Source organism: Natronobiforma cellulositropha, from assembly GCF_025629245.1.
Taxonomy (GTDB): Archaea; Halobacteriota; Halobacteria; order Halobacteriales; family Natrialbaceae; genus Natronobiforma; species Natronobiforma cellulositropha.
The window spans coordinates 111,433-163,266 of sequence record NZ_JANZXN010000019.1; the positions used below are offsets into that span (position 1 = coordinate 111,433).

The 51,834-nt window shown below is 65.8% G+C and carries 50 protein-coding genes (1 of these 50 only partly in view); 29 read left to right on the forward strand and 21 right to left on the reverse strand.

Features of this window, described 5'->3' with window-relative positions; translation table 11 throughout:
- The 5 genes from N0B15_RS10160 to N0B15_RS10180 all read right to left on the reverse strand — a co-directional run.
- A protein-coding gene (locus N0B15_RS10160) for a prephenate dehydrogenase/arogenate dehydrogenase family protein (RefSeq protein WP_263019590.1) crosses the window boundary here: on the reverse strand, positions 1 to 302 show its beginning. It extends 517 nt beyond the left edge of the window; the window shows 302 of its 819 coding nt (coding positions 1-302); it begins with the start codon at positions 300 to 302; its stop codon lies beyond the left edge, outside the window.
- Between the two features lie 69 nt (positions 303 to 371).
- Positions 372 to 1,553: a M24 family metallopeptidase gene (locus tag N0B15_RS10165; protein WP_263019591.1), complete on the reverse strand. Its 1,182-nt coding sequence runs from the start codon at positions 1,551 to 1,553 to the stop codon at positions 372 to 374.
- 192 nt (positions 1,554 to 1,745) lie between these two features.
- On the reverse strand, positions 1,746 to 1,841 hold the full coding sequence (locus N0B15_RS18330; RefSeq protein WP_425494226.1) for an eCIS core domain-containing protein: 96 nt from the start codon (positions 1,839 to 1,841) through the stop codon (positions 1,746 to 1,748).
- The gene (locus tag N0B15_RS10175) at positions 1,841 to 2,923 is read right to left on the reverse strand and encodes a DUF7958 family protein (protein ID WP_484549516.1); all 1,083 of its coding nucleotides are present in this window, start codon (positions 2,921 to 2,923) and stop codon (positions 1,841 to 1,843) included. The genes N0B15_RS18330 and N0B15_RS10175 overlap by 1 nt, the downstream gene beginning before the upstream one ends.
- Positions 2,884 to 3,828, reverse strand: a complete 945-nt coding sequence (locus N0B15_RS10180) for an eCIS core domain-containing protein (protein ID WP_263019592.1) — start codon at positions 3,826 to 3,828, stop codon at positions 2,884 to 2,886. The genes N0B15_RS10175 and N0B15_RS10180 overlap by 40 nt, the downstream gene beginning before the upstream one ends.
- Before the next feature lie 635 nt (positions 3,829 to 4,463).
- On the opposite strand from N0B15_RS10180, the gene N0B15_RS10185 reads away from it, so the two are divergent.
- The 3 genes from N0B15_RS10185 to aroA all read left to right on the forward strand — a co-directional run bounded on the left by N0B15_RS10185 (position 4,464) and on the right by aroA (position 6,934).
- Positions 4,464 to 4,691, forward strand: a complete 228-nt coding sequence (locus N0B15_RS10185; protein WP_263019593.1) for a hypothetical protein — start codon at positions 4,464 to 4,466, stop codon at positions 4,689 to 4,691.
- 81 nt (positions 4,692 to 4,772) lie between these two features.
- Positions 4,773 to 5,186: a MarR family transcriptional regulator gene (locus N0B15_RS10190; RefSeq protein ID WP_263019594.1), complete on the forward strand. Its 414-nt coding sequence runs from the start codon at positions 4,773 to 4,775 to the stop codon at positions 5,184 to 5,186.
- A gap of 446 nt (positions 5,187 to 5,632) precedes the next feature.
- Complete coding sequence (gene aroA / locus N0B15_RS10195; protein WP_263019595.1) at positions 5,633 to 6,934, forward strand: 3-phosphoshikimate 1-carboxyvinyltransferase; 1,302 nt, start codon at positions 5,633 to 5,635, stop codon at positions 6,932 to 6,934.
- Here aroA and N0B15_RS10200 read toward each other — a convergent pair.
- Positions 6,928 to 8,958, reverse strand: a complete 2,031-nt coding sequence (locus tag N0B15_RS10200; protein WP_263019596.1) for an ATP-binding protein — start codon at positions 8,956 to 8,958, stop codon at positions 6,928 to 6,930. The genes aroA and N0B15_RS10200 overlap by 7 nt on opposite strands.
- Positions 8,959 to 9,070: 112 nt before the next feature.
- Complete coding sequence (locus N0B15_RS10205; protein WP_263019597.1) at positions 9,071 to 11,071, reverse strand: ATP-binding protein; 2,001 nt, start codon at positions 11,069 to 11,071, stop codon at positions 9,071 to 9,073.
- A gap of 102 nt (positions 11,072 to 11,173) precedes the next feature.
- Between N0B15_RS10205 and aroC the strand changes: the two genes are divergently transcribed.
- From aroC to N0B15_RS10220, 3 genes are all read left to right on the forward strand, one after another.
- Entirely contained in the window at positions 11,174 to 12,325 is a 1,152-nt protein-coding gene (gene aroC / locus N0B15_RS10210) for a chorismate synthase (RefSeq protein ID WP_263019598.1), read from the forward strand.
- Positions 12,326 to 12,553: 228 nt separating this feature from the next.
- Entirely contained in the window at positions 12,554 to 14,455 is a 1,902-nt protein-coding gene (locus N0B15_RS10215) for a 2-oxoacid:acceptor oxidoreductase subunit alpha (RefSeq protein ID WP_263019599.1), read from the forward strand.
- A 2-nt stretch (positions 14,456 to 14,457) separates the two neighbouring features.
- Entirely contained in the window at positions 14,458 to 15,390 is a 933-nt protein-coding gene (locus N0B15_RS10220; RefSeq protein ID WP_263019600.1) for a thiamine pyrophosphate-dependent enzyme, read from the forward strand.
- A 53-nt stretch (positions 15,391 to 15,443) separates the two neighbouring features.
- On the opposite strand, the gene N0B15_RS10225 is transcribed toward N0B15_RS10220, so the two are convergent.
- Complete coding sequence (locus tag N0B15_RS10225; protein ID WP_263019601.1) at positions 15,444 to 15,752, reverse strand: hypothetical protein; 309 nt, start codon at positions 15,750 to 15,752, stop codon at positions 15,444 to 15,446.
- A gap of 158 nt (positions 15,753 to 15,910) precedes the next feature.
- Between N0B15_RS10225 and lrpA1 the strand changes: the two genes are divergently transcribed.
- From lrpA1 to N0B15_RS10240, 3 genes are all read left to right on the forward strand, one after another.
- Complete coding sequence (lrpA1, locus tag N0B15_RS10230) at positions 15,911 to 16,339, forward strand: HTH-type transcriptional regulator LrpA1 (RefSeq protein ID WP_263019602.1); 429 nt, start codon at positions 15,911 to 15,913, stop codon at positions 16,337 to 16,339.
- Between the two features lie 76 nt (positions 16,340 to 16,415).
- Positions 16,416 to 16,946: an SRPBCC family protein gene (locus N0B15_RS10235; protein WP_263019603.1), complete on the forward strand. Its 531-nt coding sequence runs from the start codon at positions 16,416 to 16,418 to the stop codon at positions 16,944 to 16,946.
- A 41-nt stretch (positions 16,947 to 16,987) separates the two neighbouring features.
- Positions 16,988 to 17,545, forward strand: a complete 558-nt coding sequence (locus N0B15_RS10240) for an NAD(P)/FAD-dependent oxidoreductase (RefSeq protein ID WP_263019604.1) — start codon at positions 16,988 to 16,990, stop codon at positions 17,543 to 17,545.
- A 5-nt stretch (positions 17,546 to 17,550) separates the two neighbouring features.
- On the opposite strand, the gene queC is transcribed toward N0B15_RS10240, so the two are convergent.
- From queC to N0B15_RS10260, 4 genes are all read right to left on the reverse strand, one after another.
- Positions 17,551 to 18,327, reverse strand: a complete 777-nt coding sequence (gene queC, locus N0B15_RS10245; protein WP_263019605.1) for a 7-cyano-7-deazaguanine synthase QueC — start codon at positions 18,325 to 18,327, stop codon at positions 17,551 to 17,553.
- A gap of 2 nt (positions 18,328 to 18,329) precedes the next feature.
- Complete coding sequence (locus N0B15_RS10250) at positions 18,330 to 19,133, reverse strand: 7-carboxy-7-deazaguanine synthase QueE (RefSeq protein WP_263019606.1); 804 nt, start codon at positions 19,131 to 19,133, stop codon at positions 18,330 to 18,332.
- Position 19,134: 1 nt separating this feature from the next.
- Complete coding sequence (locus N0B15_RS10255) at positions 19,135 to 19,614, reverse strand: 6-pyruvoyl trahydropterin synthase family protein (protein WP_263019607.1); 480 nt, start codon at positions 19,612 to 19,614, stop codon at positions 19,135 to 19,137.
- 191 nt (positions 19,615 to 19,805) lie between these two features.
- Positions 19,806 to 20,159, reverse strand: coding sequence for a winged helix-turn-helix domain-containing protein (locus N0B15_RS10260; RefSeq protein ID WP_263019608.1), 354 nt, complete (start codon positions 20,157 to 20,159; stop codon positions 19,806 to 19,808).
- Positions 20,160 to 20,431: 272 nt separating this feature from the next.
- Between N0B15_RS10260 and N0B15_RS10265 the strand changes: the two genes are divergently transcribed.
- The 4 genes from N0B15_RS10265 to N0B15_RS10280 all read left to right on the forward strand — a co-directional run bounded on the left by N0B15_RS10265 (position 20,432) and on the right by N0B15_RS10280 (position 31,731).
- Complete coding sequence (locus tag N0B15_RS10265) at positions 20,432 to 28,252, forward strand: CARDB domain-containing protein (protein WP_263019609.1); 7,821 nt, start codon at positions 20,432 to 20,434, stop codon at positions 28,250 to 28,252.
- A 363-nt stretch (positions 28,253 to 28,615) separates the two neighbouring features.
- Positions 28,616 to 29,329 (forward strand): competence/damage-inducible protein A, encoded by a 714-nt coding sequence (locus tag N0B15_RS10270; protein WP_263019610.1) that lies wholly within the window; start codon positions 28,616 to 28,618, stop codon positions 29,327 to 29,329.
- Positions 29,330 to 29,533: 204 nt separating this feature from the next.
- The gene (locus N0B15_RS10275; RefSeq protein WP_263019611.1) at positions 29,534 to 30,607 is read left to right on the forward strand and encodes an ATP-NAD kinase family protein; all 1,074 of its coding nucleotides are present in this window, start codon (positions 29,534 to 29,536) and stop codon (positions 30,605 to 30,607) included.
- Between the two features lie 92 nt (positions 30,608 to 30,699).
- The gene (locus tag N0B15_RS10280; protein WP_263019612.1) at positions 30,700 to 31,731 is read left to right on the forward strand and encodes a phosphate signaling complex PhoU family protein; all 1,032 of its coding nucleotides are present in this window, start codon (positions 30,700 to 30,702) and stop codon (positions 31,729 to 31,731) included.
- 59 nt (positions 31,732 to 31,790) lie between these two features.
- Here the strand turns inward: N0B15_RS10280 and N0B15_RS10285 are convergent, their stop codons facing one another.
- Positions 31,791 to 33,041, reverse strand: a complete 1,251-nt coding sequence (locus N0B15_RS10285; protein ID WP_263019613.1) for an LEA/WHy family protein — start codon at positions 33,039 to 33,041, stop codon at positions 31,791 to 31,793.
- Positions 33,042 to 33,160: 119 nt separating this feature from the next.
- Between N0B15_RS10285 and N0B15_RS10290 the strand changes: the two genes are divergently transcribed.
- The 5 genes from N0B15_RS10290 to N0B15_RS10310 all read left to right on the forward strand — a co-directional run bounded on the left by N0B15_RS10290 (position 33,161) and on the right by N0B15_RS10310 (position 35,783).
- A complete protein-coding gene (locus tag N0B15_RS10290) occupies positions 33,161 to 33,349 on the forward strand; it encodes a DUF7525 family protein (RefSeq protein ID WP_263019614.1) in 189 nt (62 codons plus the stop codon).
- A 75-nt stretch (positions 33,350 to 33,424) separates the two neighbouring features.
- Positions 33,425 to 33,649: a DUF7123 family protein gene (locus N0B15_RS10295; RefSeq protein ID WP_263019615.1), complete on the forward strand. Its 225-nt coding sequence runs from the start codon at positions 33,425 to 33,427 to the stop codon at positions 33,647 to 33,649.
- A 60-nt stretch (positions 33,650 to 33,709) separates the two neighbouring features.
- Positions 33,710 to 34,144 (forward strand): SRPBCC family protein, encoded by a 435-nt coding sequence (locus N0B15_RS10300; protein ID WP_263019616.1) that lies wholly within the window; start codon positions 33,710 to 33,712, stop codon positions 34,142 to 34,144.
- Positions 34,141 to 34,968: a carbon-nitrogen family hydrolase gene (locus tag N0B15_RS10305; protein WP_263019617.1), complete on the forward strand. Its 828-nt coding sequence runs from the start codon at positions 34,141 to 34,143 to the stop codon at positions 34,966 to 34,968. The genes N0B15_RS10300 and N0B15_RS10305 overlap by 4 nt, the downstream gene beginning before the upstream one ends.
- Positions 34,969 to 35,204: 236 nt before the next feature.
- Positions 35,205 to 35,783 carry a cupredoxin domain-containing protein gene (locus tag N0B15_RS10310; protein ID WP_263019618.1) on the forward strand — a complete coding sequence of 193 codons (579 nt, stop codon included), beginning with the start codon at positions 35,205 to 35,207 and terminating at the stop codon, positions 35,781 to 35,783.
- A 45-nt stretch (positions 35,784 to 35,828) separates the two neighbouring features.
- Here the strand turns inward: N0B15_RS10310 and N0B15_RS10315 are convergent, their stop codons facing one another.
- Together N0B15_RS10315 and N0B15_RS10320 are read right to left on the reverse strand one after the other, a co-directional pair.
- The gene (locus tag N0B15_RS10315) at positions 35,829 to 37,388 is read right to left on the reverse strand and encodes an aldehyde dehydrogenase family protein (RefSeq protein WP_263019619.1); all 1,560 of its coding nucleotides are present in this window, start codon (positions 37,386 to 37,388) and stop codon (positions 35,829 to 35,831) included.
- 67 nt (positions 37,389 to 37,455) lie between these two features.
- Positions 37,456 to 38,274, reverse strand: a complete 819-nt coding sequence (locus N0B15_RS10320) for an RIO1 family regulatory kinase/ATPase domain-containing protein (RefSeq protein WP_263019620.1) — start codon at positions 38,272 to 38,274, stop codon at positions 37,456 to 37,458.
- Positions 38,275 to 38,409: 135 nt separating this feature from the next.
- On the opposite strand from N0B15_RS10320, the gene N0B15_RS10325 reads away from it, so the two are divergent.
- Genes N0B15_RS10325 through N0B15_RS10335 form a run of 3 tightly spaced genes read left to right on the forward strand, consistent with a single transcriptional unit; the run spans position 38,410 to position 41,048 of the window.
- Complete coding sequence (locus N0B15_RS10325) at positions 38,410 to 39,615, forward strand: DUF7544 domain-containing protein (protein ID WP_263019621.1); 1,206 nt, start codon at positions 38,410 to 38,412, stop codon at positions 39,613 to 39,615.
- Positions 39,616 to 39,671: 56 nt separating this feature from the next.
- Positions 39,672 to 40,814: an acyl-CoA dehydrogenase family protein gene (locus N0B15_RS10330; RefSeq protein ID WP_263019622.1), complete on the forward strand. Its 1,143-nt coding sequence runs from the start codon at positions 39,672 to 39,674 to the stop codon at positions 40,812 to 40,814.
- A gap of 3 nt (positions 40,815 to 40,817) precedes the next feature.
- Entirely contained in the window at positions 40,818 to 41,048 is a 231-nt protein-coding gene (locus tag N0B15_RS10335; RefSeq protein WP_263019623.1) for a hypothetical protein, read from the forward strand.
- Between the two features lie 9 nt (positions 41,049 to 41,057).
- Here N0B15_RS10335 and N0B15_RS10340 read toward each other — a convergent pair whose 3' ends face one another.
- From N0B15_RS10340 to N0B15_RS10350, 3 genes are all read right to left on the reverse strand, one after another.
- Positions 41,058 to 41,567 (reverse strand): DUF2062 domain-containing protein, encoded by a 510-nt coding sequence (locus N0B15_RS10340; RefSeq protein WP_263019624.1) that lies wholly within the window; start codon positions 41,565 to 41,567, stop codon positions 41,058 to 41,060.
- A gap of 96 nt (positions 41,568 to 41,663) precedes the next feature.
- Positions 41,664 to 42,920 carry a Glu/Leu/Phe/Val family dehydrogenase gene (locus N0B15_RS10345; protein WP_263019625.1) on the reverse strand — a complete coding sequence of 419 codons (1,257 nt, stop codon included), beginning with the start codon at positions 42,918 to 42,920 and terminating at the stop codon, positions 41,664 to 41,666.
- A 98-nt stretch (positions 42,921 to 43,018) separates the two neighbouring features.
- Positions 43,019 to 43,891 carry an HpcH/HpaI aldolase/citrate lyase family protein gene (locus N0B15_RS10350; RefSeq protein WP_263019626.1) on the reverse strand — a complete coding sequence of 291 codons (873 nt, stop codon included), beginning with the start codon at positions 43,889 to 43,891 and terminating at the stop codon, positions 43,019 to 43,021.
- A 122-nt stretch (positions 43,892 to 44,013) separates the two neighbouring features.
- On the opposite strand from N0B15_RS10350, the gene N0B15_RS10355 reads away from it, so the two are divergent.
- Together N0B15_RS10355 and N0B15_RS10360 are read left to right on the forward strand one after the other, a co-directional pair.
- Positions 44,014 to 44,460 (forward strand): universal stress protein, encoded by a 447-nt coding sequence (locus N0B15_RS10355; protein WP_263019627.1) that lies wholly within the window; start codon positions 44,014 to 44,016, stop codon positions 44,458 to 44,460.
- A 51-nt stretch (positions 44,461 to 44,511) separates the two neighbouring features.
- Positions 44,512 to 45,027 (forward strand): hypothetical protein, encoded by a 516-nt coding sequence (locus N0B15_RS10360; protein ID WP_263019628.1) that lies wholly within the window; start codon positions 44,512 to 44,514, stop codon positions 45,025 to 45,027.
- 24 nt (positions 45,028 to 45,051) lie between these two features.
- On the opposite strand, the gene N0B15_RS10365 is transcribed toward N0B15_RS10360, so the two are convergent.
- Entirely contained in the window at positions 45,052 to 45,492 is a 441-nt protein-coding gene (locus N0B15_RS10365) for a universal stress protein (protein ID WP_263019629.1), read from the reverse strand.
- Positions 45,493 to 45,716: 224 nt separating this feature from the next.
- Here N0B15_RS10365 and N0B15_RS10370 point away from each other — a divergent pair, with 224 nt between their 5' ends.
- Complete coding sequence (locus tag N0B15_RS10370; RefSeq protein ID WP_263019630.1) at positions 45,717 to 46,274, forward strand: NUDIX hydrolase; 558 nt, start codon at positions 45,717 to 45,719, stop codon at positions 46,272 to 46,274.
- On the opposite strand, the gene N0B15_RS10375 is transcribed toward N0B15_RS10370, so the two are convergent.
- Together N0B15_RS10375 and N0B15_RS10380 are read right to left on the reverse strand one after the other, a co-directional pair.
- The gene (locus N0B15_RS10375; protein ID WP_263019631.1) at positions 46,271 to 47,104 is read right to left on the reverse strand and encodes a BtpA/SgcQ family protein; all 834 of its coding nucleotides are present in this window, start codon (positions 47,102 to 47,104) and stop codon (positions 46,271 to 46,273) included. The two genes, N0B15_RS10370 and N0B15_RS10375, sit on opposite strands and share 4 nt — an antisense overlap.
- Positions 47,105 to 47,185: 81 nt before the next feature.
- Positions 47,186 to 47,746, reverse strand: coding sequence for a thioredoxin family protein (locus N0B15_RS10380; protein WP_263019632.1), 561 nt, complete (start codon positions 47,744 to 47,746; stop codon positions 47,186 to 47,188).
- Positions 47,747 to 47,871: 125 nt separating this feature from the next.
- Here N0B15_RS10380 and N0B15_RS10385 point away from each other — a divergent pair, with 125 nt between their 5' ends.
- The 5 genes from N0B15_RS10385 to N0B15_RS10405 all read left to right on the forward strand — a co-directional run bounded on the left by N0B15_RS10385 (position 47,872) and on the right by N0B15_RS10405 (position 51,696).
- Positions 47,872 to 48,363 (forward strand): hypothetical protein, encoded by a 492-nt coding sequence (locus N0B15_RS10385; protein WP_263019633.1) that lies wholly within the window; start codon positions 47,872 to 47,874, stop codon positions 48,361 to 48,363.
- A gap of 102 nt (positions 48,364 to 48,465) precedes the next feature.
- Positions 48,466 to 48,951, forward strand: a complete 486-nt coding sequence (locus tag N0B15_RS10390) for an Lrp/AsnC family transcriptional regulator (RefSeq protein ID WP_263019634.1) — start codon at positions 48,466 to 48,468, stop codon at positions 48,949 to 48,951.
- Complete coding sequence (locus tag N0B15_RS10395; RefSeq protein ID WP_263019635.1) at positions 48,948 to 50,108, forward strand: pyridoxal phosphate-dependent aminotransferase; 1,161 nt, start codon at positions 48,948 to 48,950, stop codon at positions 50,106 to 50,108. Before N0B15_RS10390 ends, N0B15_RS10395 begins: the two co-directional genes overlap by 4 nt.
- 72 nt (positions 50,109 to 50,180) lie before the next feature.
- Positions 50,181 to 51,392: a GNAT family N-acetyltransferase gene (locus N0B15_RS10400; protein ID WP_263019636.1), complete on the forward strand. Its 1,212-nt coding sequence runs from the start codon at positions 50,181 to 50,183 to the stop codon at positions 51,390 to 51,392.
- Positions 51,393 to 51,462: 70 nt separating this feature from the next.
- Positions 51,463 to 51,696: a DUF7553 family protein gene (locus tag N0B15_RS10405; RefSeq protein ID WP_263019637.1), complete on the forward strand. Its 234-nt coding sequence runs from the start codon at positions 51,463 to 51,465 to the stop codon at positions 51,694 to 51,696.
- The last annotated feature ends 138 nt before the right edge of the window (positions 51,697 to 51,834 follow it).

Sequence of the window (51,834 nt, forward strand, 5' to 3'; positions counted from 1 at the left end):
AGGTCCGGTGCGTGGGCGTTCATCGCCGCGACGGGCGCGGCCATCACGCCAGAGACGTCGAAGATCGCCGCCTCGGCCTGCGACGCGTGGGTCTCTATCGCTGCCTCGACGTGGGTCATCGGCACGGCCAGACAGACCGCGTCGAAGCGCTCGTCGGTCTCGAGCGACACCGCACGCCCCCCACAGTCGTCGGCCGCCCGCCGTGCGACTCCCTCGTCGACGTCGGCGAAGGCGACGCTCGCCTCGAGCGCCTCCGCAATCCACCGTCCCATCGAACCCGCGCCGACGATCAGTACGTCCATCCCTCTCACGTTGCCTGTGGCGTTTCAAAAGGCGTTCGGTCCAGCGACTCGGGACCGGTGGAGAAGGCGTTATCGCGCCCGTGGCTCGAGCGAGATCGGATAGTCGGTCAGGTTCTCGTAACCCTCGTCGGTGACGACCACCAGGTCCTCGATGCGGACGCCCCCGACGGCCGGGTCGTAGATTCCGGGTTCGACCGTCACGACGTGGCCCGCGCGTAACTGCTCGCCGACGGGTGAGAGACTCGGTCCCTCGTGGATGTCGAGACCGACGCCGTGGCCGGTGCTGTGGATGAAGCCGGTCTCGGCCGTCGGATCGCTACGCAGCGTCTCGTAGCCCGCCCCCTCGATCACGTCGCAGGCGGCGTCGTGAACCGCCGCGCCGGTGACGCCAGGGCGCACGGTCTCGAGTGCCGCCTCGAACGCGTCTCGAGTTACCTCGTAGCGCCGTCGCGCCTCCTCGCTCGGCGTGCCGCGGACGAACGTCCGGGTCATGTCGCCGAAGTACTTCGTCTCCTTGTGACGCGGGAAGATGTCGATCACGATCAACTGGTCGGCCTCGAGCGGGCCGCTGCCCCGGTCGTGGGGGTCTGCACCGTCGGCCCCGCAGGCGACGATGGTGTCGTCGAGCGCACAGCCGCGGCGGAGCAAGGCGATCTCGATCTCGCGGGTAACTCGCTCGCTGGTGAGGACTTCGCCATCGTGGTGGAGGACGCCGTCGACCACCTCCGCCTCCGCCAGCAGCGACTCGGCGAGCGCCATCGCCGCCTCGTTCGCCCGCTGGGTCTCCCGGACGTGAGCGACCTCCGCGTCGGTCTTCACCGCGCGAATCTCCCCGACGACCCCTCGAGACTCGACGGTGACGGCGACGCCCTGCTCGCGCAACCCGTCTGCGGTCCCCGTCGGAAAGGACCGCGGGACCGCCACCGATTCGACGCCGTGGTCGGCCAGAAAGGCCGCCAGACAGCGAATCGCCCCCTCGTGGGGGCCGTACTCGGCGACCAGCCCCTGGTAGTCGTAGTCCGCCCGCCTCGAGACCGACGCCGCCGTCGCCTCCTTTCGCGCCCGGCCGTACTCGAGTCCCGAGACGAGGAGGTGGACCGCCCCCTCGCAGACGAGCGTCTGGTAGGCGTCGGGTGCGTCGAACCCCGAGAGGTAACGCTGGTCGGAGTCGGTCGCGTCGTCGTCGACGAGGTAGCCATCCGCACCGCTCGCCTCGAGCGCCGAGTGGAGTGCGGAGAGGTCGCGAGTCATGAACGCGAGTGGGTGGGGTGGACCCTTAACGGCGTGGGTCGGACACGACTTCGTCGTGCCGCTGCTCGAGTTCGGGATCAGGACCGATCATCAGCGAACTCCCCCTCCTGCGGAAGCATACTGATCTGACTGCCAGTCTGCTGTCGCACGTGAGCCAAACTCGTGCGCCAGCAGGTACGTTCAGTCGGGACTCTACGGGTCGTATTCGCCACGGTTGAACACGACGTGGTTACCCGTCGTGAAGGCGCGGATGTTGAGTGCGTTGTACGGCTGGACGACCACTGGCATTACCGGCCAAACAACGCACGGACGATGCGCCACAGTAGCGGGCCGGGCTGTCCCGGCCCGGCGAACCCACCGCTCGCCAGTTCCCCATGGTCAATTCCCGGCGCTCGGTAGCCCTCGATCTCGGCGTCGGTGAGATGGTACGGTGGGTAGAGATCGGCGTGCTGGTAGTGCATCGTCTGTTCGGCGAAGCCCTGGCCGAGCACGCGAAACGCCTCTGGGGGCTCGAGTCCGAGTCGGAGATACGCATCGCGGACCTGACACTGGAGGTGGTGACAGAGTAAACCCTGAATAATCTCGGTCGTCAGTTCCGACTCGAGGGTGGCCTGTGGAGGCGTCATCTGGAGCTGTGCATCGGGTGGTCCCGTGCTGGTGTGGCTGCGCTCGCCGACGACCGGCTCCTCGACGCGGCCGTCGTTGGCGCGACGCTGGTACTGGAGGTCCAGTGCCGACACTTCGGTGATCGGCTCAGTATCCGGCGGCAGGCGCGCCTCGAGTTCGGCCGACAGCGCCTCGTAGAGGTCGTACGCGTCGGTGATTCCCGCGACAGCGTCTATCGGCGACATCGCCGCTGGATCCTCGAGATAGGCGTCGAACTCGAGGGCGAGAAACACATCGGCGCGGTAGACGATACCGCCGACGGGAGCGGTCTCGTCGGGCATCTCCACGATGGGTGGGACGTCAGGGTGGAGCGCGCTGTGATACTGCTGGGCGTAGGGACCAAACTGTCGCTCGAAGCCCTCGAACTCGAGGCCGAACACTGCGCCGAGGGTGTAGGGAATCCACTCCGGTGTCAGGCGTGGTGGGAGCGTCGGATAGCCGCGCTCGCGCTGGACGTAGTACTTGGCGTACTCCTGGGCTTGCCTTAGATTGACCGAATCATCTGGGTCCTGCTTAGTTCCACGGTTTGGATACGTATTCTGTTCGTGATAGACTATGTCGAACTGCTCTTTTCCAATTGATATCTCATGCAACACCTCTTGATTATCCGTAACATCGACACCGATTCCGTCATCATTCTCACCGATAACTGATGCATGCATAGTTATTGGTCCCTCACACCAGTTGGGTCCTCGTCCACCCATGACAGGTCAATATCCATTCTTCGGAAGAACTCAATTACTCGCTCTTCGATACCGAGCACTCGAGCGACCTCGAGCGTGAGGTAGATGTCTTCGCGGTGGAGTCGGTCTTTGCCGACGTGGATGGTCCCGCCGACGGCGAGTGTCACCGCCATCGCCTCGGGCTGAGTCAGTCCGTACTCCGAGACGAGCGGCTGGACAACGCTCTGAGTCGCACCGAGCGTAACCGCATACTCGGCGTACTTGTAGGCGTCACGCAACCGGTCGGGGCCGACGCTCAGGAGGTCAGCGTCTTCGATTCCCGCCGTCACTTCCTCCGTCGAGACATCGCCCTGGAGTACCTCCCGGCGGGTTTTGTCGACTCGCTGGACGTGGACCGTCGTCGTGGCGAGGCGCTGAATCCCCAGTTCGCTCCCCTCTACGATGTACCCCGTGGCATCGCGCTCGAGTGCTGGGTTCGGTTCGATCACCAGTGAACGGCGCTCTTGCGAGAGCAAACTGATTCGGCCAGCGGTCTGCTGGCGGACGTGTGCGAGTTCGTGCGCGAGCAGATATTTCCCTTCCGCGCTCTCAGGGTCGTACTCCCCGCGGTTGAACACCACGTGGTTCCCGGTGGTGAACGCCCGCGCCTCGAGCGCACTCGCCGCCTTCGCGGCCTCTGGACCCGTATGAAGCTGTACGTCCGAAAAGGAATCGCCCATCCGCTGCTCCATCTCCTCGCGGACGGCCCCCTCGAGCGGCTTTCCTGGTTGGGAAATTACGCGCCGGACCACGTCGGGTGTCGCGGTCTCACCTGCTAAATCGCTCTCCACCTGCGCCTGGACCGAACGCATCGCACTCGGCGTATCGAGTTCGACACCCGCTTTCCAGGAGCTACGCACTCGAGCGACGCGAACCTGCTCGCCCATCGGCGTGTTNGCGTTCGCCCAACTTCTGGACGTTCTCGAGACCACGACGCAGGATCATCTGATCGAGGATGGCCGCCTGGTCGCGCGAGGGCTGGCCCACTCGGTTTAGGTACTGGTACGGCCGCGCCCCGCGCTGGGTCTGGGCCTGCGCTCGAGTGCGCTGTGTACGTTCGTTTCGCTCACTGTCGTCGTTCGAGCGGTCGCGTCGGTCCCGGTCGAAGCTCACACGCTCCACCTCGTGTGTCGTTGCATTGGTAATTATCGAAGCGTTACTACTCGCTCATCTTAGCTGTTGGTGATCGGACACGCTGACGATGAGCGCTACTCGAGAGCTCGTCCAAACGAACGGCGTCACCGACACCCATTTCCAGAAATTATATGTATCTATCCGTGAAACTCACGCGCTGGAAGCTGCGCCCGCCGACCGGGAGGGGCAGACATGAGAAATGCCCCGGGTGGAACCAGCACCCGCGGCGTGGCTTCCGACCATGCGGTCAGTGAGCCATGACTCCATACCAACCACGCGACCTTAAAAGGCTCGCAAACGACCAGTACAGGCGTCGAGAACGCGGAATTCTGAGCAACAGCGCTCGAGTACGCACACCGACCAGTCACGGCCCGCCGGAGGGCCACCGATGAGCGAGGAGCCCCCAGCAGAGCCACAGGGCGACGGGTCGGCGGGCGACTCGAGTCCGTGGTTCGTCGACGAGGACGCCGACCTCGAGTGGAAGCCGCCGCGCTGTCCCCACTGCGAGAGCGTCGTGGTCGGGGTGACGGCGACGGGACCGGACACCATCCAGGCCTCCTGTGGCTGTTGGCTCACGCAGGCGGAGGCTCGAGCGTTGCGAGAGCGCTCGGACTAAGACGAGACCGAAGGTTCGTAACGAAACATGTGGTCTGACCCGAATCTCTTTATGCTACAATCGACTACAATTGGGTACACTATGCCGGTACTCCTCGAAGACCACGACCCCGAAATCACCCTGCAGCCAGGAACTACGAAGTCAGACGTCGTGGAGTATCTGTACCGTAACCCAGAGTGGGGATATTCACCACGAGACATCAAGGAATCTCTCGACATCCCACGGGGGACCGCTACAACCACGCTCAAACGCCTCTACGACGACGGGTACGTCGGGAAAACCGACGACGGCTATTACCACGCTCTCGGCGAACGGGAAGACATCCGGCGGTACGTTTCGAGTCTCGAACAGGTACACCGGATGTTCGGTCGCCACCGCGATGCGGACGCCACGCCCGAAGAACCCGAGAAACAAATCGGTGACGGCCGCACTGACGAAGAACTCGATGCAGAGCTCGCAGAGCTAGAAGACGACATGGACGAATTGAATGAGTAAACTGTCCGCGGGAGACGTTTGCTGGGCTCGAGACCCAACAGGTGCCCACCCCCAGAGACCGATTATCGTGTTAGCCCACGACACACACCCATTCAGCGCCACCGACTGTACGGTGATGTGTGTAGGGACGAGCGCCGGTACCAGCAAACGACCCCCGAACTCAAGGACGAGCACCTCGACGGCATCTCTTTCAACGATACGTCGTACCTGATGCCGTGGGCACTGTACACGATTGCACCGGGGACAATCATGAACGGTACAACAAAAGGCGAGCTTACGGAAGATGGACGCAGACTGGTCAAAAAGTCACTGATTTCCCTCATCCCGTAACTGGTAGACGAGGGGGGATCACGAACGATTGTCACGAGAGAACGCAGCGCCGCATCCACACACAGTCGCGCCAGCCTATCGGTATCGGTATAGGGTATCCAGCCAACAGGTCGGGTATGAACGTCACCGTCACCCCCTCCCGGGTCAGCGGCGAGGCGCGAGCACCGCCATCGAAGAGCTACACTCACCGGGCGATTCTCGCCTCCGGCTACGCCGACGAGGCGACCGTCACCGACGCGCTCTGGAGCGCCGACACCCGCGCGACGGCGCGCGCAGTCGACCTCTACGGCGGGTCCGTCGAACGCGACGAGGCGGGCGTCCTCGAGATCACCGGCTTCGACGGGCGGCCCGACGTGCCCGCGAACGTGATCGACTGTGACAACAGCGGGACGACGATGCGACTGGTCACCGCGACCGCCGCGCTCGCCGACGGAGTCACCGTCCTCACCGGCGACGCCTCGCTGCGCTCGAGACCGCAGGGACCGCTGCTCGAGGCGGTCGCCGACCTCGGCGGAGAGGCGATCAGCACGCGAGGCAACGGCCAGGCCCCGCTCGTCGTGACGGGACCGGTCGCGGGCGGGTCGGTGTCGATCCCCGGCGACGTCTCCTCGCAGTACATCTCGGCGCTGTTGATGGCCGGCGCGGTCACCGAGGAGGGAATCGACCTCGAACTCGAGACACAGCTCAAATCGGCCCCCTACGTCGACGTGACGCTCGAGGTGCTCGAAGACTTCGGCGTGACGGCCGAGAAAACGGCCGACGGCTTCAGCGTCGCGGGCGGGCAGGCCTACCGGCCGGTCGGCGGCGAGTACGCCGTCCCCGGCGACTTCTCGTCGATCTCGTATCTCGCAGCAGCGGGCGCGGTCGCGGGTGCGGAGTCGGTTCGCGTCGCGGGTGCCCACCCGAGCGCGCAGGGTGACAGCGCCATCGTCGAGATCCTCGAGCGGATGGGTGCGGACATCGAGTGGGACCACGACGCGGGGACGATCGACGTCGCCCGGAGCGAACTCGAGGGCGTCGAGGTGTCGGTCGAGGACACCCCCGACCTACTGCCGACGATCGCCACCCTGGGTGCGATCGCCGACGGCGAGACGCACATCGTCGACGCCGAACACGTCCGCTACAAGGAGACCGACCGCGTGAGCGCGATGGCCGAGGAACTCGAGAAGATGGGCGTGTCCTCGAGCGAAGAGCGCGACTCGCTGACGATCCACGGCGCGGACTCACAGCTGTCGGGTGCGACGGTCGACGGCCGCGGCGACCACCGCATCGTCATGTCGCTCGCGATCGCCGCACTCGTCGCCGAGGGCGAGACGACCATCCAGGGGAGCGAGCACGTCGACGTCTCCTTCCCCGGCTTCTTCGACGTACTCGAGGGACTCGGTGCACGCGTCGGGACCGGTGAGGAGAGTCACTGACCGAGGTCGAACACCGCGACCTCGTCGAAGACCGCGCTGGCGAGGCGAGAGGGGTCGAGGCTACAGACGAGCAAGCCCACGGAAACCGTCTCACCACACTCGATCCGGCGCTCGTCGATCGGGACCCAGGTCTCGCCGTCGCTCGAGTGGTACGCCGTCACCGTCGGGCCGACCCGGTCCAGGCGATACCAGTGGGGACCGTCGGTCGCCGCCTCGAACTGTGTGCTGACGAGGTAGCGTTCGGAATCGGGCCGCCAGATGACCTCCGACTGGCCACCGCCGATCGCCCCGACGAAGCCGAGCGGTGCACCCGACTCGGGGCTGGCGCGAATCGCGAGTCCCGCCTTGCTGTAGGTCGTGACGTGCTCGCTCTCTCTGAGGCGGGCGACGATCCGGGCGTCGCCGTCGACCTCGGTATAGGCGAAGTGACACTCGTCGGTGTCGTACCAGAGGTTCACGCCGCCGCCGTGGACCGTCCACCGGCCGGCCGACTCGTCGTAGCGGCTCGAGCCCGGCGGGGTCGCTTCGCCGACGTCGACGTGGTCGGTGAGCCGAACGGCGGTGTGTTCGCCCGCGCGGGTGTGCTCTCGAGGGGCGGCGACGACGAGACAGTCTTCCACGTCGAAGCGCGCGCCGCCCGCGCGTCCGTCGGTGATCGACAGCGACCAGTCGTGTACTCCGACGACCTGGTTGACGATGGCCAGGCCGACGCCCGTGCCGCCGTCGGTCGTGGTGTAGCCGTACTCGAGGACCGACTCACGCTCGTGTTCGGCGATGCCGGGACCGTCGTCTTCGACGAAGAACCCGGTGTCCGTGACGCCGACGGTGACGTCGACGGTCGTCCCCGCGTGGACGATGGCGTTTTTGAACAGGTTCTCGAGGAGCAACGAGAGGTAGTGCGGGTCGGCCCAGACGGTCGCCCCGTCAGAAACCCGTGAGTCGAGCGTGGAGCTGTCGACGGAGACGGCATCCCAGGCGGATTCGACCGCCGGGGAGAGTTCGACCGGCGCGATCGACGGCTCGTCGAGTTCGGTACGCGCCGTCGTGACCAGGTCGTCGATGAGGTCGCGAAGCTGTTCGAGCGCGGCTCTCGTCTGCTCGAGTGGCTCTTCCGTCCCGGTTTCGAGCGCGTACTCGAGGTAGCCGTGGGCGATGTTCAGCGGGTTCCTGAGGTCGTGAGCGGCGAAACTCGCGAGGCGCTCGAGGCGCTGGCGCTGGTAGTGGAGGTCGCGCTCGAGGCGTTTCTCTTCGGTGACGTCACAGCGGACGCCGACGACGCCCTGGACGGTGCCCTCCTCGTCGTGCCAGGGAAACCGGGAGGTACGCCGCCAGAACGTCTCGTCGTCCTCGACGAACTCGAGGTAGGGCTCGTCACGTTCGAGGATCGGATCGCCGCTCTCGATCACGGCGACGTCGGACTCGTGGGCGCGACGCGCTTCCCTCTCGATCGCACTGGAGGAGATTTCGAGTTCGGTCTTCCCGGTCGGGTCGGCCCACATCTCGGCGCAGGCGCGTTTCGAGAGCCGGAGACAACGGGCGTCGCGGTCTTTGACGTAGAGTTCCAGTGCGGGCTGTTCGAGCAGCGCCTCGAGAATCCGGTGTGAGTCGTGGTGCGTACGGCTTCGGGCGGCCGTCTCGAGGTGGTCGCGAACGCAGGCCAGGAGCGTCTCACCGGTCGGGTCGGCCGTCGTCGGGAGGTAGGAGACACCCGCACCGGCCGCCGCTCGGAGCAGTTCCGGCGTGTCCGTCGGCGGGGTGAAGACGACTGGAGCCGGCGGCGTCTGAGCACGAGCGGCCGCCAGGAGGTCGGCCGGCGACCCGTCCGGGAGCGAACCACCGCTCACCAGGCAGACTGGACCCGCCGGTGAGTCAGCGTCGAGCAGTTCGCGCGCTGCAGCGATCGACGACGCCGTCTCGAGCGAGAGCGCGTCGTCTCTACCGAAGACCGCTCCGAGTTCGGCGTGGACGTGCTCGTCGGTGCCGACGGAGAGGACTGTCCGAGGTGCCGTGTCGCGACCGGACATACTGTTCGCGTATCAGTACGTGTGAGCAAGCGTATAGAGACTGCGGCCATTCGCCGGCGGGGAGAGAAGTTGACAGGGGGTGCGGGTTGGCCCACCCGCGCCAGCCGAGGCGCTAGTACTCGACGACGGAGACGTCCTCGAACACGCTGACGCAGTGGTTCTCCGGGTCGTGACTGCAGACTGCCAGCCCGACCGCTGCGGCGTCCTCGAGCGAGAGGGCCCGTTCGTCGATCGGGACCCAGGTCTCGCCGTCGCGAGAGTGGAACGTCGTCACCTGCTCGCCGGTTCGGTCCAGTCGGAACCACGGGTACGTCTCCGGCCCGGCGGGCAGTTGGCGGCTCGCGATCGGGTCGTCCGGCGTCGGTCGCCAGAGGAGTTCGGTCGCCGGGCCGCCGGTCATGCCGACGAATCCGAGCGGTGCGCCGGCCCGGGGTTCGCCGCGGATCATCAGGCCTGCTTTCCGGTGTTCGTCACCCTCGCCGAAGTCCGCGACGCGGGCGACGATCCGGCCGTCGCCGGCGAGTGGCGCGTGGACGAAGTAACACTCGTCGATGTTGCTCCAGACGTTCTCGCCGCCGCCGTGGACCGTCCACCGGCCGGATCCCTCGTCGTGGTCGACGGTCCCCGCGGGAGTCGCCCCGCCGATGTCGGTGTCCGCACGGAGGGTGACGTTCTCGCCGTCTCTGAGGTCTCCCGGGGCGGTGACGAGCAGGCAGTTGCTCACCTCGAAGCGCGCGCCACCGATCGACCCGGCGGTGACGTCGACCGCCCAGTCGTGGGACTCGGCGATCTGTGCGACGTAGGCGAGACCCATTCCCGACCCGTTCTCGGAACCGGTGTACCCGAAGTCGAACACTTGCTCGCGTTCGTCGTCGGGAATGCCGGGACCGTCGTCTTCGACGAAGAACCCGGTCGGCATCGTCCCCACGGTGACGTAGACGTCGGTGCCCACGTGTTGAATCGCGTTGCGAAACAGGTTCGCGAACAGCTGTCGGAGGAGGCGTTCGTCGGCCGTGATCACCGTCCCATCGGGAACGGCGTTGCGAAGCGTCGCGTCCCTGATCCCAACCTCTGACCAGATCTCTTCGATCGTCGTCTGTAGGTCGACCGTCGAGAGCGTGGCGACGCCGGCCTGGTCGCGCGTCATCTCGAGGAGGTCGTCGATGAGGCGTTCGATTCGAGACAGCGCCCGGGAGACCTCCGCGAACGCGTCGTCGCTGCCGGTCTCGCGTCCGAGTTCGAGGTAGCCGTTCGCGACGTTCAGCGGGTTCCGGAGGTCGTGTGAGACGAAACTCGCGAACCGGTCGAGGTGTCGCTGCTGGCGTTCGAGTTCGTGCTCCCGGCGTTTCAATTCGGTGATATCGCGCGTGAGACCCATGAGACCGCAGATCTCGCCCTGTTCGTTTCGCCAGGGAACTTTCGTCGACTCGAGCCAGATCGCGTCGACGTTCGGGATGTCGAGCGCCCACACCTCCTCTTTCTCGACGATGGGGTCGCCGGTCTCGATCACGTGGAGGTCGTCCTCGTAGGAGTTCCAGGCCTGGTCGCCGATCTCGTGAGCGTACACCTCGGGGTCGGTCTTCCCGATCGGATCGACCGAGTCGGTATCCGTCCCGACGCCGGGACCGACGCGGACGTGTCTGGCCTCCCGGTCTTTGAAGTAGACGGAGATCGGCAGGTCGCTCATCATCGACGTGAACATCGCACTCTCGGTCTCGTGGCGACGGCGGCGCTCGCGCAGTTCGATCTCCGCACGCACGCGCTCGAGCAGTCGCTCACCGTCGTCGTCGAGCGAGCGAGGGAGGTAGGCCACGTCGGCGGCACTGGCCTCGCTCGCGAGTCGGTCGCTACCGCGTTCGGGGTAGAGAATCACTGTGGCGTGTGGATCGCGCTCACGGATGGCGCGTGCGAGGTCGAGTTCGCTTCCGTCCGTCAGGCCGCCTGCGGCGACGACTCCGTCGGCCGTCTCGAGTGCGTCGAGTGCGGCGTCGATCGAGGTCGTCGGTTCGATGGCGACGCCGTCGAGCGCGTCGAGGAGAGCGGCACGCTCGCGCGCGCTCGAGTCGCTGTCGGCGTAGAGTAGCGAGAGTGGGCCGTGGTGACGATCGCCCATTGCGTAATTCGTCCGTACTCGAAGGTTATATGCACTCTGGCTAGGCCGCGAGCGGACACGTATTACTGAAAGCCTAAATGGAAGGAACCCCCAGAGGGCGTAATGAACGGCAACCGTTTCGGTCGCCTCTTTCAGGTGACCACCTTCGGTGAGAGCCACGGAGCGGCGATGGGCTGTACGATCTCCGGCTGCCCCGCCGGTCTCGAACTCGAGGAAGACGACATTCAGGCGGAACTCGACAGACGAAAACCCGGACAGTCGATGATCACGACGAGTCGGGGCGAACCCGACGCTGTCTCGATCAAGTCCGGCGTCCAGGACGGCTACACCACCGGGACGCCGATCGGACTCGTCATCCAGAACAAAGACGCCCGCTCGGGCAAGTACGAACCGTTCATCACGGCGCCGCGCCCGAGCCACGGCGACTACACCTACTCCGCGAAGTTCGGGACGCGAAACTGGGGTGGCGGCGGCCGCTCCTCGGCGCGCGAGACCGTCAACTGGGTGGCTGCGGGTGCGGTCGCGAAGAAGATCCTCGCGAGTGAGGGCATCGAGATCAAAGCCCACGTCAACCAGATCGGTGACGTGGTCGCTCCCGACGTCAGTTTCGAGGAGATGCTCGAGCACACGGAGGGGAACGCCGTCCGCTGTGCACACCCTGACACCGCAGCCGAGATGGAGGCACTGATCGGCGAGTATCAGGAGCAGGGAGACTCCATCGGCGGCAGCATCTACTTCGAGGCACAGGGCGTCCCGGTCGGTCTCGGCGCACCCCGCTTCGATTCGCTCTCCGCGCGACTCGGCCAGGCGATGATGGCGATTCCCGCGGCCACCGCGTTCGAGTTCGGACTCGGCCGGGAAGCCAGGGAGTACTCCGGCTACGAGCGCAACGACGACTGGGAGTTCGGCGAGGACGGCCACCCGAAACCGGTCGAGAACGACCACGGCGGCATTCAGGGCGGCATCTCGAGTGGCGAGCCGATCTACGGCGAGGTCACGCTCCACGCGCCGACGTCGATTCCGAAGACGCAGACGACGGTCGACTGGGAGACCGGCGAGGAGAGAGAAGAGCAGGTGCTCGGCCGCCACGATCCCGTCTTACCGCCGCGGGGCGTCCCCGTCGTCGAGGCGATGCTGGCGCTCACGCTCGTCGATTTCGTGCTCCTCTCCGGACGGATCACACCCGACCGCCTCGACGGCGAACCCGGAACCTACGACACCGACTACCACCCGAGCAACCCGAAAAACGAGTGACTCGAGTGACGCCGACACACCGGTAGTAGGGACGTCGTCGCCGGGTGAACGGGCGGCCGGCGGCCTCCCAATTTACACGATTTTTAAAGAAGAATGCGGGCCAGCGTACAGGAATCGTACGAGGACGTTCATCCTTCACGAAAGATCCTTGGTAATGTATAGCAAAGGCTTTAGGTTCGGTGGGGCAAAATTCCGACTACAGTTGGTCCAGGAGGGCCACATCCTACTATGAGCGACAACGAACTTATCTGGCGAGTCGCGGGGGGTTCCGGAGACGGAATCGACTCGACGAGCCAGAACTTCGCGAAAGCGCTGATGCGCTCGGGGTTGGACGTATTTACCCACCGACACTATCCGTCACGGATCCGCGGTGGCCACACGTACGTCGAAATCCGGGCTGCAGGGCACAACGTACAGTCACGAGGGGACGGCTACAACTTCCTGCTCGCACTAGGTGACTCCTTCGCACGGAACCCACAGGAGGACGCCTACTACGGCAACGAAGAGCTGAAACCGCTCGCAGAGAACCTCGACGAACTCCGCGAAGGCGGGGTCATCGTCTACGACTCGGGTCTCATCGACGAGGAGGACGCGGCGAGTCTCGACCTCGAAGCGCGTGCCGAGGAGAACGACTGGCACGTCTACCCGATGGATCTGCGCTCGCTCGCACGTGAGCACGGGCGCGAAGTCATGCGTAACACCGCCGGTGTCGGTGTGACCGCGGCGCTTCTCGGCATGGACCTCTCTCACATCGAGGACCTCATGGAGGACGCGATGCCCGAGAAGATCCTCGAGCCGAACCTCGAGATTCTGCACGAGGCACACGAGATCGTCACCGAGGAGTTCGAGTTCACCCACGACCTCCGTATCCCGGAGGGCGAACACGACGAAGAGCAGGCGCTGCTCTCGGGATCGAACGCGATCACCTTCGGGTCGATCGATTCGGGCTGCCGGTTCATCGCGGGCTACCCGATGACGCCGTGGACGAGCGTCTTCACGCTCATGTCCCAGCACCTCCCCGAGATCGGTGGCATCTCCGAACAGGTCGAAGACGAGATCGCCGCCGCCGCGCTCGCCGTCGGTGCGAGCCACGCCGGCGTGAAAGCCATGTCCGGTTCGTCGGGTGGCGGGTTCGCACTCATGAGCGAACCGCTCGGTCTCGCGGAGATGACCGAGACGCCGGTCGTCCTCTTAGAGTCGATGCGTGCCGGTCCTTCGACCGGGATGCCGACGAAACCGGAGCAGGCCGACCTCGAGTTCACCCTCTACACGAGTCAGGGTGACTCCCAGCGCGTCGTCTTCGCCCCCGGCACCGTCGAGGAGGCCTACGACCAGACGCGGATGGCGTTCTACATCGCCTACGAGTACCAGATTCCGGCGATCATCATCTACGACCAGAAGCTCTCCGGCGAGAACACCAACGTTCCCGTGAGCTTCTTCGACCGCGAACCAGAGCCGACGCTCGGTTCGACGCTGACCGAGGCGGAACTCGAGGAGGCCGTCCACGACGCCTCCGGGAAGTTCCACCGCTTCCAGCACGAGACCGAAAACGGCGTCAGTCCGCGCTCGCTGCCCGGCCAGAAGGGCGGGCGCTACCTCGCGACCGGTAACGAGCACACGCCGGAAGGCCACATCTGCGAGGACCCTGACAACCGCGTCACCCAGATGGACCGCCGGCTCCAGAAACTCGAGGAGATCCGCCGGGAACTCGACGAGGAACACGAGTCCCAGCAGACCTACTTCGGCGAGGAAGACGCCACCTACGGCATCATCACCTGGGGTTCCTCCCAGGGCGTCGTCGAGGAGGCCGTCGAGCGCCTCAACGAGCAGGGTCACTCCGTGAAAGGCGTCGGCGTCTCCGACATGATGCCGTTCCCCGAACAGGAGATGACCGAGTTCTTAGAGAGCGTCGACGAGGCGATGGTCGTCGAGATGAACGTCTCGGCGCAGTTCCGCGGCCTGATCCAGAAGGAACTCGGCCGCTACGGCGAGAAACTCACCAGCCTGCTGAAGTACAACGGCAACCCGTTCGAACCGGCAGAGATCGTCGAGGGCTACGAACTCAACATCGAGGGATCGGACACGGAACCAACCGCACAGATGCGGCTCGAACCCGCCGCAGGTGACTAATCATGAGTGCATTCAACGCAATCGGAGAAGAACGCGACATCGACCGGAACGAGTTCACACCCGGTCTCGAGCCCCAGCCGACCTGGTGTCCGGGCTGTGGTGACTTCGGCGTCCTCAAAGCGCTGAAGCAGGCCCTCCCGGAAATCGGCAAGACCCCGGACGAGGTCCTGACCTGCACCGGCATCGGCTGCTCGGGCAAGCTGAACAGCTACCTCGAGACGTACGGTTTCCACACGATTCACGGCCGCTCGCTGCCGGTCGCCCGTGCGGCGAAACTCGCCAACGACGGCCTGACCGTGATCGCCGCCGGCGGTGACGGTGACGGCTACGGGATCGGTGGCAACCACTTCATGCACACGGCGCGTGAGAACCACGACATCACCTACATCGTGTTCAACAACGAGGTCTTCGGCCTGACGAAAGGTCAGACCTCGCCGACCTCGCCGCGCGGACACAAGTCGAAGACGACGCCTCACGGCAACGCGAAGTCGCCGATCCGGCCGCTCTCGCTCGCACTGACGTCGGGGGCGACCTACATCGCCCGCACCGCCGCGGTGAACCCGAACCAGGCCAAAGAGATCATCAAAGAGGCCATCGAGCACGACGGCTTCGCCCACATCGACTTCCTGACCCAGTGTCCGACCTGGAACAAGGACGCCCGTCAGTACGTCCCCTACGTCGACGTCCAGGAGTCAGACGACTACGACTTCGACATCCACAACCGCCAGGAGGCCCAGGAGATGATGTTCGAGACGGAGAACGCCCTCCACGAGGGCACCGTCCTCACCGGCCGCTACTTCGTCGACGAGCGCCCATCCTACCAGCAGGAGAAGAAGGAACTCGGCGAGATGCCGACCGAACCGCTCGCCGAGCGCTACTTCGACGACGACTACGAGTGGGAGCGCAGCTACGACCTCCTCGAGCGTCACAAGTAAGCGCCGTCGGCCCGACGAGATCCGATTTTTTTTTCGCTGCCGACCGTGAGCGGTCAGTCCGCACCCCAGCCCTGAGCGAAGCGTTTGGTGAGCTGGCTCAGGACGAGCAACGCGAGGAGCAAGCCGCCGAAGAGGAGTGGGCTGTAGCCGACGAACAGCTGGTAGAACCCGTAGGCGACGACGAGGACACCCATGAGGTTCGCCGTCGTCCCAGCACGCCGGGAGACGTACGCGGGGTCGACGGACTCGTCGTAGTGGACGTGGAGGTCCGCCCGACCGCGGAAGATGAGAACCGAAGGGATCAAAATTGCGAGGCCGCAGAGCAGCCAGAAGACGCCGAGAACGAGGTTCGCATCGACCATCGAGTCGACTCTGGGTCCGACGGGCGAATAAGTGCCGCGGTTGACCAACGGGTGACGAGAGACACCCTCGAGCGGAGCGCTCACCACGCGTTCTCGTCACCGATCGATCTCTTTTCGGATGCAAAAGATATTTTCCTGTCGGAGCAAAATGGAAGGTCATGAACAACCGATCTACGGGAGAGCGCATCCTCCAGGTTCTAGAGGAGGACGCCCAGGCGTCCTACGCCGAGATCGCAGATCGGGCATCGGTCTCGAAGCCCACCGTGCGAAAGTACATCAACCAACTCGAGGAAGACGGCGTGATCGTCGGCTACTCGGCGGACGTCGACCCGAAGAAACTCTCGAGTCAGACGATCGCCCTCGTGGGTATCGAAGTCGCGAGCGAGCGCTACGTCGAAGCGACGAAAGCGCTCAAGGAACTCGCCGAGATCGAAGTCCTCTACAGTTCGAGCGGTGACCACATGCTGATGGCCGAGGTGCGCGCCGCCGACGGCGACGAGGTCGGCGAGATCATCTCGAGTGAGATTCTCGAGATCGACGGCGTGACGGCCGCCCACCCCTCGTTCTTACAGGAACGGCTGAAGTGACGGCGAGCGGAGCGCGACGAGACCATCGGGACCGAGGAAGGCGGGCGCTTTTGCGGTGAGCCATCGAAGGAGGGATATGGACAGCTACGAACGCGAGGTGTGGATCGCGGCTCCGCTCGAGGACGTCTGGGCGTTTCACTCGAGTACGGACGGTCTCGAGACGCTGACGCCCGCGTGGATGGACTTGCGCGTCGAGGCGGCCATCGGGCCGGAGGGTGAGCGCGACCCCACGGTGCTCGAGAGTGGCTCGGAGATCGACCTCTCGATGCGCCCGTTCGGCCGTGGCCCGCGCCAGCACTGGCGTTCGCTCATCACCGCCCGCGAGCGGACCGACGGCGTCGCCTACTTCCGCGACGAGATGGTCGACGGCCCGTTCGACCACTGGCTCCACACCCACACCTTCTACGCCGACGGCGAACAGACGTTGCTCAGAGACCGCGTCGAGTACGCCCTTCCCTTCGGAGCGCTCGGCGGTACACTCGGACCGTTCGCTCGGCCCGGCTTCGAGGCGATGTTCCGGGCGCGTCACGCGGCGACGAAAGCGGCGCTCGAGGGCGACGACGGGACGAGCAGGTCGCGGCCGGTCGAGCCGGGCCGCCTCGAGTAGGGCGGGCGTTTATCTATCGCGTCGTGGTACCGAGAGCGCATATGACACACGTCATCGTCGTCGGGGGCGGTCCCGCTGGACTCAGTGCGGCGCTGTTCACCGCGAAGAACGGTCTCGAGACGACCGTCTTCGATACGGACGAGACCTGGATGCACAAGGCGCACCTGTTCAACTATCTGGGCATCGAGAGCGAGGACGGCTCTGCGTTCGTGACCGACGCCCGCGAGCAGGTCGACGAGTTCGGCGTCGAGCGTATCCAGGACGAGGAAGTGACGGCGGTGACGAGCACCGACGAGGGCTTCGAGGTCTCGACCGAGAGTGACGAGTTCGACGCGGACTACGTCGTGTTCGCGACGGGAACCGATCGGAGTCTCGCGACCGACCTCGGCTGTGAGACGACTGCGGACGACACTGTCGACGTCACCATCGACATGGAGACGAGCGTCACCGACACCTACGCGGTGGGGGCGACCGCCCGCGTCCAGAAGTGGCAAGCGATCATCTCGGCGGGCGACGGGGCCGCGGCCGCCCTCGACGTGCTGAGCAAGGAGAAAGGCGAGCGGTTCCACGACTTCGACGTGCCAGCAGACGCAGAGTGAGTGGGTCACTCGAGATAGGCCGGCCGTCTCGCGTACTCGAGCGGGTCGCGCACGCCCAGTCGCTGGAAGGCCTGGAGGCGGAAGGCACAGGAGTCACAGGTGCCACAGGCGGGTTCGTTCTCGCGGTAGCAGCTCCAGGTGTGTTCGAAGGGAACCGAGAGGATGACGCCGCGGCGGGCGATGTCGGTCTTCGAGGCCTCGACGAACGGAACGACGATCTCGATCTCGGTCTCGGGTTTCGTTCCGACATCGACGACGCGCTCGAAGGCCTCGAAGAAGGCCGGGCGGCAGTCGGGATAACCCGAGAAATCCTCGCTGTGTGCGCCGACGAAGACGGCCTCACAGCCGTTGGCTTCGGCGTAGGAGACCGCCATCGAGAGGAGGTTCGCGTTGCGAAACGGGACGTAGGAGGTGGGTATCTCGCCCTCGTCGGCGTCGAGGTCCGCGTCGGGCACCGCCATCGCCTCGTCGGTGAGACTCGAGGCGCCGATGGCGGCGAGGTGGCCGGTCTCGACGCGGAGGAAGTCGGCCACCTCGAGTTCGTCGGCGAGCCGACGGGCGCACTCGAGTTCGCGCGCCTCGGTGCGCTGGCCGTAGGAGGTGTGGAGTGCGTAGAGTTCGTAGCCGCGCTCGCGGGCCTCGTAGGCCGTCGTCGCGCTGTCCATGCCGCCCGAGAGGAGGACGACTGCACGTTTCTCACGCGAGTCAGCCGCCTCGGTCGCGTCGGCGGTGCTGGTCGTCTCGGGTGGGGTCGACTCGTCCGTGTGGGTGTCGGGCGTCATGGTCAGGTCTCGGGGGCGTCGTTCCAGAGGTCGACGTGGAGGCGGGGCGTGTAGCGAAAGCCGCACTCGAGGGCGAGTTCGGCGACCGTCTCGCGGGTGTCGGCGAGCGCCGTGCGCGTCGCGCCTTCGGGCATCAGGAGGACCTCGTGGTCGGGAATCGGGACGGCCGTGACCCCGCGGAGGTCCGCGAGCAGCGTCAGAATCTCCTCGAGGTCGGTCTCGTCGGTGACGACGAACTTGAGTTGGCTCTCGTAGGACTCGAGTAGCGCCGAGAGCGCCTCGAGGTCGATCCGGTCGCGCTCGTGGCGGTCGGTCCACACCGCGCGTTCGTCGGCCGTCAGCGCCTCGCCGCCGGAGGGTGGGCGCTCCGGTGTCGGGGTAGAACTCGCGAGTTTCGGGCTGATCGAGACGAGGTCGATGGGTGCCTCCCGGTAGACGGTGCCGTTGGTCTCGACGGTGGTGTGATAGCCGCGTTCGTCGAGGCGCTCGAGCAGCGTCGTGGCCCGGTCGTGGATCAGGGGTTCGCCGCCGGTGAGGACGACGTGGTCGGCGTCGAAGCGCTCGACGCGCTCGAGGATGGTCTCGATGTCGACGAACGCGTGCGTCGGCTCCCAGGAGGTGTGATAGGAGTCACAGAACCAACAGCGGAGGTTACAGCCGCTCGTTCTGACGAAGACGGAGGGGACGCCGACCAGACGGCCCTCGCCCTGGAGGGAGGAGAACAGTTCGTTGATCGGGAGGGCGTCCTCGGCGTCGCCGGCTGTGGAAGGCGGGTGTTCGCCATCGACGGCATCGGAGACCGGCATCTCAGAACGGACTCCCCGTACAGAGTTCGCCCGTCTCCCGGACCTGTACGGCGACCGTAGAGACGGTGTCGGGCAGTGCTGCCTCGAGACGCTCCTCTAAGACGGCGCTCATCACCTCGGCGGTCGGTGGGTGCTCGAGGACGACCAGGGCGTCGTCGTCGCCGGTCGCCTCGAACGCCTCGACGAGCGGGTCGCCCGCCTGGACGATGAACATGTGGTCCCACTCGTCGATGACGTCGGTGACGACGCCCTTGTCGACGACCCAGCCCTCCTCGGTTAGCCGGCCGGTGATCGCGACGCTGATCTCGTAGTTGTGTCCGTGCGGACGGGCACACTTGCCGTCGTGGTGGAGGATGCGGTGGCCCGCACAGATTCGAATCGGCCGGTCTCGGCCGACGTAGAGGACGCGCTCGCGCTCGAGTGGCCCAGTCGGTTCCGGGGTACGAGCGTCTCGATCGGATTCGAATATTCCTCGAGTCATACCCCAGGATTCTTTCGAGCATACTTAATGGTGTCTGACGGCGAGGACGGGTGGTCCCCGCTCGAGGACCCGGTGGCGTTCGGACGGAGGTGTCAACGGGCGGGCGTACGGGAGCGCTGTGGGATGCCGACGGACGAGCGTGGAGAAGAGACTCGCCAGTAGCCGACCCATCGGGACACACGAGAAGCCGATCAGTCCTCGAGTTGGTCTTCGAGTCTGTTTCTCGCCTCCGTCCGTCGCTTACGCGAGAACCGGGGAGTGTCGCTGCTGAAGTTGACCTCGATCTCGTCGACCGTCCGTCGGTAGATGTTGGTCCGTCGCCCTTCGTCGGAGAGCGTCCGCCCCTCGCACTCGAGGAGACCGGCGTCGACGAGTTCTTCGATGCGACGGTAACAGGTCGCGATCGGGATCTCGATGTCTTCGCTCAGCGCCTGTGCGGACTTCGGGGTGCCCGCTGCGCAGAGGATCTCGGCGCTGTACTTACTGCCCAACGCCGAGAGGAGTGTGTTCGGTTCTTGTTCCGCTGTCCATCCACCACGTGGCATCACGGTACAACGTAGCCAATTATCAAAAGTGAATCTTGTGGTTGCCAGACGTACCGTATTATATACACGAGCGACGCTGCGCAGAGAGCAGAACGAGTACCAACCGCGATCTTCTTTGATTATATTATATTATTTTTCAACGAAAATAGTTATCAGTGGTTGCCGGTGTTGTGGCTGTATGCACAGTTACTTTCGGGCAAATTGTGATGTATTTTTACTGAGATCGCGCGGCACCGAACGGACGAGCACCGGACACCGCTCCCGGAGGCTGGATGCGTAAGTCGTGGGGACCCCTGGGTGGGTTCGTCCCCGTCGAGTCGAGTCGAATCGTCCTGATAGCACTTCTCGGTGTACTGTTCGTCGGTCTAGCGAGTGTTTCCGGCGGTGCGGCCGTCGACGACGGTGTCGTTGATCCGGTGGTCCTCGACGAGGACTCGAGCAACGCCACGTTCGTCCTCATCGAGGGGGCGAACGACTCTCTCGAGCACGTCGTTCCGATAGCGCCGAACGAGACGGCAGCGAACCTCTCTCTGGAGCACTTCACCTCGGGACCGACACCGGAGGAGACGACCAGCAGAGACACCAGTGGGTTCACCACGTTCAGCGACAATCCGGCACCGGTGGAGGTGACTGTTCTCCAGCCGGATATGCCAACGCCAGCGACCGGCAACCTGGTCACCGAGTGGAAACCGATTCCCGGCGCGACGGTGGATCTCGGGCCAGGGGGTGAGGGAGAGACAGGGTCGGACGGAATCTGGCTCTCTGATCCGCTCTATCCCGGAGAGTATACAGGAACGGTAGATCTGTCGACCGCTCCGTTTGGTGACCGGCTTACCCGCGGCATCGAACACAGTTTTTCGGTTACCGTCCCCAGTGGCCTGGACGAAGACCCTGACCCGGTTCCCGTCAGCTATGCTTTTTCGCATGGGTGTGATTTGCCACCGTATCCTCAACACCAGCCGAGTATGGGCTGGTGGGAACACAGGGTAGAAAACCAGTGGCCGAACTGGGAGGAAGAGAGCGTCTATATCGACCAGGACGTCGCTGTCGCTGGTGAGCCGGTGACGATCAGGGCGTGTAACCCCTTCAGGATTCTCGACTACGAACATCGGTGGGAGTTCGACGACGACACGACGGCAACCGGCGAGGAGTTCACGCTGGTCTTCGACGAACCCGGAACCTACGACTTCTGGCCGGTCGACGGCCCAACACACGAGACGGAACTCACCGTCGTGAATCTCGAGGTTGAGCGCGCTTTCGGCGACGAGTGGCTGGCCGAAGCGAGCCAGAACCAGGACTACTACCAGGTCACGTCGACGGAGACCGAACGCAGCCTCACGTCGGTGACCGTCGACGGCGTCGAGGCCGTCGAGGTTGGTCTAAACGACTTCCGCGCACCGCTCGAGGTGCGCGACGGCCGGCCGGTCGAGGTCGTCGCGGAGTTCGACGATGGCGCAGTGGCTGAGAAGACGACCGACAGTGCGATGTTCGTCGACCCAGCCTGGGTCGAGACGTTGTCCTCACATTTCTTTATAGAGTCTTCAGACGAGTGGTGTGAACTCGATGGATCGTGGCCCGAAGGAGATGCGTGTGAACTGTGGATTGCGGGGGACGCGTACGAAGCTCACTGGGCGGGAATTCCAGGAACGGTCGACGATGAGTCGTTCTCTGTTCATGCAAAAGAAGAGATGATACTCATGGTATTGACACCAACGGGTGACTTAACTGGTCAGACCGAAGTTGGTGCTGGCGTCAGTCTGCTCGGCAAAGGATTCTCAGTAGAGGGAGAAGAGCAGATGGACTTCGATGGCGTACAGTACCAGGGAGGCGACGGGACGGCCGAAGCGAAACTAGATAGAAAAGTACGACTGCCGAGATGGCTCGGTGGAGGGCGGTCGGGAGGAGGTGGGGAACCCGTGTACGAGAGAGATGGTATTGGAGGTATCGATGCCAGCGCCCACATCGCCGTGGTGCTCAGAATACAGTACGAAAATAACGAAGACATCGAGATAGTGAGCATGAGTGTCGGTGGCGACATCGAGGCATATGGTAAGATCGAAGGGTCCGCTTTCGGTGCATCCGCTCACGGCGAGATCTATGGTGGTGGAAGCCCAGACATCTACTTCAAAGAGGGCTCCGGTGGAATTCCGGTAGACGGAGCCGAGGTGGAATTCTACCTTGGCGTCAGAGGCGGATACAAAGTGTATTTTTGGAGCGGCGATTTCGATGAAGAGCTTCTCGACCTACATCTATATACCGGGAATGTACCGGGCACCAACTCGCTCTCGACCCACTCGTTCGAGGGAGGGGCGCTGAACGAACAGACCATCTCGAGGTCTGGCGACGCCGGTGAGAGTACGGAGTGGTCGGTCGTCTCACCGACCGGTGCCCAGCCACTCCCCGACGTGCCCGCAGTCGATGCGGGGACGCTGCAACCGCTGTCGTCTGACAGCCCCTCCGTTCTCGGAAGCGATACGGACAGACTCACCGACCGCCCCTACGAGGACAGCGAACCATCGATCGCGGCGACGCCCGACGGCCACGCCGTCGTCTGGAGTTCGCTCGAGGAGGGCGCGGCGGTCGAAGACGGCCACGACATTCGGTTCCGTCACTACGACGAGAGTACCGGCTGGGGTGAGGTCGTCGACCTCACCGACACCGACCGCCACGACTTCGATCCGACGCTCGTCAGCCGTGCGGACACCGACGAGTTGTTCGCCGTCTGGTCGCGCATCGACGCCGATGCGAGCCAGCTCTCGGGTCCCGAGGAGGCTGCCCCACACCTCGAGATCGTCACCGCGCACTTCGACGGCGACACCTGGAGTGAGCCGACGATCGTCAGCGACACCGGCGCCCTCGAGCGGGCACCCGTCGCCGCTGCGAGCGAGGAGGGCTGGCTCGTCGCCTGGATGCACCACGCCAACGACGACCGCCTCGACATCGAGAACGCCACCGTCGAGTACCGCCTCTTCGACGCGGACGCCGACCAGATCCGGGAGGGATCGATCGAGAACGCCTCGCTCCCGGCCGTCGGCAGCCGCGCCGACGGCACGTTCGACCTGGCCTACTTCGAGTCGGCGGCCAACGTCACCGAGTCCGGAACGCTCGCCCACGGCGCCGTCGACGACGACGGCTTCGACCGCGACGGCGCACACGAGTACGCCCTCGAACAGTACGGCGACCACGCCGTCGACGGGGGCGAACTCGTCTGGACCTGGAACGACGGCGGCGAGTCGGCGCTCGAACACGCCGACGGATCGGACGTCCAGCGCCTCGAGACCGACCCCGATCTGGCGGGGATCGGCGAACTCGTCTTGCGTGCCGACGGCGACGAGTCGCTGTTGCTCTACCGGGGTGCGCCCGGCTTCCAGAACACGAGCGACCTGCTGTACCGTCAGGCCGTCGACGGCGAGTGGAGCGGCGACCACCGCTTCGTCGGTGGTCCCGACGAGGACCTGACGATCTGGCAGGCCGACGCCATCCTCGGTGACGACGGGTTCACCGCGGCCTACGCCGTCCAGGAGCCGGGTATCGAGAACCGGAACGACGTCTTCGTGACGAGCGAGGCGTTCGCTCCGGCGTACACCCTCGACGCCGCCGGGCCGACCGACGCGGCCGCAGGCGAGACCGTGACGGTCGACACGACCGTCCGAAACGTCGGTGGCGCCAGCGACGACCCGGTTGCCATCGTCGTCACCGACGGCGACGACGAACTCACGCGCGAGACCGTCGACGCGCTCGGACACAACGAAACCGTGACGGTCCCACTCGCGGTCACCGTTCCCGAGAGCGGAACCGTCACCGTCTCGCTCGAGGCGGGCGCGTCCGACGAGTGGTACACGCAGCGGGCCGACCTCCGACTCGGCTCGCCGAACCTGGTGGTCACCGCCGCCGAGGGTGAGATGCACTCGGAGACGAACGCGACGCTGACCGTCGGTGTCGAGAACCGCGGCGGCGTCAACGTGAGCGCCGTGCCGGTCCGGATCGACGACGGCGACGGCTGGACGACGAACGTGAGCCTCGACGTCGCCGCAGGGGCGACCGAGACGGCTGCGATTCCGGTCGACCTCTCTGCGTTCAACACGAGCGCGCTCGACCGCGTGACGATCGATCCCGAGGGCACCGTGCCCGCGGTGACGTCCAGCCCGGCGCTCAGCGAGCTCACGACACGGCTGTTCACGCCCGATATCCGTCTCCACCACCCGATCACGTACCAGTCGGTCGAACGCTACGATACCGAAGACGGGACGTACGCGCGTGTGGGCGTCACCAACTACGAACCGTTCGCGACGAACGCCACGATTACGGTGACCGACCACGACGACGGGGAGTTCTTGGGCGAGAAGACACTCGAGCTGCCGCCGCTCGAGGGGACGACGACACATCTCACGACGGTGTTGGTCCCGCTCTCAGACGTCTCGGTCGACCAGACGCTCCACTTCGACGTGGTCGAACAGTCTGACGCGAGGACGGCGATCGACCGTACCGTCGACGAGGTCGACGAGGTCGATACCGAAACACTCGCTGCCATCGATATGCGTGTCTACGACGACCTGACGGGCGAGCCGCTCGAAGACGTGACCATCACTTCGTTCACGGATTTAGCGACGACGGACGCGAACGGTGAGGCTCGAGTCGAACTGACCTCGATACAGGCACTCATCGTCTCGAAACCGGGCTACAAAGCGGAGACGCACGAAGTGATCTTCACTAGCGGCTACGAGCTGACAGGAGCCGTACGGCTGTCACCCGACCTCGTCGTCGACTCGGTGGAACTCCCGGACGGTGTCGAACCGGGTGAGTCAGTCACGATAGACGCTGTCGTTCGAAATAACGCATTCGAGGCGGTCTCGAGTGCCGTCGAGTTCTCGGCTGACGGTGTCGAAATCGCCTCCGAACGGGTATCGCTGGACGCGAGAGACGAGACGACGGTAACGGTCGAAACGACCGCGCCGATGAACCGATCGGCCGTCGTCTACACGGCCCAGGCAGGTGGTGTCGGTGCTCGGTCGGTGACTGCTGTCGGAGTCGAATCGTCCGGTTCCGGTCCGGTTTCGATCGACACCATCGACACACCGGATGCGATCGACGTCGCCTCGACCCACTCGGTTCCGGTGACGGTGACGAACGATGGTTCCGACCGCTTCGTCGGCGTCGGAACCGTCAGTCTCACCGGCTACACCGACGGCACACAGCCGATCGGTGCAGCAGTGTTCGACATCGCCGCCGGTGAGACGGCCACTCGAGAGATCGACGTCGTTGCGCCCGACACGGGCGTAGACGGAGCGTTCGTCGTCGAACTCGCCGGGGACACTGCTAGCGAGGCAGTCACGGTGCGGGAAGGAGGTGAACGGGTGTGGGGAGTCCAGACGGGCGGCCAGATCGTGAGTTCACCGACGATCGTCGATGGACTGGTCTATATCGGGACGCTCAACAACCAGCTGTTCGCAGTCGATGCCGACACCGGGGAGGGCGTCTGGGGTGTCACAACGGATGGACCGATCTACTCCTCCCCGACGGTTGCAGACGGCACCGTCTACGTCGGCTCGATGGACGGGGGACTCTACGCGCTCGACGCGTCGACGGGCGGACTCCAGTGGGCGTACAACACGTTCCAGCCGATCACGTCGTCCCCGACGGTTGCAGACGGGACGGTCTATCTCGGTGGGAACGTCCTGTACGCGATCGACGCCGAGACGGGTACCAACGAGTGGGTGTTCTCACGGGAGGGAGCGATCGATTCGTCACCGACTGTCGTCGATGGTACGGTGTACGTCGGCGCCGGTGCTGGAGCCGACGACGAGGGCCACCTCTACGCGATCGACGCACAGACCGGAACCGAAGTGTGGGAGCTCGAGACCGACGGTGACGTGCTCCCGTCACAGACGGTCGCAGACGGGACCGTCTACGCAGGAACGGCGGCAGGAACCCTGTATGCGGTCGATGCGAGTTCCGGTGAGATAGTGTGGACGGTCGACACCAACACGAGCCTCCTGTCTACACCGACGGTAGCCGACGGGGTCGTCTACGTCGGAACCGGCCTCGCCGACGGGGTCCTCCGCGGGTTGTACGCGATCGACGCGGACACGGGCGAACAGCGCTGGGTCGGTGACGGTCACGTCCACAGTACCATGTCGTCGTCACCCACGGTCGCTGGCGGAACGGTGTACGTTGGCGACTTTTCGGGGTACGTCCACGCGTTCGATACCGAAACCGGCGCGTACCACTGGCGCCACGTCGTAAGTGAAGGCGTCGAATCCGCACCGACAGTCGCCGACGGGACGCTCTACGTCGGCTCACTCAACGGGGTGCTCTACGCGCTGAGTACCGAAGGTGATCACACCAGCGACGACTCCCGGGTCACGCTCGGCACACTCGGTCACGTCGGAGACATGGCCGAAGAGACGCCCGAATTCTCCCTCGAGATTCTCGAGACGAACGCTCCGGTCGAAGCGGGTGAGACACTGACGGTTACTGCGACCGTCGAGAACACCGGCACCGCCGCCGGAGAACAGACGGTGACGCTCGAGGTCGGCGGCGAGGTCCGCGATACACGGACCGTCAGTCTCGACCCCGACGAGACTGACTCGGTCACACTCGAGTGGAAGACCGGCGACGACGACGCCGGAGACCACGAGGTGACGATCTCGAGCGACGACGACAGCGCGAGCGAACCGATCACGGTCGAAGCCGTCGCCGAGGCGGTGTTCGTCGTCGACGCACTCGAGACGAACGCTCCGGTCGAAGCGGGTGAGACGCTGACGGTTACTGCGACCGTCGAGAACACCGGCACCGCCGCCGGAGAACAGACGGTGGCGCTCGAGGTCGGTGGCGAGGTCCGCGATACACGGACCGTCAGTCTCGACCCCGACGAGACTGACTCGGTCACACTCGAGTGGAAGACCGGCGACGACGACGCCGGAGACCACGAGGTGACGATCTCGAGCGACGACGAGACCGTCACCAAGACGGTGGCCGTCGAACTGCCCCCCGAGAGTGTGTTCGCACTCGAGGGAGTCGACCTCACCACTCCAATCGATGCCGGGGAGACGGTGACGGTGACTGCGACGGTCGAGAACGTCGGCGACGCCGCCGGTGAAACGGCTGTGACGCTCGAGGTCGGTGGCGAGGAGTCAGACTCACGGGCTGTTAGCCTCGACCCCGGTGAGACGGACACGGTCGCGCTCGAGTGGAGGACGGAAACCGCCGGTGAGTACGACCTCACCGTCTCCGTCGGAAACGATAGCACCACCGAGACCGTGGTAGTCGACGAACCAGGCCAGGCCGAACTCGTCGTGGCCGCGCTCGAGACGAACGCCCCCGTCGAAGCGGGTGACACCCTCACAGTCACCGCAACCGTCGAGAATACCGGCACCGCCGCCGGGGAACAGACGGTGTCGCTCGAGGTCGGCGGCGAGGTCCGCGACACACGGACCGTCAGCCTCGACCCCGACGAGACTGAAACGGTCACGCTCGAGTGGGAGACCGGCGACGACGACGTCGGCGACCACGATATCACCGTCTCGAGCGACGACGACAGCGCGAGCGAACCGATCACGGTGGACGCTGTCGCTGAAGCGGTCTTCGTCGTCGACGCACTCGAGACGAACACCCCAATCGAGACCGGTGAGACGCTGACGGTTACCGCGACCGTCGAGAACACCGGCACCGCTGCGGGCGAACAGACGGTCATCCTCGAGATCGGCGGCGAGGTCCGCGACGCGCGGACGCTCGTGCTCGAAGCGGATGCGACGAACACAGTCACGCTCGAGTGGGAGACGACCACGGCCGACACCGGTGAGTACGACGCAGTCGTCGTGACGGACGACGCCGTCGTCTCCGAACCGGTGACCGTCGACGACAGCGAAGAAGCCGACGGCATCGACGTGAACGGGATCACGGCGTACGACCCAACCGGCGACGGCCTGTACGTCGACTTCACCGGAGACGGGACGGTCGGGTACGATGACGCCGTACTCTTCTTCGAAAATCTACAGAGCGAGGCGATTCAGGAGAACATCGAGGCGTTCGACGTGATCGGCGACGGCCGCGTGGGCTTCGCAGACATCGTCGCGGTGTTCAACATGGCGTAGCTCTCTCGTCTCCCTTCTGAGCCGCTGATTCGGTGACCACGTCGTCGACGACGGAGAAACTCACTCAGAAACACGATGTCGAAGACCCCGTGGCTCTCGTCGACTCCGGCCCGTAGCCCCACACCGCCCACCACCGTCGAGGCACTCGATTTCGAGACGAACGACACGACCTTCGAAACGCCGACAAACGCCCCTTCCACGGGATACACGCGAACGAGCGGGTTCGCCAACTGCTTCAAAACCGTCGAAGCCCGAACCGGCAGAAACTGGCCTCTGTCTGACGCATACCGCTGGAACAGCCTTCTCCGAACACCGCCCGCGAGCCGACGAGACGCATTTGGCCCGTCGGCGCAAACGGGGGGTATGAACGTCGCGATCGTCACGGTCGGTGACGAACTCCTGGCGGGCCGAACGGTGAACACGAACGCGTCGTGGCTCTGTGAGCGCCTCCACGAGCGAGGCGCGCGCGTCGAACGCGTCGTCACGGTTCCCGACCGGGTCGGAGACATCGCCGAGACGGTCGACGCGTACAACGAGCGCTACGACGGCGTCGTCGTCACCGGCGGTCTCGGACCCACCCACGACGACGTGACGATGGACGCCATCGCGGCCGCCTTCGACAGCGACCTCGAACTCCACGAGGAGGCGCTCGAGTGGCTCACCACCGAGGGCGGCTACACGCGCGAGGGGCTGACCGAGGGCACCGCACACCTCCCGCGTGGGGCGCGCGCACTCCACAACGAGGTCGGCGTCGCGCCGGGGGCGGTGCTCGAGTCGGTCTACGTCCTCCCGGGCGTCCCGGGCGAGATGCGAGCGATGTTCGAGACGGTCGCCGAGGAGTTCGCCGGCGAGCGGCGCTACTACGAGGAGGTACTCGCCGACGAACCCGAGAGCGCGCTCCTCGAGCGTCTCGACGAGTTGCAAGCGCACTTCGACGTGAGCGTCGGGAGCTATCCCGGCGAGGGAGTCCGGATCTCGATCGAGAGTACCGATGCAGAGACGACGGCCGAGGCGGCCGCGTGGCTCCGCTCACGAGTCGACGGTCCCGACGCGGAGTCCCCCAGTACGCGAGACTAGCGGTAGACGTAGACGAGCCAGGCCAGCGTGAGCACGACGGCGAGACCGAGAACCGCCCAGTTGGCTTCCGGTGGCAGTGCCGTTTCCGCGTCGAGTACGGGAGCGAAGTCGTTCATGTACGCCGCTCTGTGCGCCGCCCTCTTAACGGTTCAGAAAGACCGTCCGTGCCACACCCCTTTTCCACCGATGGTGCGTAGCCCGCCCATGGACAGGATCGGCGTCGTCGTCAACCCGATCGCCGGAATGGGCGGGCGAGTCGGACTGAAGGGAACCGACGGGAAACTCGAGGAGGCACGCCAGCGCGGGGCGACGCCACGAGCGCCGGGGCGAGCACGCGAGGCGCTCGAGTCGCTGGCCCGTCGACGCCCCGACCTCGAGGTGTACGTTGCGGGGGGCGTGATGGGTGAAGACGCCGCGCGGGCGGCGGGGTTCGAGCCGACGGTCGTCTACGAACCCGACGACGGGAACGAGACGAGCGCCGAAGACACGCGAGAGACCGTCCGTCGGTTGCTCGAGTACGACGTCGACCTCGTGGTGTTCACCGGCGGCGACGGCACCGCCGTCGACGTCGCCGAGACGCTCGAGGAGGCGGACGTGGAGACGCCGATGCTCGGCGTGCCCGCGGGCGTCAAAGTCTACTCGTCGGTGTTCGCAGTGACGCCGACAGAGGCGGGTCGGATCGCCGCCGAGTTCGAGCGCGTCGAGGGCCGCGAGGTCAACGACATCGACGAGGACGCCTACCGCCAGGGCGAGGTCCGAGCGGAGTTGCGAGCGCTCGCCCGCGTTCCCGTCGCGCCGACGCTCCAGTCGAGTAAGCAACTCGCGAGCGGGAGCGTCGAGGCGCTCGCCCGCGGCTTCGCGAGCGAGATCGAAGCGGGAACGACCTACGTCTTCGGTCCCGGGAGTACCGTCGGCGAGATCGAAGCCGAACTCGGTATCGACGCCTCCCCGCTCGGCGTCGACGTCTGGCGCGACGGCGAACTCCTCGCTCGAGACGCCTCCGAAGCCGAGATCCTCGCCGTGCTCGAGGAACCAGCCGTCGTCGTCGTCTCGCCGATCGGTGGCCAGGGGTTCGTCTTCGGGCGGGGCAACCACCAGCTCTCACCGGCCGTCCTCGAGCGCGTGCGCGAGATCGAAATCGTCGCCTCGGAGGCGAAACTCGACGGTCTCGACGCGCTCCGGGTCGATACGGACGACGAGGAGACGAACGAGGCGCTCCGTGGGTGGACGCGGGTTCGAACTGGACGGTTCACCACGCGATTGGTTACCATTGTGTAGATCGCGAACTGTCACCTAGTCGTATTACGACAGCAGTCCAGATTAATGGGCATATAGTCAAGATTAAGGTGACTCCAATCCTACGGCTGGTTATGGAAACGCGGAAAGTACAGCGACTCGGTCCGTCGACGCTCGCGATGACGTTGCCCGCCGAGTGGGCATCGGCACAGGGCGTCGAGAAGGGGGACGAGGTTTCGATTCGGATGAGCGGGAAGGGGACGCTGACGGTGATGCCGGAGTCGGCGAGTTCGGAGGAGACGGAGGCGATTATTCACGCCGACGATCTGGATGCCGATGCCGTCGAGCGCGCAATCGTCGCTCAGTACGTCCTGGGCCGGCGCGTGATCCGCATCGAGACCGACGACGGCGCACTCAGTTCCGATCACATCAACGCCGTCTACAGCGCCGAAACGCAACTGATGGGTCTCGGCGTCATCGAGGAGACCCCCGAGAGCATCTCCATTCGCTGTTCGGTCGACCCCGAGGACTTCACCCTCGACAACCTGCTAGAGCGACTCGAGCGAACCGGCCGGACCATGCGCGGGGAGGCGATCAAGGCGCTCGCTCACGGCAACCCGGACCTCGCACAGCGGGCGTTGAACCGCGAACGCCAGGCGAACAAGATCTTCGTCCTCCTGCTCCGGCTGATCTTCACCGCGTACCAGAACCCGAACCTCGCTCGAGCGGTCGGTCTCGACACCGGCTTTCCGCTCATCGGCTACCGGTCGATCTCGAAGAACCTCGAGCTGACGGCGGACAACGCCGAAGACATCGCCGACATCGTGATGGAGACCGACGGCCACACGCTCGACGTCGACAACTCGGTCATGCGCGAGATTCGCGAGCTGACCGACGAGGTCGACGAGATCACCTCGCTCGCGGTCGAAGCCGCCGTCGAGCGTGATTACGACCTGACGATTACGGTGCGACGGATGTTCCACGAGATCAGCAACCGCGAACGTGAGATCCTCTCGAGCCTCCCGGAGATGGACAACGAGAGCCTCCTTCAGGTCCGTGAAGTGCTCGTCAGCCTCGAGCAGACGGCAGGCTACGCCATGCGAAACGCCGAAATCGCGGCGAACCTCGCGCTCAACGAAGAGTCCGAGCACATGACGATCAACTGATCGCCGACTGGTTGACATCCTCCACACGACTACCGTCGCGGGATTCCACTCGATGTGTGTCAGTGACGCCCGCCGTCGCTCGAGAGGGGCAGGCCGGAGAGGAGACCGCCGTCGGTGGAATCGTCCCCATCGGAGCCGTCCGCCTCAGAGCCGTCACTCGAGTTCTCCACCTCTGAGTCGCCAGCGGCCCGTTCGCCTCCGTCTCCATCGGAGCCGGTATCTGAGTCGTCACTCGAGTCCTCCGCCTCCGAGTCGCCAGCGGCCCGTTCGCCTCCGTCCCCATCGGAGTCGTCCGCTCCCCGCTCGCTTCCGTCCCCCTCGTTCGTCGCCCGCTCGGTGCCGTCGTCCGGTTCGTCGTCGGTCCCCAGAATGTCGGTCTCGATCGTCTCCTCGTAAGTGAGTGCCTCGAGCGGGAGGCTGATCGTCGTGCCGAGTACCCGAACGCGGGCGTCGAACTCGATGCGGAGGTCGGTCACCTCGCCGTTTTGGAGGTGGGAGACCCACCAGTCGTCGAGGTGGCCGTTGACGATCCGCGTCGTCGTCTCGACGGTCGTGGTTCGCCCGGCGCGCAGGAGGTACTCGCGGGCGCTCTCGCCGTCGCCGACGACGACGTCGTTCATCGAAATCTCGTAGCCGAGTCTGGTGATCGGGACGTCGTAGGCCTGTGGGTTGTACAGGTCGAAGCGGAGATCGAGTTCGGTGTGACGGTCGTCGACGCCGCTCCAGTTCGCCCGCGTCCGCTCGACGTAGAGCAGCGGATCGCTGACGAGGGGGCTGTTCGCGTCGATCGGACGGCGTTCGTCGGAGTCGAACGACGAGACGAGGTCGGTCTCGACTGGCTGGGTGTTCGAGACGCGCGTCGCCCGCCCGAGCGCGCCGCTCGAGATTTCGGCCTCGACGACCGCCTCGCTGACCTCGCCACGTTCGATGTGCGTGACCCACCAGTCCGGGATCCGGTCGTTCGCCATCCAGGTGGTGAGCGTCTCACTCGAGGTGCCGGGCTCGAGGGCGAGCGAGTCGGTCCGGCCCTCGGCGAGCGGGACCCCGTTCATCGAGACGGTGTAGGTCGCCGCGAGGTCGACACTCGAGAGACCGACCGGGTTCGGGTTGGTGACCGTCAGGTGGGTGACGATCTCGGTCCGCTCGTCGGTGACCTCGCCGAACTCGTTGTCGACGCGCTCGAGTGCAGGGAGTCCGATCAGACCCGTCGCGAAGGCCCCGCCGGCCAGTGCGCCGAGTGAGAGTGTGATAGTCGAGACGATCCGGACGAGACTACCGAGGAAGACCCGTCTGACGACGCGTGGGCTCATGGTTGATCAGCGTAGCGCTAGTGACGCAGAACGTATATGCTTCGTGGGTGTCGCGGTGTCACGTTCGTCGGAGGTCGAGAATGGGTGCGCTTAAGGGACCCGCACGAGAACGGCGGCGTATGGCTGCACCAACGGAATCGACGACGGACAAGGGTGTGGGACTCGCGATGGTACTCGGAGCGATCGCTGTACTCGGTGCGTTCGGGATGGCCGCCGCCGCTCCGGCCGCGGAAGCCGGCTGGGCGTTCGCCGTCGCGATCACGTTCGCCGTACTGGCCGTCGTCGGCATTCACGTCTACGCAGAGTGATCTACGCAGAGTGATCGCCTGGAGAGAGCGTCTAGAACAGTTAAGGCCGAGAAGGTCTAAGTAGAGGGCACGACGATGAGCGACTACTCTGACGAAGAGCAGCGGATTCTCTCGTACCTCCGCGAGAGCGCAGCCCGGGGTGAACAGTACTTTCGGGCGAAGAAGATCGCGGACGCGATCGGTCTCTCGTCGAAACAGGTCGGTGCGAGACTTCCCCACCTCGCGGAGAAATCGGACGAGGTCGACATCGAGAAGTGGGGTCGTGCCCGGTCGACGACGTGGCGCGTGACGGTGAGCTGACCGATCTACGCAGACGACGATTTCACCGTCTTTTTACCGCTGAGACCCGCACCTACTGCCATGACCGTTCGGGTCGAGCGTACGTTCGAAGTTACCGCCTCACCGGAGCACGTCTGGGCGTTCATCGCAGATCCGACCCGACGGGCCGAGTCCATCAGCGTCGTCAGCGACTTCGACGTCGACGACCCAGCGGGACACCGCGCGACCTGGCACGTCGACTTGCCGATTCCGTTCGTCCGAAAGACCATCACCGTCGAGACCGAGGACGTGATTCGAACGCCACCCGAGTACGTCGAGTTCGTCGGGAAGTCGAAGGTCATGCGCGTCGTCGGCGAACACCGGATCGTCCCCACCGAGACCGGCTCGAAACTCGAGAACACGTTCGTCGTCGACGGACGCGTCCCGGGGGTCGAGACCTTCTTCAAACGCAACTTAGACGGCGAACTCGAGAACCTCCGGCGCGGACTCGAGCGCTACCTCGAAGCCGAGCGATGACCGAGAGCGACGGAGCGTCGACGCTCACGCTCGGACTCGCCCAGCTCGAGGTCGTCGCCGGTGACGTTGCGGGGAACCTCGAGCGTGCGCTCGAAGCGATCGAACGCGCCGGTAGCCGTGGCGTCGACCTGCTCGCGCTCCCGGAACTGTTCACCGTCGGCTACTTCGCCTTCGACCTGTACGCGCGGTCTGCAGAGGGACTCGAGGGACCGACGCTCGAGCACCTCGCCGGGGCGGCGGCCGAACACGGCGTGGCCGTCCTCGCGGGGACCGTCGTCGAGGACCTCGCGGAGACGGCGGGTGAGACGCCCGCCGAGACGGGACTCGCGAACACCGCGGTACTGTTCGACGCCGACGGGAACCGGCGTCTCGTCTACCGCAAACACCACCTCTTCGGGTACGACTCGGCCGAGAGCGAGCGACTGGTCCCGGGCGAACGCGTCGCGGTCGCCGAACTCGGCGGCTTCACCGTGGGCGTGACCACCTGTTACGACCTGCGGTTTCCGGCGCTCTACCGGCGACTCGTCGACGCGGGCGCGACGCTCGCCCTCGTCCCGAGCGCGTGGCCGTACCCGCGAGTCGAACACTGGGAGACGCTCTCGCGGGCGCGAGCCATCGAGAACCAGTGCTACGTGGCGACGATCAACGGCTCGGGGACGATGGGCGAGACGACGCTGCTCGGGCGCTCGAGCGTCTACGATCCGTGGGGCGTGACGGTCGCCTCGAGCGGCGACGAACCGGCGTTCGTCACCGCAACGATCGATCCGGGCCGGGTCGAGCGCGTTCGAGAGACGTTTCCCGCACTGCGCGACCGCCGAGAGTGAGGCGTCACGTGACGCGAGAAACCCGCTGTCTTTTAGTAGTTGCCCCCGAATGAGTAGCTGCCGGTACACAACGACGCTTTTCACGTCGACACCGGCACTGCGCGTCGCTCCGGCCCGTCGCTGCTCGTCTCCCGGGAACGAGCGGACGTCCGCTCTCTTCGCCACACCTTTCGAACGCGCCTCGAGCAAGCGAGTGTCTGGCATCGAACTATCCCTCTCTGCCCACTAGGTAGTGTATGGAACGTGATGCGTACCTCACTCGACGACGAGCGCTGCATATCGCCGCCGCGACGGGTGTCTCGGTAGCACTCGCCGGATGTGGAGGACCAGCGGAGGAAGACGACGCGGCCGACGACCCCGCCCCGGCGGAAGAAGACGACGAGACGGAAGAAGAGGACGAGACTGAAGCGGAAGACGACGAGACCGAAGCAGAAGACGACGAGGCTGAAGCGGCTGACGACGCGGACGACGAGTGGGAGGACGTCGAAGAGATCGTTCTCGACGGCTACACCCCCGGCTGGGAGGGCGTCGAACCAGCGGCGATCGAAGGCGAGGAGAACCCGACGCTCGTCCTCTACGAGGGGCGCGAGTACGACGTTACGTGGGAGAACGCCGACGGCGAGCCACACAACATCGAGATCTGGGACGAGAACGACGAGGTCGTCGACGACTACCAGACGGAGATCATCGACGAGCAAGGCGAGACCCAGACGCTGACGTTCGAGGCGAGCGAGGAGATGGTCGCCTACGTCTGTGAAGTCCACATCGGGACGATGCTCGGCGACCTCGAGATCAGGACCGAAGACGGCGAGTAGGGTGACGGCTCTCGAGCGGATTCGAGGGACGCAGACGGCGCCCGTTCAGTCGCGCTCTTCGGTGGTCTTGATGTCCGCCGAGAGTCCCTGGGCCATCTCGATCTCGCGGGCGTTGTTGAGCGTCCACGCCGTCCGCTCGGTGACCGCCTCGATCGCCTCTCGAGCCGAGGGGTAGCCGTTGCCGGACTTCTTGACGCCGCCGAAGGGAAGCTGGACCTCCGCGCCGATACACGGGAGGTTCGCGTAGGCGAGACCGACCTCGGCGCGGTCTCTGAAGGCGTTGAGCTGCCGGTAGTCCTCGGAGATGATCGCCCCCGCCAGCCCGTAGGGCGTCGCGTTGTGCACCTCGAGTGCGCGGTCGATGTCGCCACTGTACTCGAGGAGGGCGACGTGCGGGCCGAAACACTCCTCGGTCAGACAGCGCAGGTCGGGATCGTACTCGATCTCGTAGACGAACGGGCCGACCCAGTGGCCGTTCTCGAAGCTCCCCTCGCCGCCCGCCGTCGGCAGTTCGTCGGCTCCGAGTTCGAAGCGGTCGACGAGCACCTCGGCCCCCTCGCGGACGGCCAGTTCGTTGTGTTTGCGTATCTTCTCGACGTGGCTCGCCTCGATCACCGGTCCCATGAAGGTGTCCGGATCGAGCGGGTCGCCGACGGCGATCGATTCGGCCACCTCGACGAAGCGGGCGCTGAACTCCTCGTAGTGGTCTTCGTGGACGATCAGGCGCTCGCTCGAGACGCAGCGCTGGCCGGTGGTCTTGAACGAGGACATGACCGCGGCGTCGACGGCGAGGTCGAGGTCGGCGTGTTCGGTGACGACGATGGCGTTCTTCCCGCCCATCTCGCAGGCGGCGAGCTTTCCGGGTTCGCCGCCGACTTTGCGTCCGATTTCGTGGCCGACCTCCGCAGAGCCGGTGAAGAGGACGGTGTCGACGCGTGGATCTTCGACGATGGTCGCACCGGCGTCGCCGAAGCCCTGGACCATGTTGAACACCCCCGGTGGAATACCGGCGTCCTCGATCATCTCGGCGATGAGTTGGCCACACCAGGGGGTCTGTTCGGCGGGCTTCCAGACGACGGTGTTGCCCTCGACGAGCGCGATGGCCATGTGCCAGAAGGGGATGGCGACCGGGAAGTTCCAGGGCGTGATACAGCCGACGACACCCCGGGGCTTCCGGCGCATGTAGGCGTCCTTGCCCGGAATCTCCGAGGGGACCACGTCGCCGTGGGGGTGACGGGCGTTGCCCGCCGCCCACTCGACCATGTGCCAGGCCTCCGTGACGTCGGCTCTCCCCTCGCTGATCTCCTTGCCGCACTCGAGGGTGACCACCTCGCCGAGTTCGTCGTGGCGCTCGCGCAGTTCGTGGTAGATGTCCCAGAGGAACTCCGCGCGGTCGATGTACGACAGGGCGCGCCACTCCTCGAAGGCCGCCTCGGCCGCAGCGAGTGCGGTGTCGACCTCGGGTTCGGTCGCTCGAGCGACCGTCGCGAGCGTCTCGCCCGTCGCCGGGTTCTCGCTCTCGAAGGTCTCACCGCGTCCGTCGACCCACTCGCCGTCGACGTAGTGGCCGAACTCGCGGTCGCCGGCGGTGTGCTGGTGGCTCATACCACGGTATTCGGGCGGTGAGAGCAAAAAGACTGGGACGGAAGCGGGGTCCGGCGACGCGCTCGGGTCAGCGATCGCCGAGTTCGCTCAGTTCGACGACCTTCTCGACTTCGCTCCGCAGTTGCGTCGAATCGAACTCGTGGTCCGGGCGGAGGCTGACGAAGTCGAGAAACTCCCGCGCCGAGAGGAGGTCGACCGAGTCGTAGACCGCGCTCGCGTGTCGAACCGTCTCTCGAGCGCCGATTCTGGGCTCGAGGACGGCGAGCGCACAGGCCAGGTCGTAGCCGCGGGCCTCGCGCTCGTAACTCTCTCTGATGCGAGTCGCGTCGATGAAGTAGAGGTCGTCCTCACACAGGAGGATGTTCTCACCGCGGAGGTCGCCGTGGGCGAGTCCGTGAGCGTGCAGTCGGGCGAGCATGTCGAACAGTTCGGGCGTCCGCGTCCGGAGTTCGTCGGCGCCGAGGTCCTCGAGCGTCCGGAACTCGGGGAGGTACTCGAGGACGAGCACGCCGAGACCGTTGACCTCGAACGCCTCGATGGGCCGGGGTGCGTTGAGACCGACCTCGCGCATGCGCACCGTCGCCTCGAACTCGTGTTCGACCATCTGGAGGGGCGTATCGAAGCGGTCGAAGAAGCCCTCGGTGCCCGAGGAGAATGCCCCGACGTTGCGCCCCGCGGTCAACAGGCCGTGGACCGCGGCGTTCTGCCGGGAGACGATCTTGACGAACCACTCCTCGTCGATCACACACGGTGTCGAGAGCCAGTTGTCCGCCTCGAGAAACTCGACGCGGACGACCTCGCGGCCGTAGCGCTCCGCCAGCGTGCGGACGACGCGCTCGATGCGCGACCACTCGACGGTGCCTCGAGCGAGCTGGCGGATGTCCATGCCGTGGCTGTTGGTAACCCACTGTTATAGGCGTCCCGAAGTTTTCGGTCGCTGAGTCGGTCCGAGAGACGGGAGACGTCCCACAGTAACATCATTAACATTTTACACACCGGGCGTGAATCAGCTGGCAGACGAATGTACGCAATCGACAATCTGAGTGACGCGATAGACGTCACTCGAGACCGGCTGACGCCGTTCGACCTGTGGATGTGGGTGCGCCTCGCGATCGTCGTCTTCTTCATTGGCGGGGTGGGCCTGGGTGTCCCGACGTTCGGGGGCGACCTGAGCGGCTTCGACGAGCCGGGCGAGGACATCGAGACCAACGGTGAGGCAGAGGAGCTCGACTTCGAGGAGGCGACGGGAATCAGTGAGAATCAGCTCCTCGGGGCGTTCCTGATCGTGTTCGCCCTCGTCGTCTTCTTCGGACTGCTCTACATCGTCCTCTCGGCGATCATGGAGTTCGCCCTCGTCGAATCGCTTCGCTCCGAGGAGGTCCACGTGAGACGCTACGCGAAGGAGAACCTCGGACGGGGACTCCGTCTCCTCGGCTTCCGGATCGGTCTCTGGATCGTCTTCGGCGTCGTCGGAGTCGCGACGTTCTTCCTCGGCGCGCTCGTCGTTCTCGGATCGATCGACGAGGTCGGTGCGGCCTCACTCGGCGCCCTGCTCGTCGTGTTCGTCCTCGTGATCGGTCTCTACCTGCTGTTCGCAACGATCATGAAACTGACCACCGAGTTCGTCGTCCCGATCATGTTACTCGAGGAACGCGGCGTCCTCAGCGCGTGGAGCCGCTTCTGGCCGACGCTCACCGGTTCCTGGAAGGAGTATCTGGTCTACATCGTCCTCGTCGTCATCATCCAGATCGCCCTCGGCATCGCCGTCACCATCCTCGCGTTTATCGCCGGTCTCGTGATCGCGATTCCGGTGCTCGTCGTCGCCGTCCTCCTAGGGCTCTTCGGCGGGACGCCCGGAATCGTCCTCGCCGTCGGTATCGCCCTCCTCGGCTTCCTCTTCTGGCTCCTCGTCTACTCGTTCATCGAGGTGCCAGTGGTCGCCTACGTCCGCTACTACGCCCTCCTGTTGCTCGGCGACACGAACGACACCCTCGACCTCATCCCCGACCGCCGCGCACGCGCTCGAGCGGCCGGTGACGACGCTGGCGGCGCTGGCGGCGCCGGCGGCCCGGAGCGCGAACCGAGCGCCTGGGACCGCGAGGACGACGGCCGCGACGACGGCTGGGACTCCTCGAGTAGCTGGGACGACCGCGACGACAGTAGTTCCAGTTGGGACGACCGCGACGACGATAGGTCGGGCTGGGACGACCGCGACGACCGGCGCTGAGGCGGATCGCTCGCGTCGCCGGTGGGCTTATTTCTCGCGTCGGTGAGTACTCGCGTATGGACTTCGAGCTACCCGACGAACACCGGATGATCCGGGACACCGTCCGGGAGTTCTGTGTGGCGGAGATCGAACCGATCGCCCAGGAGATCGAAGACGACCACCGGTTTCCGGCGGGCGTGTTCGACCAGCTCGCCGACCTCGACGTGATGGGCGTGCCGGTGAGCGAGACCTACGGCGGTCTCGGCGGCGATCAGCTGATGTACGCGCTCGTCACCGAAGAACTCGGGCGGGTGTCGGGGTCGATCGGTCTCTCCTACGCCGCACACGTCTCACTGGCGTCGAAACCGATCGAACTGTTCGGCACCGACGAGCAGAAAGAGCGGTGGCTCAGGCCGCTCGCGGAGGGCGAGTATCTCGGCGGGTGGGCACTCACCGAGCCCGAGAGCGGCTCTGACGCCTCGAACATGGCGACGGCCGCGACGCCGGAGGGCGACGGGTGGGTGCTCTCGGGGACGAAGCAGTTCATCACGAACGCCTCGGTCGCGGGGTCGATCCTCGTCAAGGCGGTGACCGACCCCGACGCGGGCTACGACGGCATCTCGACGTTCATCGTCGACCCGCGCGCCGACGACGGCTTCGAGGTGACCGCCGAGTGGGAGAAGATGGGACTCAACGCCTCGCCGACCTGTGAGATCGTCTTCGACGACTGCTACCTGCCCGCAGAGCGCTTACTCGGCGAGGAAGGTGCGGGCTGGGAACAGACCAAGAAGACCCTCGAGGGCGGGCGCATCTCGATCGCCGCACTGTCGACCGGTCTCGCGCAAGGCGCATTCGACCACGCCCGCGAGTACGCCGGCGAGCGCGAACAGTTCGGCCAGCCGATCGCGGAGTTCGACGCCATCCGGGACACGCTCGTCGACATGCACCGGAAGATCGAGCGCTCGAGGCTCCTGACCCACCGTGCCGCCAGCCAGTACGACCGCGGCCGGTCGGTGACCCGGGAGTCCGCGCTGGCGAAACTCGAGGCCAGCGAGAGCGCCCGCGAGGTCGCCGAAAAGTCCGTGCAGGTCCTCGGCGGCTACGGCTACACCACGGACTTCGCCCCCCAGCGCTTCTACCGCGACGCGAAACTGATGGAGATCGGTGAGGGAACGAGCGAGATCCAGCACCTCGTCATCGGCCGCGAACTCGGCCTGTGAACGATGGTGCGCACACTCGCCGCGCTCGTCTTCGGCGTCGTGCTCGCCGCGTTCGGACTCGTCGGCCTGTTCAGCGCTCGAGCGATCGTCGAGAAACAGCGCGCAGAGGGGCTATCGACGTTCGCGGACGGGACGGTCGACGACCGGACGCGCGTGCTGGTGACGCGGGCGATGGCGGGGGCGTTCGTTCTCGTCGGTGTCCTCCTCGCCGGCTACGGTCTCGGAGCGTTCTGATCGGACGGGTCACTTCCGCCAGCGGTGGCGCATCGCGAGCAAGACCGCGTGGGGTGAGAACTGCTCGTCGACGTGCTGGCTGCGGCGGTGCGCGCGCGTGAGGTGTAAGACGAGCACGTAGCCGACGGCGGCGAGCGCGAGCGCGATCAGGACGTTCCCGAGGAGGACGAGTTGAACCGCCGTCGCCGCGTAGTTCAACAGCGAGTGCTCGAAGAGCACGACCGGTTCGGTGCCGACGAGGAGCGCCCCAACCTGGAAACTCGCGACGTAGACGAGCGGTTTCACGATGGGGTTGAGGACGATCACCGACGAGAAGATGGCCGTCTTGCTGATCCAGTCGTAGTAGTAGACGAGGACGAAGAAGAGACCGATACCGAGACCGCCGGTGGGCATCGCCGTGACGAAGATGCCGATCGCGAAGCTCGCGGCGATCTCTCGAGGCGTGTGCTCTTCTTCGAACGCCGCCGTGAGTTCGCGACGAACACGCGCCCGGTAGACAGACAGACGGTCACGGATCATCGACTCAGTTGATTCGGGATTTCCCGGTGACGAGAAAAAAGTATCGACACTACGTCTGCGCGTGTCAGATAGTCGACCCTATCGCCGTGTGTCGGCTCAGGGGAACGTCCCGGCCTGCTCGAACGCGTCGACGACGCGCTGGATCGAGACGACGTAGGCCGCCTCGCGGAAGGTGTCGAGGTCGTGTTCCTCGTACGCCTCGGTCAGGGCGTCGAAGGAGTCGACGATGATCTCCTCGAGTCGCTCGTTGACCGTCTCCTCGTCCCAGTAGAAACGCTGGCGGTTCTGGACCCACTCGAAGTAGCTGACGGTCACGCCGCCCGCGTTGGCGAGGATGTCGGGGACGACGATCGTGTCTTTCTCGGCGAGGACGGCGTCGCCAGCGGGCGTGATGGGACCGTTGGCGGCCTCGGAGATGACGTCGGCGTTCACGTCGGCGGCGATCTCTTCGGTGATGGCGTTCTCGAGCGCGGCGGGGATCAAGAGGTCGACGTCGAGGGTGAGCAGTTCGTCGTTGGTGACCTCCTCCTCACCGTCGGGGAAGCCGACGACGCTGCCGGTCTCGTTCTTGTGGTTCTTGGCGGCGACGGCGTCGAGACCGTCGGGGTTGTAGACGCCCCCGCTCGAGTCGGAGACGGCGACGACGGTCGCGCCCATCTCCTCGACGAGTTTCGCGGAGATCCAGCCGGCGTTGCCGTAGCCCTGGACGGCGACGGTCGCGTCGGCGATGTCGCGCCCGAGGTACTCGAAGGCCTCGCGGGCGGCGATCACGGTCGAGCGGCCGGTCGCCTCGACGCGGCCCTCGCTGCCGCCGCTGTCGAGGTCCTTGCCGGTGATGACGCCCGGTTCGGTGGTGTTCTCGAGGGTCTCGTAGGTGTCTTTGATCCAGTTCATCTCCCGCTGGCCGGTGTTGACGTCCGGCGCGGGGATGTCCTTGTCCTCGCCGATGAACGGGGTGAGTTCCTTCGCGAAGGCGCGGGTGATCCGCTCGAGTTCGGTCTCGCTGTACCCGTCGGGGTCGATGATGATGCCACCTTTCCCACCGCCAAGGGGGATGTCGACGATGGCCGTCTTGTAGGTCATCCAGCCCGAGAGCGCCTTCACTTCGTCACGGGTGACGTTCGGGTGATAGCGGATGCCACCTTTGTACGGGCCGCGGTCGCCGTTGAACTGCGAGCGGAAGGCCGTAAAGCGCTCGAGCGTGCCGTCGTCCATCTCGACGGTGAGGTTCGTCTCGAGAACGCGTTCGGGGTGTTTGAGTCGTTCGATGACGTCCTCGCCGACGTCTAAGTGCGTAGCCGCATCGTCGATCTGCGACTGTAGACTTTCAAACGGGTTCACGTCTGAAGACATTGCACCCAACTTTCGACGACTGTGAAATAAGTGTGGCGAATACTGCTCGGAATATCACATAATACGATAATAGGAATACTAATTTGGTAATATTCTGGTCAGTTGCCCGGACGCTCGTCCGCCTCGAACGGATCGCCGTCGGCGAGTTCGATCACGCGCCTCGCCCGCGCTAACAGCGGTGCGTCGATCATCTCGCCGTCGACCTCGAAGACGCCGCGTTCGGTCTCGGCCGCGTCCGCCGCCGCCTCGAGAACCGTCTCGGCCCACTCGCGTTCGGCCTGCGTCGGGGCGAACGCCTCGTGGATCGGCTCGATCTGTGCCGGATGGATCGCCAGCTTTCCGTCGAAGCCGAGCTGGCGGGCGAACGCACTCTCCTCGCGGAGACCGGCCGCGTCCTCGAAGTCGGTGTAGACGGTGTCGATCGCACCGCAGTCGTGTGCGCTCGCGGCGATGACGACCCGCTGGCGGGCGGAGAGCACCTCGATTCCCTCCGCCGTCCGCGACGCACCAATGTCTGCCGCGAGGTCCTCGGCACCGAAACAGAGCGCGGTGACGGGATCGCAGGCGGCGATTTCGGGGGCAGCCAGAACGCCGCGGGCGGTCTCGAGCAGCGCGAGCACGGGGAGCGGTGCGCCTCGAGCGTCGAGCCACTCGGAGACGCGCTCGACGTCGCTCGCCCGCTCGACTTTCGGGAGGACGAGTGCGTCGAGTCGCGAGAGCGCGTCCGCAGACAACGCCTCGAGATCGGTCTCACCGGCAGCACCCGGGTTGATACGGACGGCAACTGCGGGTCCAGTGGCGTCGGACGGCTCTGCGAGCACCTCGTCGACCGCCGCCCTGGCGGCGGCCTTCCGGCCGGGCGAGACGGCGTCCTCGAGATCGAAGACGACGACGTCGGCGGCCGTCGAGAGCGCCGTACGGAGCATCCTCGGCCGGTCGCCGGGCGTGAAGAGCACACTTCTCGAGCGCATAGGCTGGTAGTCGAGGGGAAACGATTTGAACGTACGGGCGAGTGGTGACCGTTCCCACCCCATGGGGATCACGGGACGTCACTATATTCCACACCGGTGTAGCTCCCAGTGGTGAGACGACTATGCACTACCTCGTCGCAACGGACGGATCGAGCGAGAGTACGCGCGCACTCGAGTGTGCGCTCGAGTTCGCCGCGGCTATGGACGCCTCGGTGACCGTCGCCCACGTGGTGAGCCCCGAGATCACCGTCGAGGGGGTCGAACCGATCCGCTCGCTCGCCGACGCGGACAGACGCCTGCTCCTCGAAGGGGTCGAAGACGCCGAAGTGCGAGGCGAGGCGATCCTCGAGGAGGCGTCCCGGCGCGGTGAGAAGCGAGGTGTCGGCCTCGAGACGGACGTCCTCTACGGACGGCCGGTCGACTCGCTGGTCACCTACGTCGACGCGGGCGAGTTCGACCACCTCTTCGTAGGCACGCGCGGCCTCTCGGGGCGCGCGGAGACGCTCCTCGGGAGCGTCGCCTACGACCTCGTCCGGCGGGCCTCGCTGCCGGTGACCGTCGTCCGTTGAGCGGCAGACGAAAGCACCAGTCGCTTCTGGCCCTCGCCCGTCACTCCACGTATGTCTCCGACAGTCACCGAGGACGACGTCGGCAAAACCGTCGTGAACGCCGGCGGCGAGACCGTGGGCGTCGTCGCGGCCGTCGACGCCAGCGGCGCGCGTGTCGACCCCAGCCCGGGCGTGACCGACACGATCAGAGCCGCACTCGGCTGGGAGAGCGCCACGGCGGAGGCGCTCCCGCTCGACCAGCGGGCGATCGAATCGATCACCGACGACGAGGTACGCCTCCGCGGCGACCTCTCTGCACAGGGTGACGTCGTCGGCGACTCGCGACCCGACGCGGAACCCGACCGCCAGCCCGGCGACGAGACCGTCGGGACGGAGGGACGGACGCCGATGGGGACGGACCCCGCCTCGGGTATCGCCGCCGACCGGGAGCGAGAGCCGCTCGAGGACGAACCAGACGGGCGACTCGAGGCGACGGACGAACCGATCGACGGCGACGACGAACGGCGCGAGAGCGACCGCGAGCGGGCGGCCGACGCGAGCAGGGACGAGGACGACGAGGCGCGCTGAACGGCTCGGACAGGAGGTCTCGAGTCAGGTCTCGGAAGCCGGGCCGTGGCGTACCGTCAGCACGGGCACGTCCGAGAGACGAACGACCTTCTCGGTGACGCTGCCGAGGAGGTACCGGTCCAGGCCGGTCCGGCCGTGCGTGCCCATGACGACGACGTCGACGTCGAACTCCGCGGCGTACTCGAGGATGCGCTGGTGGGGCGTCCCGCGGACGACGGCCGTCGTCGTGGGTTCGACGCCGGCGTCTCGCGCCCGCCTGGCGACGCGCTCGACGACGCGGTCACCGACGCTCTCGAACTCCTCGACGATCGTCCCCGTCTCGACGTCGTTCGCGAAGACGGTCGCGTCGATGACGTAGAGGACGTGCAGGTCCGCACCGTAGGTCTTCGCGAGGTCGACCGCGTGGTCGAACGCACGGTCGGTCGTCTCGCTGCCGTCGGTCGGTAAGAGAATGCGCGAGTACATGCCTCCCCAGTAGGGTGGCGAGCGAAAAATAGCTGTGTGCGCCACCCACCCAGCGCCGACGGAATCCGTCGAAGCCGGCGGCGACGGGCACCGGTCCGGGTGGCCGTCGGCCGCTCCAAAAAGATAATCCGAGTTGGAGGTGTACCGGCGACCATGAACCCCCGTTCGTCCCCACCCCCGTGCGCACCGCTCGCCCGCGGTCTCACAGCCGTCAGCGAACGCAGATGACGTTCGACGAACTCACCATGCGCGCCGACGACGCGACGCGGCGCGCGGCGGACGTCTACCGCCGACTCGAGCGCCGGTACGACGGCTTTCTCGAGCGCGAACACAGCCGATCCGTCTCGAGACAGCGCTTCAGCACGCTCGTCACGAGAATTCGCCAGACTGGCGCGCCCTTCGGCGCACAGACCATCGTCTACCGCCCCTCCGGGGACCTGCTGCTCGTCCGCCACGAGGGCGTCGACCAGTGGGTCCTCCCCGGTGGCGGCGTCGACGCCGACGAGTCCTTCCTCGAGACGGCCAGACGCGAACTCGAGGAGGAGGCCGGAATCAGCGCCGACTACGACGGCCTGGCGATCGCGACGCGGATCGACTTCGACGCACACGGCTACCGGACCTGGGGCGTCCTCCCCATCTTCGCCGCGCGGGCGACCGAAACCGTCCCCGAAGTGAGCGACCCCGACGGAGAGATTTCGGCCGCTCGCTGGTTCTCGAGCCTACCCGACGACACCCAGGACCGCGCGGACGTCCTCGCCTGGCGCGAGGCGCACTTCGGTTAATCGAGCCAGGCGCGACGAGCACGCACGAGCGACTCGACGCGCTCGGAGACGACCGGGTTGCCAGCGACGCCTCCGCGCTCGAGCGCAGAGCCGACGATCACGCCGTCAGCCCCGGCGTCGAAGACAGCCCCGAGTCGGTCGGGCGTCACCCCGCTGCCGACGAACACCGGTACCGGACGCTCGAGCGCCGCGACCGTCTCGACGACACGCCGGAGGTCAGTGAGCGCAGTCTCCTCGCCCGTCCCCGGTCCCGACACCACGACGCCGTCGGCCAGACCGCGCGCGACCGTCTCGCGGACGGCGGTCTCGAGCGAGCGCCCGCCGATCGGCGTCGCGTGTTTGACGTGGACGTCGGCGAGGATCGAGACGTCGGCCGCGAGCGTCTCACGGAGGCGGAGCGTCTCGTGGGCGCGGCCGTGGACGAGTCCCTGGTCGGTCGCCGCGCTCGCGGTGTGGACGTTGACGCGGACGAACGAGCCACCGACGGCGCTCGCGACCGACAGCGCGGCGGCCGCGTCGTTTCTGAGGACGTTGATCCCGACGGGGCAGTCGACGGCGTCGGTGACGGCTGCGGCGAGTGCCGTGAGGTCGGCGACCACGTGCGGCGGGACCGCGTCGGGGTAGAAGGGGGCGTCGCCGAAGTTCTCGACGAGCACCGCGTCGACGCCACCGGCGGCGAGCGTCTCGGCGTCGGCGAGCGCGCGTTCGCTGATCGCCGCCCGGTCGCCGTCGAACCCCGGCGCACCCGGCAGCGGCGGGAGGTGGACCATGCCGACGAGCGGGTGGTCGGTGTCGAAGCGCGCGAGCAGGCCCGGAGAGTCGTCACTCATAGCCCGGCCGACGGTCCCGAGACTACAAAATGTGGCGCTCGCGGGCGGCGGCGGGGCGATAGTCAGCTGGTGGGCGGACGGCTACGCCTCGCGCCACTTGACCGAACAGCCCTGGGAGGGGAGCCACTCGAGGTCGACCGGGTCGTCCGCGAGAACCGCGTCGATGGCTTCCCGGACGTGGAAGCGAGTCGGCTCGTCCTCGGGCGAGAGCGCGTCGTCGAGACGGCCCTGGTAGACGAGTTCGAAGCCGTCGTCGGTCGCCGCGAAGAGGAACGGATCGGGCGTACAGACCGCGCCGTAGGCGCGGGCGACCGCCTGGGACTCGTCGCGGAGGTAGGCGTCGTAGGCGATCTCGCCCGACTCGACGAGTTCCTGCATGCGCTCGAACGAGTCGTCCGGGTAGTTCTCGGCGTCGTTCGGGTTGATGCCGACGACCGAGACCGACTCGTACTCGGCGGCGAGGTCGTTGAGCAGGTCGAACTTCGCCACCGCGTACGGACAGTGGTTGCAGGTGAAGACGACGAGCAGCGCCTCGTCGTCGGCGAACGACTCGAGCGAGTAGGCCTCACCGTCGGTGCCGGGCAGGGAGAACGCCGGTGGGGCGTCGCCCGCCTCGAGTGCGGGTTCGGATTCGACTGGCATAGTTCGGGGTGTGTCCGTCGCGGTATTAAACGCCGGGGTCGCAGCCGTGTGTGGCGTCGCAGACTCGGACCGCCCAGGGCCGCGGGCGTCGAAGTATTATGTACCCGCCCCTGTATCGGTGAGGTATGAAGACCCTCGAAGTGACAGACGAACAGTACGCGTTCATCCAGCACCTGCGCGAAGAGATTTCGACGCAGGTCGTCGGCAGGTACGGACACGTCCGCGAACGCGACGCGGTCCAGTTTCTCATCGACAACCTCGACGGTGGGCTCGAACTCGACGACGAGGTCGGGGAGTTCGACGTCGGTGAGACGCTCGAGGAGGACGAGAGCGCGATCACCTACGACGAGGAGGCGAGTGCGAGCGAGGCGACCAGCGAGGACGGGACCGACGACGCGGACGACGATGGCGACGCCGACGAGGAGACCGGCGGCGGGAACGCCTCCGACGACGACATGCTCGACCGGATGATGAACCTGCTCGAGACCCACGACGACAAGTGGGAGGAGTCGCCCACGGCGGACTACCGCTACCGGGTGACCTTACCCGACGGGACGACGACGGACGTCCAGACCAAAGACGACGTGCGCGCCGCGTTGTTCAAGAACTACCGGTAGCTCCGAGTGCGTTTCTCACCGGGAGTGCGAGCGCAGTTCTCGGTTCTCGCGTGTTAACGTCGTACAACAACGCTTTTCACCACGCTCACGCTGTGAGAGCGTATGAGCGAACGCGAGGTGCTCGAGTTGCTTCGTGAGAACGCGCGGTACGGAACCGACGACATCGCGCGAATCACCGGTCTCGACGAGGACGACGTCGAGGCAACCATCGCAGCACTCGAGGAGGCAGGCGTGGTTCGAGGCTACCAGGCCGTCGTCGACTGGGACGAACTCGAGGACGAGCGCGTCCGTGCAGTGGTCGAACTCAACGTCACCCTCGACCGCGAGACCGGCTACGCCGACATCGCCTCCCGCCTCGCCCGGTTCCCGGAAGTCACCGCCTTGCGCCTCGTCAGCGGCGACTACGACTTCGACATGGAAGTCGAGGGCGACTCCATCCGCGAGGTGTCGCGTTTCGTCAGCGAGAAGGTCGCACCCGTCCCCGAGATCACCCAGACGGTCACCCACTACGTGATGACCGCCTACAAGGAAAACGGCATCGAGTTCGGCGACGGCGACGAAGACGACCGTCTCTCGTACTCGCCATGACGCTCGAGCAGTCGGCGCGCGTCGCCGAGATCCCACCCTCGGGGATCCGCCGCTTCTTCGAAATCGCCGAAGAGCGCGACGACGTCATCTCACTCGGCGTGGGCGAACCGGACTTCTCGACGCCGTGGGCCGCCCGCGACGCCGCGATCAAGTCACTCGAACTCGGGAAGACCTCCTACACCGCCAACCGAGGGATGCGCGAGTTGCGCGAGGCCATCGCCGAGTACGTCACCCGTTTCGACCTCGCGTACGACCCCGACGGCGAGATCATCGTCACCACGGGTGCCAGCGAGGCGGTCGACCTGGCGTTTCGCGCCTTCGTCGACCCCGGCGACACCGTCGCCGTCGTCGAACCCGCCTACATCTCCTACGGACCCGGCGTCACCTTCGCCGGTGGCGAAGTCCTGCCCGTCCCGACCCGGGAGGAAGACGAGTTCCGCCTGACCGTCGACGCACTCGAGCGCGCGGGCGCGGCCGATGCCGACGCGCTCGTCTACTGCTATCCGAACAACCCGACGGGCGCGGTGATGAGCGAGACCGACCTCGAGCCGGTCGCGGCCTTCGCCCGCGAGCACGACCTCGCCGTCTTCGCCGACGAGATCTACGCCGAGTTGACCTACGAGGGTGAGCACGCCTCCATCGCCGCCTTCGAGGGGATGAGAGAGCGCACCGTCGTCTTCAACGGCTTCTCGAAAGCCCACGCGATGACCGGTCTCCGACTGGGGTACGCACTCGCGCCCGAATCCGCCGTCGACGCCATGAACCGCGTCCACCAGTACTCGATGCTGAGCGCGCCGACGACCGCCCAGTACGCCGCACTCGAGGCGCTCGCCTCCTGTGAGGGCGAGGTCGAGTCGATGGTCGAGCAGTACGACCGCCGGCGCCGGTTCGTCCTCTCGCGGTTCGAGGAACTCGGGATGCCCTGTTTCGAGGCCAGAGGCGCGTTCTACGTCTTCCCGACGGTCCCCGACGGGTTCGACTGCGAGACGTTCGCCGAGGAACTGTTACGCGAGAAAGGCGTCGCGGTCGTCCCCGGCAACGTCTTCGGCGCGGGCGGCGAGGGCCACCTGCGCGTCTCGTACGCGACCGGCCTCGACGACCTGCGCGAGGCGCTCGCGCGCATCGAGTCGTTCCTCACCGAACGCGACCTGTTGTGACTCCACTCGAGCGCCGTCCCGTGTCGACACTCGTCACGAAGCACCTTCGTCTTCCGGCGTGAGGAGAGGCGTATGGCCGTCTACCGCGAACTCCCGGAGGAGCGCTTCGACGCGTTCTACGAGTACGTTCGCTACGCGTTCCTGCCAGAGCGCGGGATTCCCGAGTACGACCCCGAGGAGGACGAACATCCCGAGATCAGTGCACGGCGCGCGCTCTACGAGGCGGGCGCACCCGCCGACGCCGACCCGCTGTGTCTCTGTGCTCACCTCTGGTTCGACACCCGAGTCCGTGGCGAGACCCACCCGTCGGCTGGACTCTCGGCGGTCGCCTCGCCGCCCGAACACCGCCGCGGCGGCCACGTCCGGCAGTTACTCGAGGCGAGTCTCGAGGAGTACCGCGAGCGCGGTCTCCACTTCGCAACCCTCTGGCCGTTTCGCTACCGTTTCTACGCCCAGTACGGCTGGGAGTACGCGGACGACCGCGTGCGCGTCGAGTGCCCGCCGGAGGCGCTCGCGTTCGCCACCGACGCGATCGGCGAGCGAGGGACGTTCAGACGGCTCGAAGCCGACGAGTTCGCGGCGCTCGCACCGGTCTACGAGGCCCACACCGAGGGGTACGGTCTCGCGCTCGAGCGCGACGAGACCTGGTGGCGCTACCGCGTCTTCGAACACTGGCGGGACGACCCGTTCGTCTACGGCTGGGAGCGAGACGGCGAGATCCGCGCCTACGTGGTCTGCACCTTCGACGGCGAACTCGGCGAGCGGACCATGACCGTCAGCGACCACGCCTTCGTCGACCACGAGAGCCACCTCGCGGCGCTCTCGTTCTGCCACCGCCACGACTCACAGGTGGAGACGGTCACCTTCGAGACGCCGTCCGACTCGAGTCTCCTCGACGTCGTCCCCGACCCCGACGAGCTCGAGCGGACGCTCACGGCTGGTCCGATGGTCCGTCTGGTCGACGTTTCGGAGGCGCTCGAGGCGCTCTCCTACCCCGCGGGAGAGACGGAGCGCGTGACCATCGCCGTCGAGGACCCGCTCGCCGCGTGGAACGACGGGACGTTCACCCTGGCGGTCACCGACGGCGAGGCGACGTGTCGGCCCTCGAGCGAACCGCCCGAGGTAACGCTCGACGTCGGGACGCTCTCACAGCTCGCGGTCGGCGCACGGCGTGTCGAGACGCTCGAGCGGACGGAACGGCTCTCGAGTACCGATGCGGCGGGAGTCGAGACGCTCGGACGGCTGTTCCCACCGGAACCAGTCTACCTGCGGGAGTTCTTCTGAGCATGTCGCTGGATTCTGTCCTCTGCGAAAAGACTATATTCGAGTGGACCGTCAGTAGTACATGTATATCATGAATAAACATTTCAAAGACGCGGCCTACTACGCTCGGCGTGCCGCCACGCACGCCTTCTACGGTGTCAGAGAGACGCTCGAGCCAGTCGAGACGCGGGTTCGACGCCGCCTCGGCTACGAACAGCCGGAGCCGGAGTCGCGCGTCGAGACCCTCGTCTCGGAGGCGAAGGCAGTCGAGGGCGAGGCCCGCAATCGGGTCGCCGGCGTGACGCGGTGGTTTCGCTCGAGCTAACCGCCCGCTCTCGATTCGCGAGTAAAAGGAACGTTTATTCGTCTTTAGCTAAGACTCACACCTCGGTTGCGTAGCGGTAGCGAGCGTCTCTTGTAACACTGGCCGTTGCTGGTGGATCTTCTGTGCGTCGTCGATCAG

Excerpts from the sequence above, each read along its gene's own strand:
- N0B15_RS10165 (WP_263019591.1), bottom strand. The coding sequence starts at position 1,553 with ATGACTCGCGACCTCTCCGCACTCCACTCGGCGCTCGAGGCGAGCGGT.
- N0B15_RS18330 (WP_425494226.1), bottom strand. The coding sequence starts at position 1,841 with ATGCCAGTGGTCGTCCAGCCGTACAACGCACTCAACATCCGCGCCTTC.
- N0B15_RS10175 (WP_484549516.1), bottom strand. The coding sequence starts at position 2,923 with ATGGGTGGACGAGGACCCAACTGGTGTGAGGGACCAATAACTATGCAT.
- N0B15_RS10180 (WP_263019592.1), bottom strand. The coding sequence starts at position 3,828 with ATGGGCGAGCAGGTTCGCGTCGCTCGAGTGCGTAGCTCCTGGAAAGCG.
- N0B15_RS10185 (WP_263019593.1), top strand. The coding sequence starts at position 4,464 with ATGAGCGAGGAGCCCCCAGCAGAGCCACAGGGCGACGGGTCGGCGGGC.
- N0B15_RS10190 (WP_263019594.1), top strand. The coding sequence starts at position 4,773 with ATGCCGGTACTCCTCGAAGACCACGACCCCGAAATCACCCTGCAGCCA.
- aroA (WP_263019595.1), top strand. The coding sequence starts at position 5,633 with ATGAACGTCACCGTCACCCCCTCCCGGGTCAGCGGCGAGGCGCGAGCA.
- N0B15_RS10200 (WP_263019596.1), bottom strand. The coding sequence starts at position 8,958 with ATGTCCGGTCGCGACACGGCACCTCGGACAGTCCTCTCCGTCGGCACC.
- N0B15_RS10205 (WP_263019597.1), bottom strand. The coding sequence starts at position 11,071 with ATGGGCGATCGTCACCACGGCCCACTCTCGCTACTCTACGCCGACAGC.
- aroC (WP_263019598.1), top strand. The coding sequence starts at position 11,174 with ATGAACGGCAACCGTTTCGGTCGCCTCTTTCAGGTGACCACCTTCGGT.
- N0B15_RS10215 (WP_263019599.1), top strand. The coding sequence starts at position 12,554 with ATGAGCGACAACGAACTTATCTGGCGAGTCGCGGGGGGTTCCGGAGAC.
- N0B15_RS10220 (WP_263019600.1), top strand. The coding sequence starts at position 14,458 with ATGAGTGCATTCAACGCAATCGGAGAAGAACGCGACATCGACCGGAAC.
- N0B15_RS10225 (WP_263019601.1), bottom strand. The coding sequence starts at position 15,752 with ATGGTCGATGCGAACCTCGTTCTCGGCGTCTTCTGGCTGCTCTGCGGC.
- lrpA1 (WP_263019602.1), top strand. The coding sequence starts at position 15,911 with ATGAACAACCGATCTACGGGAGAGCGCATCCTCCAGGTTCTAGAGGAG.
- N0B15_RS10235 (WP_263019603.1), top strand. The coding sequence starts at position 16,416 with ATGGACAGCTACGAACGCGAGGTGTGGATCGCGGCTCCGCTCGAGGAC.
- N0B15_RS10240 (WP_263019604.1), top strand. The coding sequence starts at position 16,988 with ATGACACACGTCATCGTCGTCGGGGGCGGTCCCGCTGGACTCAGTGCG.
- queC (WP_263019605.1), bottom strand. The coding sequence starts at position 18,327 with ATGACGCCCGACACCCACACGGACGAGTCGACCCCACCCGAGACGACC.
- N0B15_RS10250 (WP_263019606.1), bottom strand. The coding sequence starts at position 19,133 with ATGCCGGTCTCCGATGCCGTCGATGGCGAACACCCGCCTTCCACAGCC.
- N0B15_RS10255 (WP_263019607.1), bottom strand. The coding sequence starts at position 19,614 with ATGACTCGAGGAATATTCGAATCCGATCGAGACGCTCGTACCCCGGAA.
- N0B15_RS10260 (WP_263019608.1), bottom strand. The coding sequence starts at position 20,159 with ATGCCACGTGGTGGATGGACAGCGGAACAAGAACCGAACACACTCCTC.
- N0B15_RS10265 (WP_263019609.1), top strand. The coding sequence starts at position 20,432 with ATGCGTAAGTCGTGGGGACCCCTGGGTGGGTTCGTCCCCGTCGAGTCG.
- N0B15_RS10270 (WP_263019610.1), top strand. The coding sequence starts at position 28,616 with ATGAACGTCGCGATCGTCACGGTCGGTGACGAACTCCTGGCGGGCCGA.
- N0B15_RS10275 (WP_263019611.1), top strand. The coding sequence starts at position 29,534 with ATGGACAGGATCGGCGTCGTCGTCAACCCGATCGCCGGAATGGGCGGG.
- N0B15_RS10280 (WP_263019612.1), top strand. The coding sequence starts at position 30,700 with ATGGAAACGCGGAAAGTACAGCGACTCGGTCCGTCGACGCTCGCGATG.
- N0B15_RS10285 (WP_263019613.1), bottom strand. The coding sequence starts at position 33,041 with ATGAGCCCACGCGTCGTCAGACGGGTCTTCCTCGGTAGTCTCGTCCGG.
- N0B15_RS10290 (WP_263019614.1), top strand. The coding sequence starts at position 33,161 with ATGGCTGCACCAACGGAATCGACGACGGACAAGGGTGTGGGACTCGCG.
- N0B15_RS10295 (WP_263019615.1), top strand. The coding sequence starts at position 33,425 with ATGAGCGACTACTCTGACGAAGAGCAGCGGATTCTCTCGTACCTCCGC.
- N0B15_RS10300 (WP_263019616.1), top strand. The coding sequence starts at position 33,710 with ATGACCGTTCGGGTCGAGCGTACGTTCGAAGTTACCGCCTCACCGGAG.
- N0B15_RS10305 (WP_263019617.1), top strand. The coding sequence starts at position 34,141 with ATGACCGAGAGCGACGGAGCGTCGACGCTCACGCTCGGACTCGCCCAG.
- N0B15_RS10310 (WP_263019618.1), top strand. The coding sequence starts at position 35,205 with ATGGAACGTGATGCGTACCTCACTCGACGACGAGCGCTGCATATCGCC.
- N0B15_RS10315 (WP_263019619.1), bottom strand. The coding sequence starts at position 37,388 with ATGAGCCACCAGCACACCGCCGGCGACCGCGAGTTCGGCCACTACGTC.
- N0B15_RS10320 (WP_263019620.1), bottom strand. The coding sequence starts at position 38,274 with ATGGACATCCGCCAGCTCGCTCGAGGCACCGTCGAGTGGTCGCGCATC.
- N0B15_RS10325 (WP_263019621.1), top strand. The coding sequence starts at position 38,410 with ATGTACGCAATCGACAATCTGAGTGACGCGATAGACGTCACTCGAGAC.
- N0B15_RS10330 (WP_263019622.1), top strand. The coding sequence starts at position 39,672 with ATGGACTTCGAGCTACCCGACGAACACCGGATGATCCGGGACACCGTC.
- N0B15_RS10335 (WP_263019623.1), top strand. The coding sequence starts at position 40,818 with ATGGTGCGCACACTCGCCGCGCTCGTCTTCGGCGTCGTGCTCGCCGCG.
- N0B15_RS10340 (WP_263019624.1), bottom strand. The coding sequence starts at position 41,567 with ATGATCCGTGACCGTCTGTCTGTCTACCGGGCGCGTGTTCGTCGCGAA.
- N0B15_RS10345 (WP_263019625.1), bottom strand. The coding sequence starts at position 42,920 with ATGTCTTCAGACGTGAACCCGTTTGAAAGTCTACAGTCGCAGATCGAC.
- N0B15_RS10350 (WP_263019626.1), bottom strand. The coding sequence starts at position 43,891 with ATGCGCTCGAGAAGTGTGCTCTTCACGCCCGGCGACCGGCCGAGGATG.
- N0B15_RS10355 (WP_263019627.1), top strand. The coding sequence starts at position 44,014 with ATGCACTACCTCGTCGCAACGGACGGATCGAGCGAGAGTACGCGCGCA.
- N0B15_RS10360 (WP_263019628.1), top strand. The coding sequence starts at position 44,512 with ATGTCTCCGACAGTCACCGAGGACGACGTCGGCAAAACCGTCGTGAAC.
- N0B15_RS10365 (WP_263019629.1), bottom strand. The coding sequence starts at position 45,492 with ATGTACTCGCGCATTCTCTTACCGACCGACGGCAGCGAGACGACCGAC.
- N0B15_RS10370 (WP_263019630.1), top strand. The coding sequence starts at position 45,717 with ATGACGTTCGACGAACTCACCATGCGCGCCGACGACGCGACGCGGCGC.
- N0B15_RS10375 (WP_263019631.1), bottom strand. The coding sequence starts at position 47,104 with ATGAGTGACGACTCTCCGGGCCTGCTCGCGCGCTTCGACACCGACCAC.
- N0B15_RS10380 (WP_263019632.1), bottom strand. The coding sequence starts at position 47,746 with ATGCCAGTCGAATCCGAACCCGCACTCGAGGCGGGCGACGCCCCACCG.
- N0B15_RS10385 (WP_263019633.1), top strand. The coding sequence starts at position 47,872 with ATGAAGACCCTCGAAGTGACAGACGAACAGTACGCGTTCATCCAGCAC.
- N0B15_RS10390 (WP_263019634.1), top strand. The coding sequence starts at position 48,466 with ATGAGCGAACGCGAGGTGCTCGAGTTGCTTCGTGAGAACGCGCGGTAC.
- N0B15_RS10395 (WP_263019635.1), top strand. The coding sequence starts at position 48,948 with ATGACGCTCGAGCAGTCGGCGCGCGTCGCCGAGATCCCACCCTCGGGG.
- N0B15_RS10400 (WP_263019636.1), top strand. The coding sequence starts at position 50,181 with ATGGCCGTCTACCGCGAACTCCCGGAGGAGCGCTTCGACGCGTTCTAC.
- N0B15_RS10405 (WP_263019637.1), top strand. The coding sequence starts at position 51,463 with ATGAATAAACATTTCAAAGACGCGGCCTACTACGCTCGGCGTGCCGCC.